The sequence below is a fragment of the Peptoniphilus mikwangii genome (assembly GCF_000468535.1).
Lineage (GTDB): Bacteria > Bacillota > Clostridia > Tissierellales > Peptoniphilaceae > Anaerosphaera > Anaerosphaera mikwangii.
In genome coordinates this window covers 461,372-519,042 of record NZ_AUQY01000002.1, presented here as the reverse complement: position 1 = coordinate 519,042, position 57,671 = coordinate 461,372, and the positions used below count along the sequence as shown (strand labels likewise).

At 32.8% G+C, this 57,671-nt stretch carries 43 protein-coding genes, 13 tRNA genes, 3 rRNA genes and 1 other annotated feature (2 of these 60 running past the window's edge); of the genes, 53 read left to right on the top strand and 6 right to left on the bottom strand.

All coding sequences use genetic code 11. The annotated features are described in order from the left end of the window. The 5 genes from pheT to argS form a co-directional block, all read left to right on the top strand. Positions 1–688 carry the 3' portion of a phenylalanine--tRNA ligase subunit beta gene (gene pheT / locus M915_RS02890; protein WP_036729157.1) on the top strand. It extends 1,694 nt beyond the left edge of the window, so the window shows 688 of its 2,382 coding nt (coding positions 1,695–2,382); its start codon lies beyond the left edge, outside the window; it ends in the stop codon at positions 686–688. Between the two features lie 63 nt (positions 689–751). Continuing rightward, positions 752–1,294, top strand: a complete 543-nt coding sequence (locus tag M915_RS02885) for a coiled-coil domain-containing protein (protein ID WP_036729153.1) — start codon at positions 752–754, stop codon at positions 1,292–1,294. Next, entirely contained in the window at positions 1,287–3,665 is a 2,379-nt protein-coding gene (locus M915_RS02880; protein ID WP_036729150.1) for a U32 family peptidase, read from the top strand. Before M915_RS02885 ends, M915_RS02880 begins: the two co-directional genes overlap by 8 nt. Next, on the top strand, positions 3,649–6,024 hold the full coding sequence (locus M915_RS02875; protein WP_036729147.1) for an endonuclease MutS2: 2,376 nt from the start codon (positions 3,649–3,651) through the stop codon (positions 6,022–6,024). The genes M915_RS02880 and M915_RS02875 overlap by 17 nt, the downstream gene beginning before the upstream one ends. Before the next feature lie 60 nt (positions 6,025–6,084). Beyond that, positions 6,085–7,794 carry an arginine--tRNA ligase gene (argS, locus tag M915_RS02870; RefSeq protein WP_036729778.1) on the top strand — a complete coding sequence of 570 codons (1,710 nt, stop codon included), beginning with the start codon at positions 6,085–6,087 and terminating at the stop codon, positions 7,792–7,794. A gap of 64 nt (positions 7,795–7,858) precedes the next feature. On the opposite strand, the gene M915_RS02865 is transcribed toward argS, so the two are convergent. Beyond that, on the bottom strand, positions 7,859–10,048 hold the full coding sequence (locus M915_RS02865) for a stalk domain-containing protein (protein WP_036729775.1): 2,190 nt from the start codon (positions 10,046–10,048) through the stop codon (positions 7,859–7,861). A gap of 142 nt (positions 10,049–10,190) precedes the next feature. Here M915_RS02865 and M915_RS02860 point away from each other — a divergent pair, with 142 nt between their 5' ends. The 17 genes from M915_RS02860 (at position 10,191) to M915_RS02780 (ending at position 20,796) form a co-directional block, all read left to right on the top strand. Then, positions 10,191–10,934, top strand: a complete 744-nt coding sequence (locus M915_RS02860) for a hypothetical protein (protein WP_036729144.1) — start codon at positions 10,191–10,193, stop codon at positions 10,932–10,934. Next, complete coding sequence (locus tag M915_RS02855; RefSeq protein WP_036729142.1) at positions 10,934–12,040, top strand: tetratricopeptide repeat protein; 1,107 nt, start codon at positions 10,934–10,936, stop codon at positions 12,038–12,040. The genes M915_RS02860 and M915_RS02855 overlap by 1 nt, the downstream gene beginning before the upstream one ends. 238 nt (positions 12,041–12,278) lie before the next feature. After that, positions 12,279–13,807, top strand: a 16S ribosomal RNA gene (locus M915_RS02850). A 155-nt stretch (positions 13,808–13,962) separates the two neighbouring features. Continuing rightward, positions 13,963–14,039, top strand: a tRNA-Ile gene (locus M915_RS02845). Positions 14,040–14,173: 134 nt separating this feature from the next. Beyond that, positions 14,174–17,033 (top strand): 23S ribosomal RNA (locus M915_RS02840). 30 nt (positions 17,034–17,063) lie between these two features. Further along, a 5S ribosomal RNA gene (gene rrf / locus M915_RS02835) occupies positions 17,064–17,179 on the top strand. Together the 16S, 23S and 5S rRNA genes with 11 tRNA genes alongside form the textbook arrangement of a ribosomal RNA operon. A gap of 39 nt (positions 17,180–17,218) precedes the next feature. Beyond that, positions 17,219–17,293, top strand: a tRNA-Asn gene (locus tag M915_RS02830). Between the two features lie 5 nt (positions 17,294–17,298). Beyond that, positions 17,299–17,387 (top strand) — tRNA-Leu (locus M915_RS02825). A gap of 24 nt (positions 17,388–17,411) precedes the next feature. Further along, positions 17,412–17,488 (top strand) — tRNA-Met (locus M915_RS02820). A gap of 9 nt (positions 17,489–17,497) precedes the next feature. After that, a tRNA-Glu gene (locus M915_RS02815) sits at positions 17,498–17,572 on the top strand. Positions 17,573–17,580: 8 nt separating this feature from the next. Then, positions 17,581–17,656 (top strand) — tRNA-Val (locus tag M915_RS02810). Between the two features lie 26 nt (positions 17,657–17,682). Then, a tRNA-Asp gene (locus M915_RS02805) sits at positions 17,683–17,759 on the top strand. Positions 17,760–17,780: 21 nt separating this feature from the next. Beyond that, positions 17,781–17,856, top strand: a tRNA-Thr gene (locus M915_RS02800). Between the two features lie 11 nt (positions 17,857–17,867). Next, positions 17,868–17,953: transfer RNA gene (locus M915_RS02795), tRNA-Tyr, on the top strand. Positions 17,954–17,970: 17 nt separating this feature from the next. Then, positions 17,971–18,045: transfer RNA gene (locus tag M915_RS02790), tRNA-Gly, on the top strand. 5 nt (positions 18,046–18,050) lie between these two features. Then, positions 18,051–18,127 (top strand) — tRNA-Arg (locus M915_RS02785). A gap of 374 nt (positions 18,128–18,501) precedes the next feature. Continuing rightward, positions 18,502–20,796, top strand: coding sequence for a heavy metal translocating P-type ATPase (locus M915_RS02780; RefSeq protein WP_036729139.1), 2,295 nt, complete (start codon positions 18,502–18,504; stop codon positions 20,794–20,796). A 74-nt stretch (positions 20,797–20,870) separates the two neighbouring features. Here the strand turns inward: M915_RS02780 and M915_RS02775 are convergent, their stop codons facing one another. After that, complete coding sequence (locus tag M915_RS02775; protein ID WP_036729136.1) at positions 20,871–21,770, bottom strand: TIGR01212 family radical SAM protein; 900 nt, start codon at positions 21,768–21,770, stop codon at positions 20,871–20,873. A gap of 78 nt (positions 21,771–21,848) precedes the next feature. On the opposite strand from M915_RS02775, the gene M915_RS02770 reads away from it, so the two are divergent. The 11 genes from M915_RS02770 to M915_RS02720 all read left to right on the top strand — a co-directional run bounded on the left by M915_RS02770 (position 21,849) and on the right by M915_RS02720 (position 35,777). After that, positions 21,849–22,751: a tetratricopeptide repeat protein gene (locus M915_RS02770; protein WP_235043762.1), complete on the top strand. Its 903-nt coding sequence runs from the start codon at positions 21,849–21,851 to the stop codon at positions 22,749–22,751. 2 nt (positions 22,752–22,753) lie between these two features. Then, positions 22,754–23,509 carry a type I methionyl aminopeptidase gene (map, locus tag M915_RS02765; protein ID WP_009222634.1) on the top strand — a complete coding sequence of 252 codons (756 nt, stop codon included), beginning with the start codon at positions 22,754–22,756 and terminating at the stop codon, positions 23,507–23,509. A gap of 24 nt (positions 23,510–23,533) precedes the next feature. After that, positions 23,534–24,919, top strand: a complete 1,386-nt coding sequence (locus M915_RS02760) for an MATE family efflux transporter (protein ID WP_036729133.1) — start codon at positions 23,534–23,536, stop codon at positions 24,917–24,919. A 10-nt stretch (positions 24,920–24,929) separates the two neighbouring features. Next, the gene (locus M915_RS02755) at positions 24,930–25,529 is read left to right on the top strand and encodes a peptidylprolyl isomerase (RefSeq protein WP_036729130.1); all 600 of its coding nucleotides are present in this window, start codon (positions 24,930–24,932) and stop codon (positions 25,527–25,529) included. A 94-nt stretch (positions 25,530–25,623) separates the two neighbouring features. Beyond that, a complete protein-coding gene (yfcC, locus tag M915_RS02750; protein WP_009222636.1) occupies positions 25,624–27,135 on the top strand; it encodes a putative basic amino acid antiporter YfcC in 1,512 nt (503 codons plus the stop codon). 166 nt (positions 27,136–27,301) lie between these two features. Next, positions 27,302–28,495 (top strand): hypothetical protein, encoded by a 1,194-nt coding sequence (locus M915_RS02745; RefSeq protein WP_009222637.1) that lies wholly within the window; start codon positions 27,302–27,304, stop codon positions 28,493–28,495. A gap of 10 nt (positions 28,496–28,505) precedes the next feature. Then, entirely contained in the window at positions 28,506–29,828 is a 1,323-nt protein-coding gene (locus M915_RS02740; protein ID WP_036729126.1) for an SPFH domain-containing protein, read from the top strand. Between the two features lie 260 nt (positions 29,829–30,088). Beyond that, a complete protein-coding gene (locus M915_RS02735; RefSeq protein WP_036729124.1) occupies positions 30,089–30,568 on the top strand; it encodes a YbaK/EbsC family protein in 480 nt (159 codons plus the stop codon). Positions 30,569–30,989: 421 nt separating this feature from the next. After that, positions 30,990–32,927 (top strand): acyl-CoA dehydrogenase family protein, encoded by a 1,938-nt coding sequence (locus tag M915_RS07365; protein WP_081689742.1) that lies wholly within the window; start codon positions 30,990–30,992, stop codon positions 32,925–32,927. A 14-nt stretch (positions 32,928–32,941) separates the two neighbouring features. Then, positions 32,942–34,180, top strand: coding sequence for an FprA family A-type flavoprotein (locus M915_RS02725; RefSeq protein WP_009222641.1), 1,239 nt, complete (start codon positions 32,942–32,944; stop codon positions 34,178–34,180). 199 nt (positions 34,181–34,379) lie between these two features. Beyond that, the gene (locus M915_RS02720; protein ID WP_081689725.1) at positions 34,380–35,777 is read left to right on the top strand and encodes an aminopeptidase; all 1,398 of its coding nucleotides are present in this window, start codon (positions 34,380–34,382) and stop codon (positions 35,775–35,777) included. A 79-nt stretch (positions 35,778–35,856) separates the two neighbouring features. Here the strand turns inward: M915_RS02720 and M915_RS02715 are convergent, their stop codons facing one another. Both M915_RS02715 and rpsD read right to left on the bottom strand, forming a co-directional pair. Further along, entirely contained in the window at positions 35,857–36,135 is a 279-nt protein-coding gene (locus M915_RS02715; RefSeq protein ID WP_009222643.1) for a putative signal transducing protein, read from the bottom strand. 116 nt (positions 36,136–36,251) lie between these two features. Continuing rightward, positions 36,252–36,848, bottom strand: a complete 597-nt coding sequence (gene rpsD / locus M915_RS02710; protein ID WP_009222644.1) for a 30S ribosomal protein S4 — start codon at positions 36,846–36,848, stop codon at positions 36,252–36,254. A 150-nt stretch (positions 36,849–36,998) separates the two neighbouring features. Between rpsD and M915_RS02705 the strand changes: the two genes are divergently transcribed. From M915_RS02705 to M915_RS02685, 5 genes are all read left to right on the top strand, one after another. Next, complete coding sequence (locus M915_RS02705) at positions 36,999–38,276, top strand: amidohydrolase (RefSeq protein ID WP_009222645.1); 1,278 nt, start codon at positions 36,999–37,001, stop codon at positions 38,274–38,276. Positions 38,277–38,285: 9 nt separating this feature from the next. Further along, a complete protein-coding gene (gene trpS, locus M915_RS02700) occupies positions 38,286–39,275 on the top strand; it encodes a tryptophan--tRNA ligase (RefSeq protein ID WP_036729117.1) in 990 nt (329 codons plus the stop codon). A gap of 5 nt (positions 39,276–39,280) precedes the next feature. Continuing rightward, complete coding sequence (pepF, locus tag M915_RS02695) at positions 39,281–41,068, top strand: oligoendopeptidase F (protein ID WP_036729116.1); 1,788 nt, start codon at positions 39,281–39,283, stop codon at positions 41,066–41,068. A 44-nt stretch (positions 41,069–41,112) separates the two neighbouring features. Then, positions 41,113–41,313 (top strand) — a binding site (T-box leader). A gap of 33 nt (positions 41,314–41,346) precedes the next feature. Beyond that, positions 41,347–43,998 carry a valine--tRNA ligase gene (locus M915_RS02690; RefSeq protein WP_036729113.1) on the top strand — a complete coding sequence of 884 codons (2,652 nt, stop codon included), beginning with the start codon at positions 41,347–41,349 and terminating at the stop codon, positions 43,996–43,998. After that, positions 43,998–45,305, top strand: coding sequence for a bifunctional folylpolyglutamate synthase/dihydrofolate synthase (locus M915_RS02685; protein WP_036729111.1), 1,308 nt, complete (start codon positions 43,998–44,000; stop codon positions 45,303–45,305). The genes M915_RS02690 and M915_RS02685 overlap by 1 nt, the downstream gene beginning before the upstream one ends. A gap of 36 nt (positions 45,306–45,341) precedes the next feature. Here M915_RS02685 and M915_RS02680 read toward each other — a convergent pair whose 3' ends face one another. After that, the gene (locus M915_RS02680) at positions 45,342–45,857 is read right to left on the bottom strand and encodes a DUF4364 family protein (protein WP_009222650.1); all 516 of its coding nucleotides are present in this window, start codon (positions 45,855–45,857) and stop codon (positions 45,342–45,344) included. Between the two features lie 312 nt (positions 45,858–46,169). Here M915_RS02680 and M915_RS07545 point away from each other — a divergent pair, with 312 nt between their 5' ends. The 10 genes from M915_RS07545 (at position 46,170) to M915_RS02635 (ending at position 51,973) form a co-directional block, all read left to right on the top strand. After that, complete coding sequence (locus M915_RS07545; RefSeq protein ID WP_176686355.1) at positions 46,170–46,316, top strand: hypothetical protein; 147 nt, start codon at positions 46,170–46,172, stop codon at positions 46,314–46,316. Then, the gene (gene hpt, locus M915_RS02675) at positions 46,306–46,827 is read left to right on the top strand and encodes a hypoxanthine phosphoribosyltransferase (protein ID WP_036729108.1); all 522 of its coding nucleotides are present in this window, start codon (positions 46,306–46,308) and stop codon (positions 46,825–46,827) included. The genes M915_RS07545 and hpt overlap by 11 nt, the downstream gene beginning before the upstream one ends. 2 nt (positions 46,828–46,829) lie before the next feature. Next, positions 46,830–47,753, top strand: a complete 924-nt coding sequence (locus tag M915_RS02670; RefSeq protein ID WP_036729106.1) for a type II CAAX endopeptidase family protein — start codon at positions 46,830–46,832, stop codon at positions 47,751–47,753. Positions 47,754–47,765: 12 nt separating this feature from the next. After that, a complete protein-coding gene (locus M915_RS02665; protein ID WP_036729103.1) occupies positions 47,766–48,503 on the top strand; it encodes an SIR2 family NAD-dependent protein deacylase in 738 nt (245 codons plus the stop codon). Next, the gene (locus M915_RS02660) at positions 48,500–49,222 is read left to right on the top strand and encodes a class I SAM-dependent DNA methyltransferase (RefSeq protein WP_036729101.1); all 723 of its coding nucleotides are present in this window, start codon (positions 48,500–48,502) and stop codon (positions 49,220–49,222) included. The genes M915_RS02665 and M915_RS02660 overlap by 4 nt, the downstream gene beginning before the upstream one ends. A 3-nt stretch (positions 49,223–49,225) precedes the next feature. Then, entirely contained in the window at positions 49,226–50,104 is an 879-nt protein-coding gene (gene hslO / locus M915_RS02655) for an Hsp33 family molecular chaperone HslO (protein WP_036729098.1), read from the top strand. Positions 50,105–50,127: 23 nt separating this feature from the next. Continuing rightward, positions 50,128–50,610, top strand: a complete 483-nt coding sequence (locus tag M915_RS02650; protein WP_009222656.1) for a membrane lipoprotein lipid attachment site-containing protein — start codon at positions 50,128–50,130, stop codon at positions 50,608–50,610. A gap of 641 nt (positions 50,611–51,251) precedes the next feature. Then, a tRNA-Phe gene (locus M915_RS02645) sits at positions 51,252–51,327 on the top strand. A 3-nt stretch (positions 51,328–51,330) separates the two neighbouring features. Continuing rightward, positions 51,331–51,405: transfer RNA gene (locus M915_RS02640), tRNA-Gly, on the top strand. Positions 51,406–51,454: 49 nt separating this feature from the next. Beyond that, a complete protein-coding gene (locus M915_RS02635) occupies positions 51,455–51,973 on the top strand; it encodes an ECF transporter S component (RefSeq protein WP_009222657.1) in 519 nt (172 codons plus the stop codon). A 204-nt stretch (positions 51,974–52,177) separates the two neighbouring features. Here the strand turns inward: M915_RS02635 and rpmB are convergent, their stop codons facing one another. Continuing rightward, positions 52,178–52,369 carry a 50S ribosomal protein L28 gene (gene rpmB / locus M915_RS02630; protein WP_009222658.1) on the bottom strand — a complete coding sequence of 64 codons (192 nt, stop codon included), beginning with the start codon at positions 52,367–52,369 and terminating at the stop codon, positions 52,178–52,180. Positions 52,370–52,517: 148 nt separating this feature from the next. On the opposite strand from rpmB, the gene M915_RS02625 reads away from it, so the two are divergent. The 5 genes in view from M915_RS02625 to coaD are tightly spaced (at most 53 nt apart) and all read left to right on the top strand, a layout consistent with a single transcriptional unit that may run on beyond the window. Next, the gene (locus M915_RS02625) at positions 52,518–52,871 is read left to right on the top strand and encodes an Asp23/Gls24 family envelope stress response protein (protein ID WP_036729095.1); all 354 of its coding nucleotides are present in this window, start codon (positions 52,518–52,520) and stop codon (positions 52,869–52,871) included. Positions 52,872–52,883: 12 nt separating this feature from the next. Next, the gene (locus M915_RS02620) at positions 52,884–54,560 is read left to right on the top strand and encodes a DAK2 domain-containing protein (protein WP_036729092.1); all 1,677 of its coding nucleotides are present in this window, start codon (positions 52,884–52,886) and stop codon (positions 54,558–54,560) included. Positions 54,561–54,602: 42 nt separating this feature from the next. Next, positions 54,603–56,645: an ATP-dependent DNA helicase RecG gene (gene recG, locus M915_RS02615; protein ID WP_036729089.1), complete on the top strand. Its 2,043-nt coding sequence runs from the start codon at positions 54,603–54,605 to the stop codon at positions 56,643–56,645. A 53-nt stretch (positions 56,646–56,698) separates the two neighbouring features. Then, positions 56,699–57,244: a 16S rRNA (guanine(966)-N(2))-methyltransferase RsmD gene (gene rsmD, locus M915_RS02610; RefSeq protein WP_009222662.1), complete on the top strand. Its 546-nt coding sequence runs from the start codon at positions 56,699–56,701 to the stop codon at positions 57,242–57,244. After that, a protein-coding gene (gene coaD / locus M915_RS02605) for a pantetheine-phosphate adenylyltransferase (protein ID WP_036729086.1) crosses the window boundary here: on the top strand, positions 57,241–57,671 show its 5' portion. Its footprint extends 49 nt past the window's final position; only the first 431 of its 480 coding nucleotides appear in the window; its start codon is at positions 57,241–57,243; its stop codon lies off the right edge, out of view. Before rsmD ends, coaD begins: the two co-directional genes overlap by 4 nt.

Here is a 57,671-nt window from a genome sequence, read left to right as displayed (position 1 = left end):
AGTGCTTTCGAAGAATGAACATAGAGGAAATGAGTATGTTGCAGGATTTGAATTCGGCAATACATTTATACCTCAAGGAGAAGGGCTTCCGAGAGAAGAGTTAAAACTTTCTATGGGATTTTATGATATGGGAGATTTTTACTTTTTAAAGGAAAGCATTAGAAGAGCGTTGTGGCAAGTAGGTATTTTGAACCTTGAATATAAAAGAGCGAATATAAATTATTTACATCCGGGCAGAAGCGCCGAAATTTATGTTGATGGAAAATATATCGGAGTATTTGGAGAAGTTCATCCATTGGTAGCTAAAAATTATGAGTTGAAGAAAAAATGCTATGTTGCAGAAATTGAATTTGAAAAACTTTTAGAAAATAGCATTGAAAATTATAAATTCAGAGAACTTCCTAAGTATCCTGCAATGAGAAGAGATTTAGCGGTTGTAATCGATAGAGATATAGATGCCGGAGAAATTGAGTTAATAGCCAGAAAACATGGAAAGAAATTACTTGAAGAATTTAAGGTGTTTGATGTCTATACCGGTGAAAATATTGAATCCGGAAAAAAATCCATTGCATTTTCAATGACATTTAGAGCAAATGACAGAACGCTTGTAGATAAAGAAGTAAATGATATAGTTTCAAAAGTTGTAGATGATTTAAGTAAAGAGTATGGTGCAAATCTCAGAGCTTAATTGATTGAGAATCAATGAAAACTTAAATTTCATTGATTCTTTTATTTAATTTAGGAGGTAGTCATGGATAAAAAGAGAATAAAAGTTCAAATTGACGATATGAATTTTCATATTATAGGGAATGATGATGAAGAGTATATTAAAGAGCTTGCAAATGATTTAAACAATAGAATAAATAATATGAGAAGTTCAAATTTTAAGTTAAATCAAAATCAAAACTTAATTCTTCTTGCTCTTAATCTATTAGATGAAAAAGAAAAAATGAAAAAAGAATATGAATTGCTCCAAATTATAAAAGAAGATGATGATGCGTATAAAAACAGTTTAGATGAACTTGAGCAACTTAGAGAAGAAAATCTTAAACACTTGTTAGACGAGCAGGATTTTAAAAATAATATTTCAAAACTGAGAGATAAAATAAAATCTCTTGAAGAGGATAATACAGAACTTAGAAGTGAAGCGTTGAATAAAAATAAGAAAATTGAAGAAATGCTTGCTGTTATAAATGAGCTTAAAGATGAAAAGAATGTGTTAGAGCAACAAATTTATGATTCTCAAAAGAGAATAATGGATTTAAATAGAGAAATTGAGAATTTGAATGAATAAAAATAATTATGAAATCTTGGCACCTGCAGGAAGCTTTGAAGCATTAGAAGCAGGAGTTAAGGCGGGGTGTAATGCAGTATATTTGGGAGGAGAAAAGTTCAGTGCAAGATCCAAAGCACACAATTTTTCGAATGAAGATTTAAAAAAGGCTGTAGAATATGCTCATTTAAGGAATGTAAAAATATATGTAACTATAAATATTTTAATAGATGATACCGAGATGATAGAGGCAATAAAATTTACGGAATATCTATATAAAATAGGAGTAGATGCAATAATAGTACAAGATTTAGGATTTTCACTTCTTGCAAGAAAACTTTTTAAGGGCATAGAAATTCATGCCAGTACGCAGATGGCAATAAATAATTTGTATGGAGCAAAAACAGTCGAAGCTTTTGGTTTTAAACGTGTTGTTCTTGCAAGAGAAACTGAACTTAGTGAAATAGAATTGATAAAAGAACAGACCGATTTGGATATAGAAGGTTTTGTTCACGGGGCATTGTGTGTTTGCTTTTCGGGTGAATGTCTTATGAGTTCTATGATAGGTGCACGTTCAGGAAACAGAGGAGATTGTGCTCAGCCTTGCAGAAAGAAGTACGAAATATTAGATTTGGCTTTTAATAAAGTGGCAGATGAGAAATATTTAATTTCACCTAAAGATTTAAATACAATATCATCTGTTAAACAACTCATTGACAGGGGAATATATTCTTTGAAAATCGAAGGAAGAATGAAAAAACCTGAGTATGTATATCAGATTGTTTCAAGCTATAAAAAAGCAATTGAGGATGAAGTTAATTCGGAAGATAAAAATAATGTCAAGCAAATTTTTAATAGGGGATTTACGAACGGCTTATTTAACGGAGATTTCGGAAGAGATTTTATTTCTTATGACAGACCTGATAATAGAGGAGTTTTGATAGGAGAAGTAATTTCAAAGACAAAATCAACTTATATTTTATTGCTGAATGATAAAGTAAATATAGGAGATGGGTTGGAGTTTAATTACAACGGAAACAGCATCGGATTAAAGTCTGATTTTAATAGCGGAAATTTGAAAGAATATAAATTTAAAACGGACAAGAAAATAATAGTCGGTTCTAAAATATATAAGGCGTCATCAAAAGAGTTGTTAGATTCAATAAATTTTAAACTGAATGAATCCGCATCATATAGAATCGTAAATATAAGAGCGGAGTTCAGAATAGATAAGAAACCGGTTATTGAAATGGAATGTGACGGTTTCGTAGTTAGAGAAGAAATTGATACTTTAGTTCAAAAGGCTCAAAATAGAGCATTAGATGAAGAGAGAATCAGAGAAAATTTATCTAAACTCGGTTCAACGATTTATAAGGCGGGATTGATAAATATTATATTTGATGAAAATATATTTATGCCAATGTCCGCTATAAATGAACTTAGAAGAGCTGCAATTGAGAAATTGGACAGGTTATTCATAAAAAGGGACAGAGCAGGAATTTTTGTGGACAATTCTATCTTCAACATAGATAGAAAAGTAAAGCGTTCAAAAGCTAAGCTTAATGTTGAAATAAATAATTTAGATGATTTAAAATCTTTAAATGAAAAAAAGGTAAATAAAATATATTTTCCGATAGATAAAATTACAGATGATGTTATCAGTTATCTAAAAGAGAAAAATATAATGTTAAGTGCTGTATTTAAAAAATTTCAAAATTCAAAACAGCTTGTTGAGAGTTTTGATATTTTAAAAAACAATTTTCATTTATTTGATGAAGTGTTATTAAATAATTTATCACAAATTTCACTTTTAAACGGAATTGATATAGTGAAGGTTGCAGATATCGGATTAAATGCTTTCAACAGTTATAGTGTAAAATGTCTTCTTGAGATGGGATTTGATAGAGTTATCTTGAGTCCGGAATTAAATAATAGACAAATCAAAGTTATCTCTAAAAATTTTGCGGACAAAATAGAAGTTATATCTCATGGATTAATTCCGGTTATGACCATGGTTCATTGTCCGATGTCTGTTGAGCTGAATTGTAAAGATACTAAAAATTGTATGAAATGTAAATACAGCAGAGGATTTTATCTAAAAGATGGTAGAGGAGAAAAATTTTTGGTTGAAAGAGATAGAGAGACTTCACAAATTTTCAATTGTCATCCTATAATGCTTGCAGAAAAAGTAAAAAATTATATGTCTATGGGAATAGAGAATTATAAATTAAATTTAAGAGAAGATATAGATGAATCTGTTAATTTATATAGTGATATTTTAAACGGTAAAAGTTTTAATTCAGATATATTAAAGGATAAATTAGTGAAAAAATATGGAGCAGTTACAAACGGACATTATAACAGGGGGATTTTAAATGGGCAATCTGTTTGAAAAATCTAAGCGAATTCTTGAGTTTGATAAGGTAATTGAAAAGCTGAAAAATATAATTGTTTCTGATATAGCCAGAGAAATGGCATCTGAAACAGATATTTCTACTGATATAAATGAAATAAACAGAAGGCTTGATGAAACATCCGAAGCAGTTAATCTAATAGTAAAAAAAGGAGAACCTCCACTTTTCGGAATCAGCGCAATGAAAGATTATATGCGAAGAGTTAGCATAGGAGGAAGTTTGAGCGCTGCAACGTTATTGAGCGTTTCTGATTTTTTAAGAGTATCAAGATATTTAAAAAATTATTTTAATATAGACAGCAAAGACGGAAACTATCCGATACTTCAAGGACTTGGTGAAGGTCTCAGCAGTTTTAAAAACATTGAAGATGCAATAAATAATGCCATAATATCTGAAAATGAAATTTCGGATGCGGCATCATCCAAGTTGGCATCTATACGAAGACAAATAGTAAAGAAAAAGGATGCTATAAGAGATAAATTAAATTCAATAGTTACAAGTGAATCTGATAAAAAATACCTTCAGGATTCTATAATAACAATTAGAGAGGGAAGATATGTAGTTCCGGTAAAGCAAGAGAATAAATCTAAAGTAAAGGGACTAATACACGATATGAGTTCAAGCGGACAGACTGTCTATATTGAACCGATGGCGGTTGTAAATTATAATAATGAGCTAAAGACATTAATATCCGAGGAAAGAGAAGAGATAGAGAGAATTTTACAGGAATTGTCAAATATGGTTGCCGGTGTCAGTTATGAGATTGCAGCTAATGAAGATATTTTAAAGGAAATAGATTTTATATTTGCAAAAGGGAAATTATCTCTCGATCAAAATGCAAGCAGACCTATGCTAAATGACAGAGGTTATATAAATTTAAAGGCTGCAAGACATCCGTTATTAAATGTAAAAAAAATAGTTCCCATATATATTTACTTGGGAGATGAATTTACATCTCTTATAATAACAGGACCAAATACGGGAGGAAAAACTGTAACCTTAAAAACTTTGGGACTGCTTACATTAATGTCGCAATATGGACTTCACATACCCGCACAGGAAAACTCGGAAATAGGAATTTTTGATGAAGTTCTTGCAGATATAGGAGATGAACAAAGTATAGAACAATCACTGTCAACTTTTTCATCTCACATGGTAAATATAGTTGAAATATTAGAAAGGGCAACAGAGAAAAGCTTAGTTTTATTTGATGAACTCGGGGCAGGAACAGATCCGACAGAAGGGGCTGCTCTTGCAAGAGCGATTATGGATTATATGTTGAAAAAAAATATACGGACAGTTTCAACAACGCATTATAATCAACTTAAAATATATGCTCTTACAGTGGACGGAGTAGCAAATGCTTCTATGGAGTTTAACGTAGATACACTTTCTCCGACATACAAATTACTGATAGGAGTGCCCGGTAAGTCAAATGCATTTGAAATTTCGAAAAGACTCGGACTTTCAGATGAGATAATTGATGAAGCGAGAGAACTTATAAGTGAAGATAATATTGAATTTGAGGAAGTTTTAAGATCTATTGAAGAAGACAGAAGTAAGATAGAAGAGCATAAACAAAAAGCTGAAATAGAACAGAGAAAACTTGAAGAGCACAATAAAAAACTTGAGCGGGAACTTGAAAAAATCAGAAACAGCAGAGAAAAAGTAATATCAGATGCAAAAGATGAGGCAAGAAATTTATTGTCCCGTACTAAAGAAAATATAGAGCTTGTCTTAGATGAAATATATTCTATTAAAGAGGAGCTAAGTGTAGAACAGGCAAGAAAGTTACAACAAGCTCAAGATGTATTAAGAGATAATTTAAGAGATGTTGCAAACAATGTCAAAAAGGTAAAAATTGAAAAGGTAAAAAATCCTGTTAAAGATTTAAAAATAGGAGACAGCATACGTTCAATATCATTAAGTGCGGATGGAGTAGTTCTTGAATTACCTGATGCGGACGGAAATGTATTAGTGCAAATGGGAATGATGAAGATGAAGCTCCCTAAAAATACGCTTGTATATTCTAATGAAAATGATACCGTTCAAAAGACAAAGACAAAAAAGATAATAGACAGGAAATCAAAGCTTATCAAATCTGAAATAGATGTAAGAGGAGAAAATTTTGACGAGGCAAAAATAATAGTTGAAAAATATATTGATGATGCGTATTTGTCCGGACTTAAAACTATCAGAATAATACATGGAAAAGGTTCCGGAGTTTTGAGAGAAAAGTTAAGAGCATATCTCAAAAAGAATAAATATGTAAAATCTGCAACAGATAGTGCATATAATGAAGGAGGAATGGGAGTTACCATTGTAGAATTGAAGTAAGTAGTGTATAATATAACAAATATAGAAATAATAAAAAATATAAAACAAAGAGGAGTAGCTATGATTAATTTTAAAGACGAAATTGTAAAGATATTAGATGGAAAAATTCCTGAACTTTCAGAAGTAGAAATCAGAAATGCGATTGAAACTCCACCGAATTATGAAATGGGAGATTTTGCATTTCCGGTATTTTCTCTTGCGAAGGTGTATAAAAAGAATCCAGCAATAATAGCAGGTGAAATAGCAGGCTCTATTAATAGTGAATATTTTGAAAAAGTTGAATCAAAATCTGCATATATAAACTTTTTTATAAATAAAAAAGAATTGGCGGAAACTGTTCTTAGAGAAGTATCTGAAAAGAATGAGGATTATGGAAAACCGGGAATAGGAAAAGGAGAAAACGTAGTAGTTGAATATTCATCTCCGAATATTGCAAAACCGTTCCATATAGGACACATAAGATCGACAATAATAGGAGATTCTTTAAAGAGAATTTATGCATTTTTAGGTTATAATACAATTGCAATAAATCATCTTGGAGATTATGGAACCCAATTTGGAATGTTAATTGTGGCAATTAAAAAATGGGGAGATAAGGAAGTAATAAAGAATGATCCGATTCCTGAACTTTTAAAATTATATGTAAAGATAAATGCGGAGGCGGAAGCCGACCCTGCACTTAAAGATGAATGCAGACACTGGTTTAATGAGCTTGAAAACGGAAATGAGGAAGCTTATAAGCTTTGGGAGTGGATAAGAGAAATATCTCTTGATGAGTTTAACAAAGTATATAATATGTTAGATGTGCATTATGATTCATTTAATGGAGAAAGTTTTTATTCAGATAAAATGCCGGGAGAAGTTGAGATGTTAAAAAACAGCGGAGCATTAAAATTATCTGACGGAGCACAAATAGTGGATCTTGAAAAATATAATCTTCCACCATCCTTGATTATAAAATCAGATGGTTCCACTATTTATATTACAAGAGATATAGCGGCGGCACATTATAGACATGAAACATATCATCCGAAAAGAAATATATATGTTGTAGGTTCGCAACAAATTCTTCATTTCCAACAATTGAAGGCAGTTCTTGCCGAAATGGGATATGATTGGTCGGATGAAGTAGTCCATGTGCCATTTGGTATGGTGTCACTTGAAGAAGGAACACTTTCAACAAGAAAGGGAAGAGTTGTATATCTTGAAGATGTTTTAAATAAAGCAAAAGATAAAGTTTTAGAAATTCTTACAGAGAGAGAAAAACAAAGAGGAGAAAAGATTGAAAACAAAGAAGAACTTGCAGCACAAGTTGGAATCGGCGCAGTTAAGTTCCAAGAGTTATTTAATCAAAGAATTAAAGATTATGTTTTCGACTGGGATAAAACATTGACATTTGAGGGAGAAACAGGTCCTTATGTTCAATATGTTCATGCGAGAATTTGTTCTTTGCTTGAAAAGGGAAACTTCGACAAAGAAAATAAATTTAATGCATCATTATTGACATTAGATGAAGAATTAAATCTGCTTAGAACAATTTATAAATTTACAGATGTTGTAATTGATGCACATGAGAAATATGAACCATACTTCATTACAAGATATGTAGTTGAACTTGCTAAGCTATTTAATAAATATTATAATTCAACTCAAGTTATAGTTGAAGATGAAGAACTTAAGAATGCAAGACTTATGCTTTGTTATGCAGTTAAAACAGTAATAAAAGAAGGACTTAATTTAATTGGTGTTGCAGCACCTGAAAAAATGTAATAATAAATTAAAAAATCCTTTTATTAGATTTAATCTAATAAAAGGATTTTTTGTTTTAATTATTTTAGTTTGGAACTGTACTGTTTTGATTTTTATTTACAGTATTTTTATTCGAGTTTGTTTTAGGATGTTCTACATTTTCAGGTTGAGTTTGAGGAATAACATCTTGAGCATTGTTTGGAATTTCAAGTATTGAAATTGTTTTTGAGCTTCCTTCATAGGACACATCCATTCCAAGCGCTTCTGCAATAAACCTGATTGGTACAAAAGTTCTTCCGTCTTTTATAAAAGCTGCCGCATCTATTTCCTGGTTATTACCATTTATAGATATATATTTTTCATTTAACGGTATGCTTATATTCTTATCAGCATATAAGATATTTACTGTTTTTGCAGTTTCGTCATAAGATATATCTCCTCCAAAGCCTTCAACTATAAATCTAACAGGTACAAAGGTTCTGTCATTTTTAATAAATGGAGCTGAATCCATTGTTTTATTTTCTTCATTTATCATATAGGATTTTTTGTCTATATTCATTTTGATGAGTTTTGCACTGTGATCATAGATCTTTGCAACGGAACTTATACTTCCTGCATTTACAATTATGTCCGATACAGCTTTTCCGTTAAATGAAAGAATTTTTAAGTTTCCGTTTTGATCAAATTCTCCGTTAAACCCATCTAAAGCATATGCTAAAACTCTCGGACTTAAAATAACTTCTTTCTTATTTTTGAGTATTGCTTTAGTGGTTACATTTAACGTCTCATTTTCAGCAATTCTTTTTTTATCTGTACTGACTATTAATTTTTCGATATAGTTAAAATCTTTGACTTCGATTTTTTTTGTTGCAGATATACCTTCTTCAGTGGATAAAATCAGATTAATTTCACCGGGAACAAGTGCCAAAAATAAGTTTTCATTCCAAGTTCCGTCTTCCTGATTCATACCGAGTAAAGAATATTTTAAATTATCAGTTTTTATCGGTTTCAGATTTTCATTCCAAGCACCACCGAGTCCGAATTCTGCACTTTCGCCAACTACCATTATGTTAGGACCTTTTATTTTAACTCCCGCAACTACGTTTGAATCAGGAGCAGTGTTGAAAATTCCAATACCGCTTACAACTTTTCTTTCTCCTGCGTTTCGTTCCGGATTTATAACTCTTGTTCTTTCAAATTCTCCAAGATTTTTAAGAACCATTGCAGTAGATCCTCCGCCATCTAAATTAAGTGCTTTGTAAGCTCCGATAGATTTCATAAAATCTGATAATTGAGATAGTTTTAATCCTGAACTTCTTTTTGTTCTACCTTCGGCAGATGCAATATATAGAGTTTTTCCATCTTGAGATATACCTGCGGCTGTTCTTGCTCTAACTCCACCAAGTACGTTTATATCTTTAGTATATTTTACAACTTCACCATTATCTACTAACAGTGCGTGTCCTCCTATCAGAAATTTAAAATCTTTATCCGGAGTTATTGCATATTCAATATTTATTTTATCGCCGATTTTTACGTTTGACTTTATAAATTCGTAAGCTTTACCTTCCACTTGAAGTATATATTTTCCATCCGGTACGCTAAAGTCAAAATTTTTACTTTCACTTATTTTTTCAATTACTCCATCGGAATTTACTAATATTTCAGTATTTTTTTTGTCTCCTCTTGATTTTGAAGCCCAAAAATCATTGTATAGCTGAATTTTATTTTGATGAGAATATTCGTTTGTAGGTTCATACCAATAATATGATTTGTTAAGTCCGTCAATTGGATATGATTTTCCATTTGGAGCAGTTACTTTTCCGCTAAATGAAATTTGTTCAATCATAGCGGTATTATCTGATGTAATACCGAGAGAATACAGTCCTGTATATACACAAGGTGAGCTTTGCAGCTTTCCTTCTATAATTGACGGGCCTTCAGGCGAACCTTGAAGTATCATATTAAAAAAATCACCATTTACAAGTGCAGTTGCATCTGTTGCGTTTGCCATTTCAGATACAGTTGCTCTTTTAGTATATTTTCCCTTACCTGCGACAACTGAAAGATTTAAGTACGGATTAGTCAAATCGCACTTTAATAAATTTATAACAGTGCTTTTGCCGTCATAATCTACGATGTGCTCTTCTCTGACAACTCCCGGACTTATAGTTTCCGTAAAGCCCTGTTTTGCAAATACATTTGAATTTGGCAACAGTATTATAATTAACGAGAAAAGCAAACATAAAAATTTCTTTTTAAAATTAAATTTCATCATTACCTCCTAAGCATATATATAAGTATAGTATTTATTTACAATTTTCTCAAATACTTTCTTTAATATAATTATATTAGCTGGAAAAAATTTTTGATTTTATTTATAATGTAAAGTAGTCAATAATAATAGAGGTGATTAAATGAATTATATGGACGATTTAAAAATGGTTTATTTAAAGGCGATTAAAGAAACCGAAATAAGAATAAAGAAAAATCCGGTAGTGTTATTATTTCCGATGATATATGGGCTGTTGATATTTGCATCTACGATAATATTCGGTATGTTCACAACAACGCTATTGGGAAATACATATATTATGGGATTTTTAGCTCCTGTATTATATTCATTAATAATGTCAAGTTATTTTGAATTTCTTTCGGATATAAACAGCTATAATAGAATACGATTTAATAATATAGGAAATACTTTTACAAAAAATTTCAGGCAAATATATTCAGTGTATTTTATAATGATACTGATATCTTACATTACATCATTTGTCGGTGACTTGTACTTTATATTATCGTTTGTAATTTTTATTTTATTAAATCCGATAAGTGAAGCGGTATATATTAGAGGAGAATCATATATATCAGCTTATAGCTATAGTTTAGAATTTATGAAAGACAATGCATTACACTGGTTAGTTCCGTTATTCATTTATTTGGGAGTAATTTATTTGGCAGTAGGAAAATATGATACACTGACTCTACTATATAACCCTATATCATTGTTGACGGGAATAAAATTTAATGCTGCAAATATTTTTAAGTTTGTAGGCTCATCATTTCTTACAGCGGTATATGTTATTTTCAGAGGAGCTCTATTTAACATACTTAGTAGAAGTACAATGAGAAAAAGACAATATATGGGTGAAATATAATGGATTTAGAAAAAATAGTAAAAGATAGCTTGAAGAATATAGTATTTTTAGAATTAAAGTCTAAAACTAAAGTCGGAAATATAGAATTAGATACAGAAACACCTCTTCCGATTAATTTAAACAGTTTAATAGGAGGAATAAAAAAAGGGGAACTTGGTGAAAATATAAATATAGAAATAATAGATGAAGCTATAGTTTATTTGCTCGGAATAGAACCGGACTTTAAATACAGTGATGATTATGTAAAAATAATTAACTCTACAATAAAAAACCTTAAAGAATATATAATGTATTTAAGCTATATGGCATCAAAAAACAGCAATTATATTGATAGTTATATTTATATTAAATCAGCGGAATTATTACTTGAATATGATGAAGAAGTAGAATTTACGAAGATAAACATAATCGAAAAAATATATAACGAAAACTTAAACAAACTGAAAGACGATGAGAAATCCAAACTATTAAAAGATATAATAAACGGATATGAAAATATACTGAAAGTGAATGATAAGAACTCACTCTGTTATTATAGACTCGGCTTTATAAATCAAGGATTAAAAAATTATCTCAAATCGAAATTGTACTTTGAAAAATTTTTAAATACAGCTTCCGAAGATATGGAAGTATTAAAAAATGAAGTCAGAGATAATTTACAGGAATTAGAAGATTATGCAAATATTGAAACATCACAAACATATATAAGCTATGGAAAGTTTCAGGAGGCATATAAAATACTTCAAAAAGTTTCGGATTTATATCCCAATAAAGACGAATTATATTATCTGTTCAGTATATGCCAATATAATTTAGGATTTAAAACAGAAGCATTAAACAGTATAGAAGAAGCAATTAAAATAAATGAAAAAATAGAAAATTATTATAATCAAAAGTCGATATGCCTTATATCGTTGGGAGAAGAAAATTTAGCGGTGGGAAATTACAAACAGGCAATAGATTTAATAGCGGACAGCTATATTTTAAATTATAATTTAGGTATGCTTTTGTTTAATATCGGCAATATAGAATACAAAGAATATTTAAAGAAAGCATATCATATAAGCCCAAATGATGAACTTTTAAAAATAGTGAATGAATTATAAAAAATCATATTGACACATGAAAAATCAAATGGTAAACTAATGAAGTCGACGAAGTAAGTTGACAAAAAGCCTGAAAAAAGTTCTTGACAAAAGAACAAAAGGCGTTATATAATATTAAAGCTACTTTAAGAGTGGCAAACCTTGATAATTAAATAGTGTAAGAGAAAGAAACACAAGCAAAGCAAAAAGCTTAGCGGAAAAAGTCAGTGAAAGAAACTGAAAGCTAAGGATACAAATTTCAATTGAGAGTTTGATCCTGGCTCAGGACGAACGCTGGCGGCGCGCCTAACACATGCAAGTCGAGCGATGAAAAGGATTTGGAGTTCTTCGGGACAAAGAAACCTTGGATTAGCGGCGGACGGGTGAGTAACACGTGAGTAACCTGCCTTTGACATGGGGATAGCCTCGGGAAACCGTGATTAATACCCAATAACATTTCCAAGTCGCATGACATGGAAATCAAAGCGTTTAGCGGTCAAAGATGGACTCGCGTCTGATTAATTAGTTGGTGAGGTAACGGCTCACCAAGATAGCGATCAGTAGCCGGCCTGAGAGGGTGAACGGCCACATTGGAACTGAGAGACGGTCCAAACTCCTACGGGAGGCAGCAGTGGGGAATATTGCACAATGGGGGGAACCCTGATGCAGCGACGCCGCGTGAGCGAAGAAGGTTTTCGAATCGTAAAGCTCTGTCCTATGGGAAGATAATGACGGTACCATAGGAGGAAGCCCCGGCTAACTACGTGCCAGCAGCCGCGGTAATACGTAGGGGGCTAGCGTTGTCCGGAATCACTGGGCGTAAAGGGTTCGCAGGCGGAAAAGCAAGTCAGGTGTGAAAGGCGAGGGCTTAACCCTCGTAAGCATTTGAAACTGTTTTTCTTGAGATGTGGAGAGGTAAGTGGAATTCCTAGTGTAGCGGTGAAATGCGTAGATATTAGGAGGAATACCGGTGGCGAAGGCGACTTACTGGACACAAACTGACGCTGAGGAACGAAAGCGTGGGGAGCAAACAGGATTAGATACCCTGGTAGTCCACGCTGTAAACGATGAGTGCTAGGTGTCGGGAGTAATCTCGGTGCCGCAGTAAACACAATAAGCACTCCGCCTGGGGAGTACGTACGCAAGTATGAAACTCAAAGGAATTGACGGGGACCCGCACAAGCAGCGGAGCATGTGGTTTAATTCGAAGCAACGCGAAGAACCTTACCAGGGCTTGACATATAGTGGACATATTTAGAGATAAATACTTTTCTTCGGAAACCGCTATACAGGTGGTGCATGGTTGTCGTCAGCTCGTGTCGTGAGATGTTGGGTTAAGTCCCGCAACGAGCGCAACCCTTACCTTTAGTTGCCAGCATGTAAAGATGGGAACTCTAAAGGGACTGCCGATGATAAATCGGAGGAAGGTGGGGATGACGTCAAATCATCATGCCCTATATGCCCTGGGCTACACACGTGCTACAATGGTCGGAACAAAGGGTAGCAAACTTGTGAAAGTAAGCAAATCTCAAAAAGCCGATCTCAGTTCGGATTGTTCTCTGCAACTCGAGAACATGAAGTCGGAGTTGCTAGTAATCGCAGATCAGAATGCTGCGGTGAATGCGTTCCCGGGTCTTGTACACACCGCCCGTCACACCATGGGAGTTGGCAATACCCGAAGCCTGTGAGCTAACCTTAGGGGAGCAGCAGTCGAAGGTAGGGTTAATGACTGGGGTGAAGTCGTAACAAGGTAGCCGTATCGGAAGGTGCGGCTGGATCACCTCCTTTCTAAGGAGATTAACTGTTGGACTGTAAAAGGAAAGGCAGTAATCAAAAGTGAAGGACACACAACAAACCAAAGAGAGCTTGGTTCTAAGCTCTTACACTATTAATTATATATAAAAAAATCCAATTCAAAACTATATAGTTTTGAATTAATTTATGGACTTGTAGCTCAGGTGGTTAGAGCGCACGCCTGATAAGCGTGAGGTCGGAGGTTCGAGTCCTCCCAGGTCCACCAGTAATGATGAAAATCATTAAAAGAACCATGAAAACTACAAATCTAGAAGAAAGTCAAAACTTAAATTTCAGAAGAAATAAAGAAAAGACAAGAACACTGGAAAAGAAGTTAAATTTAGAAATAAATATAACAAAGGTCAAGTAAAAAAGAGCATTAGGTGAATGCCTAGGCACCAAGAGGCGAAGAAGGACGTGACAAGCTGCGAAAAGCTGTGGTAAGGAGCAAATATCCATCGACCCACAGATATCCGAATGGGGAAACCCACCTTAAAAAGGTATCTTTAAGCGAATAAATAACTTAAAGAAGCGAACCGGGTGAACTGAAACATCTAAGTAACCCGAGGAAAAGAAAGAAAACTCGATATCCCAAGTAGCGGCGAGCGAACAGGATAGAGCCCAACCGTGCATAAAGTATAAATAGCCAGTAGAATCATTTGGGAAGATGAACCAAAGAAGGTAACAGTCCTGTAAACGAAGGCGAAGAAATACCGGCACAAAAGAGTACCACGAGACACGAGAAACCTTGTGGGAAAATGGGGGGACCACCCCCCAAGGCTAAATACTACTTGGTGACCGATAGCGAACAAGTACCGTGAGGGAAAGGTGAAAAGAACCCCGGGAGGGGAGTGAAATAGAAACTGAAACCTAATGTTTACAAGCAGCGAAACTGGCAAAAGCCAGGATCGTGTACTTTTTGTAGAACGGGCCAGCGAGTTATGATATCTAGCAAGGTTAAAGTATAAAGTACCGGAGCCGTAGAGAAATCGAGTCTTAATAGGGCGAAAGTTAGATGTCATAGACCCGAAACCGTGTGATCTATCCATGGGCAGAGTGAAGTTGAAGTAAAATTCAATGGAGGCTCGAACCGGGTAGCGTTTAAAAGCTATCGGATGACCTGTGGATAGGGGTGAAAAGCCAAACGAACACGGAGATAGCTGGTTCTCCTCGAAATAGCTTTAGGGCTAGCCTTTAGTGATCAATGATGAGGGGGTAGAGCACTGAATCGTAGAGGGGTCTGTAAGATTACTAATACGTATCAAACTCCGAATACCAAATCAAGCACTAAGGAGTCAGACAATGTGGGATGAGCTTCATTGTCGAAAGGGAAACAGCCCAGACCACCAGCTAAGGTCCCAAAATAATAGTTAAGTGGGAAAGGATGTGGAGTTACTCAGACAACCAGGATGTTGGCTTAGAAGCAGCCATACATTCAAAGAGTGCGTAATAGCTCACTGGTCAAGTGACTCTGCGCCGAAGATAACCGGGGCTAAACTATATACCGAAGCTGTGGACTACGAAAGTAGTGGTAGAGGAGCAATGTGTAAGAGACGAAGCATAAGGCGTAAGCCGATGTGGATTTTACAGAAGAGAGAATGCTGGCATGAGTAGCGAAAGGTGAGTGAGAATCTCACCCGTCGAAAACCTAAGGATTCCTGAGGAAGGCTCGTCCACTCAGGGTAAGTCGGGACCTAAGGCGAGGCTGAAAAGCGTAGTCGATGGACAACAGGTGGAAATTCCTGTACCGATATGAAGCGTAAGAAAGTAAGTGGGGACGCAGGAGGATAGTAGCAGCGCCCAGTTGGTGAGGCGTGCAAGCACAAAGGTGGGAATAGAGGCAAATCCCTATTCTAAGAACACTAAAGTGTGATGCGGATCGAAAAACAAGTAGAGAAGGATATGACTCCACACTGCCAAGAAAAGCCACTATCAAGTAACATATCGCCCGTACCGCAAACCGACACAGGTAGGAGAGGAGAGAATCCTAAGACGAGCGGAAGAACCTTTGTTAAGGAACTCGGCAAAATGACCCCGTAAGTTAGCGAGAAGGGGAGCCCCTGTAAAAGGGGGCCGCAGTAAAAAGGCCCAAGCGACTGTTTACCAAAAACATAAGTTTCTGCAAAGTCGAAAGACGAAGTATAGGAGCTGACACCTGCCCGGTGCTGGAAGGTTAAGGGAAAATGTTAGGAGCAATTCGAAGCATAGAACTGAAGCCCCAGTAAACGGCGGCCGTAACTATAACGGTCCTAAGGTAGCGAAATTCCTTGTCGGGTAAGTTCCGACCCGCACGAAAGGTGTAACGATTTGGGCACTGTCTCAACAAAGGATCCGGTGAAATTGTAGTAGCGGTAAAGATGCCGCTTACCCACGACAGGACGGAAAGACCCCGTGGAGCTTTACTGTAGGCTGACATTGGATTTTGAGTTTAAATGTACAGGATAGGTGGGAGACAAAGAAGCTAGTACGCCAGTATTAGTGGAGTCAACCTTGGGATACCACTCTTTTAAGCTTAGAATTCTAACCTAACCCCTTGAATCAGGGGAAGGGACACTGTCAGTCGGGCAGTTTGACTGGGGCGGTCGCCTCCCAAAAAGTAACGGAGGCGTTCAAAGGTTCCCTCAGCACGGACGGAAATCGTGCGAAGAGTGCAAAGGCAGAAGGGAGCTTAACTGCGAGACCAACAAGTCGAGCAGATAGGAAACTAGGACTTAGTGATCCGGTGGTACCGAGTGGAAGGGCCATCGCTCAACGGATAAAAGCTACCCCGGGGATAACAGGCTTATCTCCCCCAAGAGTCCACATCGACGGGGAGGTTTGGCACCTCGATGTCGGCTCGTCTCATCCTGGGGCTGAAGTAGGTCCCAAGGGTTGGGCTGTTCGCCCATTAAAGAGGCACGCGAGCTGGGTTCAGAACGTCGTGAGACAGTTCGGTCCCTATCCGTCGTGGGCGTAGGAAATTTGAGAGGAGCTGTCCTTAGTACGAGAGGACCGGGATGGACTAACCTCTGGTGAATCAGTTGCACTGCCAAGTGCACGGCTGAGTAGCTAAGTTAGGAAGGGATAAGAGCTGAAGGCATCTAAGCACGAAGCCCCCCTCGAGATGAGATTTCCCCTGAAAAGATAAGACCCCTTGAAGAAAACGAGGTAGATAGGCTCAAGGTGTAAGAGCAGCAATGTTTTAAGCTAAAGAGTACTAATAGGTCGAAGACTTGACCAAGAAAGAAGAAAGATTTGTAGTTAAATGGTATCCGGTAACGAAAGTAAGAGGGAAACACCTGTAACCATACCGAACACAGAAGTTAAGGCTCAATACGCCGATGGTACTTGGCTGGCGACGGCCCGGGAGAGTAGGTATTGCCGGATTGTAAAAACAAAAGAAGTCGCTAAATAAGCGACAAATGATCTTAGGTAGCTCAATGGTGGAGCAACCGGCTGTTAACCGGTAGGTTGTGGGTTCGAGTCCCACCCTGAGAGCCAGAAATGCCGGGGTGGCGGAACTGGCAGACGCACAGGACTTAAAATCCTGCGGTGGTAAAACACCGTACCGGTTCGATTCCGGTCCTCGGCACCAAAAAAAGGTGTAAAAAAAGAATGGCGCGGGATGGAGCAGTCCGGTAGCTCGTCGGGCTCATAACCCGAAGGTCGTAGGTTCAAATCCTGCTCCCGCTACCAAAAAAATCAGGCCCTGTGGTCAAGCGGTTAAGACACCACCCTTTCACGGTGGTATCCCGGGTTCGATTCCCGGCAGGGTCACCAAAATAAATGGGCGCATAGCTCAGTTGGGAGAGCATCTGCCTTACAAGCAGGGGGTCATAGGTTCGAGCCCTATTGTGCCCACCATTTAAATAAAGAGAGAGTTCTAACGAGGCCTGGTAGTTCAGTTGGTTAGAATGCCAGCCTGTCACGCTGGAGGTCGTCGGTTCGAGCCCGATCCAGGTCGCCAAAGAAAAAGGGAAAAAGAAGTGCTGGTGTAGCTCAATTGGTAGAGCAACTGACTTGTAATCAGTAGGTTGGGGGTTCAAGTCCTCTCACCAGCTCCAAGAGAAATCAAGGAGGAGTTCCCGAGTTGGCCAAAGGGGACGGACTGTAAATCCGTTAGCACAGCTTTCAGTGGTTCAAATCCACTCTCCTCCACCATTTAAATTTAATAATATGCGGATGTGGCTCAGTGGTAGAGCATCGCCTTGCCAAGGCGAGGGTCGCGAGTTCGAATCTCGTCATCCGCTCCATATATGCACCGTTAGCTCAGCTGGATAGAGCGTCTGGCTACGGACCAGAAGGTCAGGGGTTCGAATCCTCCACGGTGCACCAAGTAAAACCTTGTAATTTTATAATTATAAGGTTTTTTTGTTGTATGATTTAATAATTATCCTTGTATGATACGAATGTTATGCTATTATTTTTCATTAACTATATAAATCTTCATTTCAATTTGCTTAATTTCAAAAATTATATTTACAGTTTTTATTTAGTATATTATTTATAAATTTCATTGTTTTAAATGAATAAAAAATTTTTGAAATTATAGTTTTATTCATATTTAAAAATTAATTCAGTAGTAAATATTTAATAACTTATTTTTAATATATGGTTTTTCTTGACAAGATATTTGTAATAAGATAAAATATAATTAAATTATATGAACAAATAAACAAGTATACAAATACTGATAGGAGGGAGCCGATATGAAATACAAATTAAAGAATTTGGATTGTGAAGTTTGTAGTGATGATATAAGAAATCACAGTCATCAAATTGAAGGAATTGATAGAGTATATAATGATAATGGCGAAATTGTGATTGAGAGTCATGAAGATATATCAGCATCTGAAATTTTAAATAATATTTCAACGCATTTAAAGCATATTGGACATGAACACAACATGACAATTTGCAGTGAGTATATAATTTATTTAAGGGGACTTAATTGTGCACATTGTACTAAAAAAATAGAAGAGGCTACTTCCGTTCTTGGAGGTGTTAAATCTGCAAACTATGATTTCACAAATGAAAAATTTAATTTACTTATTGAAGACAGTGCGGACAGAGATTCTATTTTTAATGAAGTTAAGGTGATAGTGGACAGAATTGAGCCTGAAGTTGTTGTTGAAAAAGCAGATTTAAAAAAATCAAATACAGAGCTTAAGAAAATAAGTATTTTTGATTATAAGATGGAATTTTTAAAGTTTGCAGCAATTTTGGCTGCATTGATTTTAACTGTAATTTTAAAAATTCCGGATGTATTTAAACTTGTAGTGTATTTACTTTTATATCTATATTTAGGGCAAGAAGTTATAGTGTCTGCAGCTAAAAATGTCATAAAAGGTGAAGTTTTTGATGAAAGATTTTTAATGAGCGTTGCATCTATCGGTGCATTTGTTGTCGGAGAGTATCCTGAAGCTGTTGCTGTTATGTTGTTCTATAAAGTTGGTCAGTTGTTTGAGAATATTGCTCTTGAAAATTCAAGAAATTCTATTTCAAAGGTACTTGAATTGAAGGCGGAATATGCAAATGTTTTAATTGGAGATATTATAAAAGAGGTTGACCCCAAAGATGTAAATATTGGAGATATTATTTTTATAAGACCAGGAGAAAAAGTTCCGCTTGATGGAGTTGTAATTGACGGGAATAGTAATCTTGATACTTCAAATATAACGGGAGAATCAATTCCAAGATTTATAGATAGTGGGGATGAAGTAATTTCAGGGTGTATTAATATTGATAGACCGTTGAAGGTAGAGGTTCAGAAGAATTATGAAAATACTACGGTTGCTAAAATATTAGAACTTGTAGAGAATTCTGCTGTAAGAAAATCTAAAACAGAAAAAATTATTACAAAATTTGCAAAAGTATATACTCCGATTGTAGTTTTACTTGCTGTATTAATTACTGTAATACTTCCGTTAAGGGGAATTTTAAGTTTTTATGATGCATTTTTCAGAGCATGTATTTTTCTTGTAATAAGCTGTCCTTGTGCATTTGTAATTTCGGTACCGCTTGGAGTTTTTGCAGGGATTGGTTCAGCATCCAAAAATGGAATTTTTGTAAAGGGTGGAAATTACCTTGAGGCGTTAAGTGATGTTTCAAATATAGTTTTTGATAAAACAGGTACAATAACTAAGGGTATTTTTGAAATTTCAGATATAAAACCTGTAGGGGAGTTTTCTGATAAGGAGATTTTAAAATATGCTGTAACGGCAGAACGGACATCTACTCATCCCATAGCTACTGCAATTTTAAAGAGAGATAATTCTTATTTTGAAGATGCTGAGGATTTTAATGAGTATCCGGGAAAAGGGATAGTATATACATTAAATGGCGATAAAATTTTTGTCGGTAACGGAAAACTTTTGAAGGAGAATAATATAGAGTTTGAAACTTTGCATGAATCCGGAGTTGTAGTGTATGTTGCAAAAGCGGGGAGCTGCATAGGCAGCATAGTTATTTCAGACAGTGTTAAGGATGAGGCATGGAAAGAAATAAGAAAACTTAAAAAACTTGGTATGCATCTAACTATACTGTCAGGAGATAATGAGGAGAATACGAAATTAACTTCAAACAGTATAGGAATTAACGACTGTTATGGAGATTTGCTTCCTAATGAAAAGGTAGAAAAGCTTGAAGAGATTATGAAGAAAGCTACAAATAAAGTTTTGTTTGTAGGAGATGGAGTAAATGATGCGCCTGTTCTTTCAAGGGCTGACATAGGGGTAGCTATGGGAACTATTGGTTCTGATAGTGCAATTGATGCGGCAGATATTGTTATTATGAATGACGAACTTTCTAAAATAGCAACAGCAATTAAAATTTCAAATAAGACAAAAAAAATAATTTATCAAAATATATTTTTTGCATTATTTGTAAAAATTTTAGTTCTTATACTTGGCGCATTGGGACTTACTACTATGTGGGTAGCGGTTTTTGCCGATGTGGGAGTAACTGTAATTGCGGTTCTGAATTCTATTCGTGCATTAAATTGAAATGTAAAAAAATATAATATTAAAGAGTGAAGGGTTTTATTCTTTCACTCTTTTTAATTGAAGTTATGTTGTATTTATATTATTATAGGTAAGTTTCTATTTTTAAGTTCTTTATCTATTGATGATATTACAGAAAGTTTATCGGCACACCATTTCGGTTCAATCAGTTTTTTCTTATCTGCATCTCCCGTAAGCCGATGAATTACAATATCTTTTGGCAATATTTCTATACTGTCACAAACAAGATTTATATAATCGTCTTTGGATATAATATCAAATTTATTTTCCAAGTAATAGTTATATAAATCAGAGTCATTTTGAATATATAAAGAATGAAATTTTATACCGAAAGGATGTAGAGCTTTGACATACTTTACTGTATTTAACATATCTTCTTTAGTTTCATAGGGGAGTCCGAAAATTATATGAGTCAGAAATTTTATATTATTATTTTTTAATTTTTTAACATTTTCATCAAAGATTTTATGACTATATCCTCTATTGATTATGTTTATTGTATTTTCATTTATAGTTTGCATTCCTATTTCAAGCCATAGAAAAGTTTTTTCATTTAGTCTTTTTAGCATTTCCATAACATCGTCTCCAAGACAATCAGCTCTTGTTGCAATTGATAATCCTATGATATCATCTCTTTTAATTACGTAGGTATATATTTTTTCAAGAGATTCTATGTTTCCATATGTGTTTGTGAAATTTTGAAAGTATGCAATAAATTTTGTGGCGTTCCATTTTTTAGAAAGGAGATATTTTTGCTGATTTATTTGGTTATCTATTGACAATAATCTATCCCCGGCAAAATCTCCGCTTCCTCTTTCAGAACAAAATATACAACCTCTGTAACTTAAAGTTCCGTCTCTGTTGGGGCATGTACTTCCTATGTCAAGTGACAGCTTTGCGATTTTTGTATTAAATTTTTCTTTGAAATAATCGTTAAATGATAAGAATCTTCTCATTAATACCTCCAAATATTAAGTAAATTATACCACACTTTATTTTTTTTGATATAATGATAAGGGAGGTCAATTTTGACTGTGTATTTGAATTTTAATGAAAAATATAACAATTATATTATTATAGCTAATGATTTTGTAAGCAAAGATGACTTAAAATCAGCTTTAAATGCATATAATAAGGCACTTGAGTTTGCCACAACACTTGATAAGAAAATAGATGTGTTATTTGAAATTTCAGATATATATTTAATTTTTGAAGAGTATTTAAGTGCTAAAATATGTTTTGAAAAAATTATTGAGATTGATAGTACAAGAAGCGGTGCGTATTATGGAGTTGCGTTTACAAATGATTTTTTAAATGGCAGTGTAGAAGAGAGTATCAAGTATTATAAACTTGCAATAGAGTATGATGATAATTATGATAGGGCATATTATTATCTTGGTCATTGCTATGATAAAACAGGAGATAAAAATGCAGCCCTTCGCTGTTTTAAAAAATGTATAGATATAGATTCCGAAGATTATATAAGTTATAATGACATTGGCTGTATATATGAAGAACAAAAGTGTTATGATATGGCGAAGCATTATTTTGAGTGCAGTCTTAAAATTAATCCTAATTATTTTAGAGCACTTTATAATATGGGAGTAGTATATAAGGCTTTGGGAGATAATAATGTTGCGCTTGAATATTATTTTAAGGCTAAGAACGAGGAAAAAAATCCCTATATTTATCTAAATATCTCTGCAATTTATATTGAACTTAAAGATTTTAACAGAGCTATTGAGATTTTAAATGAGGGAATAGAATATAATCCCGAAAGTGTAAATCTTTTTTACAATAGGGCATGTTCAAAGGCGAGACTTGGTGATAAAGAGGGGGCTCTTTTAGATTTAAAGAGGGCAGTTAATATAAATAAGGAAGCTTACAATTGGGCTGTTAATGATTTAGATTTAACAGAGGTTATTAAGGAGATGTAGTTATGGTAATAATAAAAACTGAAGAAGAAATACAAAAAATGATTATTGCGGGAAAGCTCCTATCTCAAGTTCATCATGAACTTAGAAACAGAGTTAAGCCGGGAGTAAAGACTATTGAGCTTGACAGATTCGTAGAGGAGTTTTTAAAAGATAGAGGAGCATATCCTGAACAGAAGGGATATGAAGGATTTCCCTACTCAATTTGTGCATCTGTAAATGATGAAATTTGTCATGGATTTCCCGGAGAGTATGTATTAAAAGATGGCGATATTATAACTATTGATATGGTTGTCAATGTAGACGGATATTTGGCAGATTCCGCATGGAGTTATGAAGTAGGAACTGTTTCAGAAGAAGCTCATAATTTACTTGAAGTTACAAGAAAATGTATGTATCTTGGAATAGAACAAGCTAAAATAGGTAACAGACTTGGGGATATAGGACATGCAATTCAAACTTATGCCGAAAGCAACGGATATTCAGTTGTAAGAGAGTTTGTAGGTCATGGAATAGGAAAAGAAATGCACGAAGATCCGCAGGTTCTTCACTACGGAAAGCCGGGAAGAGGGCTTAGGATTAGAGAGGGAATGGTATTTACTATTGAGCCTATGATTAATGCGGGAGGTCCGGATCTTATAATTGATGATGACGGATGGACTGCAAGGACAAAAGACGGTTCACTGTCAGCTCAATATGAGCATCAGATTGCAATAACAAAAGACGGGCCGATAATAATTACAGATCAGGGAGATTGTTAATAAAATTTTATTTAGAGAGTGAATATGAGTAAGGATATTGATTTATTAAATGGGAGTATAACAAATTCAATAATAAGGCTTTCGCTTCCTCTAATGGGAACTGCTTTTATTCAAATGGCATATTCTCTTGTAGATTTGATTTGGGTAGGAAAACTATCAACTGAAGCTGTTGCTGCAGTCGGGTGTTGCGGTTTTTTTATATGGATTGCACAGTCGTTGATTTTGATTTCCAGGACAGGACTTTCCGTTGGAATGAGTCAAGCTTATGGGAAGAGAGATAACAGAGATTTGGGGGAAGTTGCTCGAAGCGGTTTTCAAGTGAATTTTTTAATATGGACAGCTCTCACACTTATATATACTGTATTTAGGGATGATATTCTCGGATTTTACAGACTCGATCATGAGGTAGAAATTCTTGCTGTAAAATATTTTAATATAATTACTTTCGGACTTATATTTACATTTTGGGTTCCGGCAATAGAAAGTGTGTATTATGCAAGAGGAAACAGCACTACACCGTTTAAAGTATCTACGGTAGCATTAATATTTAACATTATTGCAGATCCGATTTTAATATTTGGACTCGGTCCGTTTCCGAATCTTGGTATAGAAGGAGCTGCAATAGCAACTGTACTTGCACAGGCAATAGCATTTTTCATTTTTATTTATCTTGGTATAAAAGATAGAGAAATTTATGTGAGAATAAATTATTTTAAAAAAATTAATATAAATAGAATAATATATATTTTTAAACTTGGTGTACCTGCATCACTTCAATCTATAATTCATGCACTTGTAGGTATAAGATTAAATAGGTTTATAGCTGATTTTGGAGCTGCAAGTATAGCTGCATTTGCGATAGGAGCTCAGATAGAGTCTGTATCATGGATGAGTGCGGAGGGATTTTCGACTGCGTTCAGTTCAATTTTCGGACAAAATTACGGAGCAAAAAACTTTGAGAGAATTTTGGAATGTAGAAAAAAGGGATTAAAAATACTTACAACAGTAGGGGTACTTGCAGCATCATTACTTTTTTTCGCAAGAGAGCCGATTTTTAAAATATTCATTAATGATATGGATGTAATAAAGATTGGAAGCAGCTATCTTATGATTAATGCAATATCAGAAATTTTCATGGTCTATGAGATAGGAACAACCGGCATGTTAAATGGGCTTGGACTTACAAAATATCCCGCTATAAATGCGGTTATATTTAATGTATTTAGGATACCTATGGCAATATTTTTAATTCCGATTTTTGGTGTAGATGGAATTTGGGCGGCTATAAGTATTTCAAGTGTTATAAAAGGAATAGTTATTATAATTTGTTATAAGTATATATCTGATAAGACATCAGGATTTAGAGAAAATATGAATATGTATGTAAGTAAAATGGATGAAATTATTTAGGAGGAGTATTATGTTAAATCAATTAAAAGAGCCTGTTAAGGGAGAAGAAGTTGCAGTAATTAAGACTAATCATGGAGTTATTAAGATCAGACTATTTGAAGAAGCTGCACCGAAAGCTGTTGAGAATTTTAAAGAACTTATAAAAAAAGGATATTATGATAATACTATTTTTCATAGAGTAATTGATAATTTTATGATACAAGGCGGAGACCCTACCGGAACAGGAATGGGAGGAGAAAGTATCTGGGGAAAATCGTTTGAAGATGAGTTTAATTTGAATTATAGAAATTTTAGAGGGGCTCTATCTATGGCAAATGCAGGTCCAAATACAAACGGTTCACAATTTTTTATAGTACAAATGGGTCCTGTTGAAGAAGATATAATTAGACAAATGAGATCTGCAGGAGAAGAAAAAGGATATCCTGATGAAGTTGTAGATGTTTATGAAAATTTGGGAGGCACATATTGGCTTGATGGTAAGCACTCTGTTTTTGGACAAGTATTTGACGGAATGGATGTAGTAGATGAAATAGCGTCTGTTTCTGTAGGATTCAGAGATAAGCCTGTTGAAGATGTAGTTATTGAAAAAGCAAGTATAGAAGTATTTTAAAGTTCTCTAATTTTAGGGAACTTTTTTTATAGTTTGTAACTATGCTTTATATTAATTTCTTTATAGTGTATAATAAATAAAAAGGAGGTAAATTATGGACAAGAAGAAAGAAATTAAAATGCCTGATACTTTTATAATTATTTTCTTTGTAGTATTATTTGCGGCACTTTTAACCTATGTTGTTCCCAAGGGACACTTTGAAACGGAGGAAATAACTTATACTGTAGATGGAAAAGACAAGACGAGAACGGTAATTAAAAATGGAACATTTGAGTATGTTACAGATGATGCAGGTTCTCCTGTTAAAGAAGGAGTAAAAGTTTTTGCATCTGATGAAGACGGCGGTTCAGGTTTTTTGAATTATATGTTTGAAGGACTTGTAACAGGTGATAAGTATGGAAGTGCTGTTGGAGTAGTTGCATTTATTTTAGTAATTGGCGGAGCTTTTGGAATAGTTCTTTCAACAGGTGCCATTGAAGGCGGAATCATGAGAATGATAGATAAGCTAAATGGAAAAGAGGTTATTTTACTTCCCGTATTGTTTTTATTATTCTCGCTTGGAGGAGCGGTATTTGGAATGGGCGAAGAGGCTATTCCGTTTGTAATGATAGTGGTTCCGATGGTAATAGCCATGGGATATGATGCGGTTGTCGGAATTATAATAACTTATGTTGCAACTCAAATAGGTTTTGCAACTTCTTGGATGAATCCGTTTTCTGTAGCTGTTGCACAGGGTATATCGGGAATTCCTGTTCTATCCGGAGCTAATTTCAGAATTGCAATGTGGTGTATTTTCAACTTTATAGTTATTGTATATACTATGATTTATGCGAAAAAAATAAGAAAAGACCCAAGACGTTCAGTATCTTATGAATCTGATGCATATTTTAGAGAAGATTTTGAAAAGAGTAAAAATACTTCTATGGAATTTAATTTAGGACATAAGTTGATTATACTTGATTTAGTTTTAACTATGGTTTGGGTAGTATGGGGAGTTACTAAAAAGGGATATTATATTCCTGAAATAGCAACTCAATTTTTCACAATGGGAATAGTAGCAGGTATAATCGGAATAATTTTTAAATTGAATAATATGTCATTAAACAATATGGCAGTATCATTTAGAAACGGAGCTAAGGATTTACTTGGACCTGCGATGGTAGTAGGTATGGCACAAGGTATAATATTTGTGCTTGGAGGTACAGACCCTACTAACGGAACAGTTTTAAATACTATATTAAATACTGCAGCAAGTGGAATTTCAAAGCTTTCTCCAACAATATCAGCTTGGATAATGTATGTATTTCAATCAGTATTTAACTTTTTTGTAGTATCAGGTTCAGGACAGGCATCTTTAACAATGCCTCTAATGGCACCGCTTGCCGATTTAGCCGGAGTTACAAGACAAGTTGCAGTTCTTGCATTTCAACTTGGAGATGGATTGACAAATTTAATAGTTCCTACATCGGGACTTTTAATGGCAGTTCTTGGAGCAGCAAGACTTGAATGGGGAAAATGGGCTAAATTCCAAATTAAAATGCAGGCATTACTGTTTGTAGTAGCAACTGTATTTGTAGTTGCTGCGGTAGCAATGGGATTTGCATAAAACTTGGTGATGGGGGAGGGAAACCTCCCTTATTTTTATATAATAATGTGTATTTGTATATTACTGATGAAAAACATACAATAATATGGTAAACTAATTATAACTTTTAGTGCTGATGCATATGTAAATATAAAATGTTTAATTTTTATGAAAGGTGGCGATAGAAATGAAAGAAGAAAATTATAACGGAGCGGAAGATCGGAATAAAAGTTTTGATGAGCAGATTAATCGTGTAGATACAATGAAAGAAACCGATAAAAAGTGTCCAAGTTGTGGAGGAGTAATGGATTTTAATCCAAATACAGGGGGTTTAAAATGTCCATACTGCGGAGCAGAGGAACAAATAGAAGTTGAAAATACCGATTTTGTTGCCGTTGAGCTTGATTTTGACAGTGCGGAAGAAAATGCTTTATGTGATTGGGGAACCAAGACAAAGACGGTAATATGTAAATCATGTGGAGCTGAAACAATTTATGATGTCAATCAAATATCCAATGAGTGTCCTTATTGCGGTTCAAATCAGGTAATGAATGAAAAAGATAAGGATATTATGGCGCCGGGTGGTGTTGTTGTATTTAAGCTTGATTCAAAAATGGCAGGCGGTAAATTTAAAGATTGGATTAAGAAAAAACTGTTTTGTCCGAATCTTGCAAAGGAGAGTGCAAAACCGACAGCATTTAAGGGAGTATATGTCCCATATTGGACTTTCGATGCAGATACATATAGCAGATATTCAGGGCAATATGGTATAGACAGACATTATAAAGATTCGGAGGGCAAGGATCATATAGAGGTAATTTGGCATAGTACAAGAGGAGATTTTTCTTATTCGGTTGATGATATGCTTTGTTGCGGTTCAAGTATTCAAAATGAAAAGATGCTTTCCGGAATAGAGCCGTTTGACACAACACAAGTTGTAGAATATAAGCCTGAATATATGGCGGGATTTATGGCTGAAAGGTATACTGTTAAAATGAAAAGTGCCTGGGAAATTGTAAAGAGAAAAATTTCAGGTATAATAAGCGGGAAAATTGATAATAAAATTTTAAGAGAAAATAATGCACAGCATACGAAAAATGTGGATATTGATACTGAATTTTCAAATATAACATATAAATATATATTGTTGCCAATTTGGATATCGTCATTTAAATATAAAAATAAAGTATATCAATTTGTAGTAAACGGTCAAACCGGTAAGGTAAGTGGAGAATCTCCTATTTCAATACCGAAAGTTTTACTTGCAATTATTATTGCATCCGCAGTAATATTTGCAATTTACTATTTAAATAAAGACAGTTCAAATTCAGCGGCAATAGTTAATAATGTTTATTCTATAATTGGAAAATATATAATGTAGGAGGATTAGTATGGGACTTCTTAAAGTTGGATTGGGAGCAGCTTCATCTGTATTGGCAGATCAGTGGAGAGAATATTTTTATTGCTCTGAAATGCTGGAAGATGTATTAGTTAGGAAAGGCGAAAAGAGAAAAGCTAAAAAATCATTTAATGATAAGGGAAGCGACAATATAATAACGAACGGTTCAATAATTGCAATAAATGAAGGTCAATGTATGATCATAGTTGACCAGGGAGCAATAGCGGAAGTAAGTGCAGAAGCAGGAGAATTTGTATTTGACAATTCTACAGAACCAAGTATATTTTACGGGGATTTAAAAGAAGAAGTAAAAAAGACTTTTGATACATTTGTAAAGAGATTTACAATGGGAGGAGATACCGGTAAAGATCAGAGAGTATATTTCTTCAATCTGAAGGACATAATAGGGAATAAATATGGCACTGTGAATGCAGTTCCATTTAGAGTTGTGGATACAAATATCGGACTTGACATTGATATATCTATAAGATGTCATGGTGAGTATGTTTATAAAATAACAGATCCAATTTTATTTTATAAAAACATTTGCGGAAATGTTGATGATGAATTTTATAGAGATAGAATAGAATCTCAGCTTAGAAGTGAATTACTTACAGCACTTCAGCCTGCATTTGCAAGAATATCCGAAATGGGAATAAGGTATAGTGCTCTTCCGGGTCATGCTCAAGATTTATCAAATATATTAAATGATATTTTATCCGATAAATGGGGCAAGCACTACGGAATAGAAATAACCGAATTTGGAGTAAGTTCGGTAAAAGCATCTGAAGAAGATGAAAATATGATTAAGGAAATACAACGAAACGCTGCATTCAGAAATCCAACTATGGCAGCGGCACATCTTGTAGGTTCTCAAGCGGAGGCAATGAAATCTGCCGCATCAAATGAAAGTGGAGCATTCATGGCATTTGCCGGAATGAATATGGCAAATAGTGCCGGAGGAATGAATGCACAAGGTCTGTTTAATATGGGACAGGAACAAGCACAGACACAACAGGTAGCATCGCAAACAACAGAGACACCTGTAGGATGGACTTGTAGTTGCGGAACAAGTGGAAACACAGGAAAGTTTTGTATGGAATGTGGAAGTCAAAAGCCTGAAGAATTGTTTTGGACTTGTGAATGTGGAGTCAAGAATAAAGGGAAATTCTGCATGGAATGTGGGAGTCCGAAACCGACAGGTGCATTACAGTATAAATGTGATAAATGTGGATGGGAACCGTCAGATCCAAAGAACCCTCCAAAATTCTGTCCCGAATGTGGAGATCCGTTTGATGATGGGGATGTAAAATAAAATTAATTGAAAATTAGTTTGAAAAAATTAATTAAATATACTATATAATTTTTAAATCAATTTAAGTTTTTTAAATGGCATAGTCAGTAATTATACTGAGTATGCCATTTTTTCTTATACATTAACTTGGCAATTAGTGTGAAGATAAAACTATATAGTTTCATCAATAATATTGAGTTAAAAATAATTCAATATATTTGTTCGTATTGACGGGTAAGTGGGTAATATATTAAAAAGATTTACTGATAGGAGGGTGTATTATGAACGAAAAAACAGCTTATGAATTACTTGATAAATATAATATTTCATATGTTAGATTTGACCATGAGCCGATTGAAACACTAATAGGAAATTTAAATTTAGTAGAAGGTCAACAGGTCAAAAATCTTGTATTAAAAAATAAAAAAGCAAAAAATATTTATTTTATAATAATAGAAGAATCTAAAGAATTAAATATTTCAGAACTTGGTGAAAAAATTGGAGAAAAAAGACTTTCATTTGCATCTCTTGAAAATTTAGATGAGTATTTAAAATGTAAGGTAAGTGCTGTAACGCCTCTTGGATTATTTTATGATGAAAATAAAAAAGTAAAAGTTCTTATTGACGATTCACTTGATATCAATACAACTCTCGGCATACATCCTTTCATTAACACTACAACTTTAAATATAGAATTTAAAGATCTACTCAGATTTTTTGATGAACTTGAAGTTGAATATGAGTTTATAAATATGGATTAGTTAAGATTACTGTAAATAAGTTAATATTAAAATAAAAAAATTATATTTTTTTAAAGATTTATTTTTAAAAGTGTTGACATTCCACAATCCATACTATATTATTATAGTATATTATTTTAAATTAATATAAAACGATATTAACGTGATGATGTTTTTGTTTTTTAACTTTCAGAAAACGTTTTTAAAGGTTTTGTATTTGATTGTGGAGGTATGTAAAGTGAGTTTCTTTAAAAAGAAAAAGGGAAATAAAACCGAATCTTATACCAAGAACAGTTCAAAAAATTCTAAACACAGTACAGAAAATGCAGAAGAAAAGCTTGAAGTTTTAACTGAAGAAACTTGTAAGGATATGACAGATAAAAATTTAAAAGAAAAAGATGAGATTATTGAAAGTAAAGAAGATCTTAAAGGGGGTAAACACATGTTATTTAAGACAAATCAGGAACATGAAGAACTACGTAAGGCAGTAAGAGAATTTGCGGAGGCTGAAATTAAACCAATAGCTTTTTCGCTTGATCAAAACAATGAATTTCCTGATGAAATTGTAAAGAAAATCGGTGAAAATGGATGGATGGGACTTCCATATTCAAAAGAGTATGGCGGAGCAGGAAAAGATGTTATTTCTTATGCTATAGCAGTAGAAGAACTTTCAAGAGTAGATGGCGGTGTTGGTGTAATTTTATCAGCACATACTTCACTTGGAACTTATCCTATAGAAGCATTTGGAACTGAAGAACAAAAACAAAAATACTTAGTTCCTCTTGCAAACGGAGAAAAAATCGGAGCATTTGGTTTAACTGAACCTGAAGCCGGAAGTGATGCCGGCGGTACTGAAACAACAGCAGAGCTAGATGGAGATTATTATATTTTGAATGGTGGAAAAATATTTATAACAAATGCACCTAAAGCAGACTTCTATGTTGTATTTGCAGTAACAACTCCGGGTATTGGAACACATGGAATTTCAGCTTTCATAGTTGAAAAAGGATGGGAAGGATTCAGCTTCGGAGATCATTATGATAAATTAGGTATAAGATCATCTTCAACAGCAGAGCTTATATTTAACAATGTAAAAGTTCCTAAGGAAAACCTACTTGGTAAAGAAGGACAAGGATTCAGAATTGCAATGCAAACTCTTGACGGAGGACGTATTGGGATTGCATCTCAAGCACTTGGTATTGCACAAGGTGCTTATGAAGCAGCACTAAAATATGCAAAAGAAAGAATACAATTTGGAAGACCTATTGCACAACAACAAATAATTTCGTTTAAATTAGCTGATATGGCAACTAAACTAAGAGCTGCAAGATTCTTAGTATATTCAGCAGCGGAAATGAAACATAACCATGAAAATTATGGTATGGAATCTGCAATGGCTAAACAATATGCATCAGATGTTGCACTTGAAATTGTAAATGACGCACTTCAAATTCATGGCGGAAACGGATATCTAAAGGGAATGGATGTAGAAAGATTCTATCGTGATGCAAAGATTACAACTATTTATGAAGGAACAAATGAAATTCAAAGAGTAGTTATAGCATCTCATATTATCGGAAAACTTCCTAAACGCGGTGGAAGCAGTCCGGTAGCTGCCGCAATGAAAAAAGCGGGTCCTATAACAGGAGAAAGAAAGAGAGAAATTATAAAAGCGGATACAGCAAAGGAAGCTGTTGATGAACTTGTTAAAAACTTAAAGAAAGACGGATATGATTTTTCTGTAGGAATTGATATAAATACTCCGATATCAGATGCTGAAAGAGTAGTAAGTGTCGGTAAAGGAATAGGGGCGGCAGAAAATATGGAACATGCAAAAAAACTTGCACATGCTGCAGGAGCTGCACTTGGTTCATCAAGACCTGTTGCTGAAACATTAAAGTATGTACCGCTTGAAAGATATGTTGGTATGTCCGGACAAAAATTCAAAGGAAATTTATATATAGCACTTGGAATCTCAGGAGCAAGCCAACATCTTAAAGGTATAAAGGATGCATCTACAATAGTTGCAATAAATAAAAACGGTTCAGCACCAATCTTTAAAAATTGTGATTATGGTATAGTTGGAGATATGAACGAAATTATGCCTTTACTTGCAGAAGCTTTAGGAACAGAAGAAAAGAAACCTGCACCTCCGATGAAGAAGGTTAGAAGATCTAAACCGAGAAAATTAGCACCGACTTATGGAGTATATGTATGTCCGGGTTGTGGATATGAATATGATCCTAATATAGGAGATCCGGAAGGTGAAATAGATGCAGGAACAACATTTGATAAGTTACCTGATGACTGGACTTGTCCACAATGTCAAGAGGAAAAGCAAACATTTATACAAGAAAATTATCCTGAAGATAGAAAATAATGGGGAGGTTTAATATGCATACTATAAGAAAAGTTGTAGACGATTTATATTGGGTTGGTGGAAATGACCACAGATTAGAATTATTTGAAAATATATTTCCAATTCCAAAGGGAGTTTCATATAACTCATATTTACTGTTAGATGAAAAGACAGTGTTAGTAGATTCTGTTGACTGGTCAATAACTCGTGAATATCTTAGAAATGTAGAATATGTTTTAGATGGAAGAGATCTTGACTATCTATTAATCCATCATATGGAACCTGATCATTGTGGAGCGATAGAAGAAATCTGTTTAAGATATCCAAATGTAAAAATAATAAGTAGTGCACAAGGATTTGACATAATGCGTCAAATCGGATATAGAATTAAAGATGAGCAAATAGTAATAGTAAAAGAAGGAGACACAATGAACTTCGGTAAGCATACACTTGCGTTTGTAGAAGCTCCGATGGTTCACTGGCCTGAAGTAATTCTTTCATTTGATGTAACTAATGGGGTTTTATTCTCAGCAGACGCATTCGGCTCTTTCGGTGCAATTGATGGAAAATTATTTAATGATGAAGTTAATTTTGACAGAGATTGGTTAGATGAGGCGAGAAGATATTATACTAACATAGTTGGTAAATATGGTCCTTTTGTTCAAGATGTATTAAAGAAAGCAGCAACACTTGATATTAAATATATTTGTCCATTACATGGTCTTGTATGGAGAAGTGATTTTGGATATCTGTTGGAAAAATATGACAAGTGGAGCAAATATGAACCTGAAGAAACAGGTGTAATGATAGCATATGCATCAATGTATGGAAATACGGAATATGCAGCACAAGCACTTGCAACCGAATTATGCGAAAAGGGAATGACAAATGTAGTTATTCACGATGTATCAAATACACATGTATCGGAACTAATATCAGATACGTTCAAATATTCTCATATAGTTCTTGCTTCAGTAACTTATAATCTTGGAATTTATCCTGTAATGAAGAATTTTATTCACGATATGGAAGCATTAAATGTTCAAAACAGAACAGTTGGAATAATTGAGAACGGAACATGGGCTTGTACAGTTGGCGATAAAATGGAAGAATTTTTAAATGACAATTTGAAATTAATAGATGTTTTAAATGACAGAGTAACAATTAATACGTCACTTAATGTAGCTAATGAAAGTGATATGCATTCTCTTGCGGATTCAATTATCGAATCAATGGAAAAAATTAAAGAAATTAAGGCATTAGCTAACAAATAAAATTAAAAAATATAAGAAGCCTCGAATGTTCGAGGTTTTTTATATTTTATTGAATATACAATTGAAATTGGATATGTGAGTATTAAACTTTTACTATAACAGTTTTTAAAAATGGATATAGTTATAATTAGATAGTATTATAAGTTTATAGCTTAATTTTACAAATGTTTATCAGTATGGTAAAATAGCGTCTTAAGGGGTGATTGTTTTGAATTTTGAAGAATTAGAATTAAATAGTAAATCAATTTGGCAGCTTGTAGGTGAAGAAGAGCATAGAGAAATTTATGCTTATGGAGATAGATATAAAAATTTTTTGGATAATGCGAAGACCGAGAGAGAGGCATGTAAATTTATAATTGCAGAAGCTGTAAAAAATGGTTTTGTTTCTTTTGAGGAAGCTATAAAGGGAAAAATTAAACAGGGAGATAAAATTTATCTGAACAATAAAAATAAATCGGCAGTTTTATTTGTAATGGGAGAAGATTTAACTGAAGGAATGAGAATAGTAGGTTCTCATATTGATTGTCCACGTCTTGATATTAAGCAAAGACCTCTATATGAAGATTTGGAAATGGCATTTTTAAAGACTCATTATTATGGCGGAATTAAAAAATATCAATGGCCTACAATTCCTTTGGCATTGCATGGATATGTAGTTAATTCAAATGGAGAAAGTTTTGACATTAGAATCGGAGAAAATGAAGATGACCCTGTATTTTATATAAATGATTTGCTTCCGCATCTTGGAGCAGATCAAAATAAGAAAGTTTTAGGCGAAGCTATACCGGGAGAATCCTTAAATATAGTTGTCGGACATAGCAGCTATGGTATAAAAGAGGATGAAAATCCGATTAAAAAGGCAGTTTTAAAATATTTAAATGAAAATTATGGAATCGTAGAAGAAGATTTTATGGTTGCCGAATTTGAAGTTGTACCTGCAACTAAGGCGCGTGATGTCGGATTCGACAGAGCGATGATTGCAGCTCATGGTCATGATGACAGGATTTGTTCTTATGCAAATTTAGAGGCAATTTTAAAAACTGAAAATCCTAAAATTACTGCTGTCGGGTTATTTGTAGATAAAGAAGAAATCGGCTCTGTCGGAAACAGTTCAATGTCCGCTAAGTTTTTCGAAAATGCAGTTGCGGAAATTTTAGCCACAGGGGAAAACTATTCGGATATTTTAGTTAGAAGGGCAATGGCAAATTCAAAAGTACTATCTGCAGATGTTACTGCTGCTTTGGATCCTGATTTTAAGGAAGTTATGGATAGTAAAAATGCCGCTGTTGTAGGATATGGAATAGCTATGTCAAAATATACGGGTGCAAGAGGAAAATCGGGTTGTAATGATGCAAATTCCGAGTTTCTTGTTGAATTGAGAGATATTTTTAAGAGAGATAATGTAATTTGGCAAACAGGTGAACTTGGTAAAGTAGATCAAGGCGGCGGAGGAACCATAGCATATATATTGGCGGAATATGGAGCCGAAGTTGTAGATATGGGTACTGCAATGCTTTCCATGCATGCGCCTGTTGAACTTGCCTCAAAGGCGGATGCATATATGACATTTAAGGCATATAAATCATTTTTGAAATAAAAATTGATTTATAATTATTTTAATTTTAATTTAAAATAATAAAAGAAAGGAGGATTAATTCTCCTTTCTTTATATTACTTTATCTTTTTTCGCTTAAATCATTTTTATTAAAGTCATCACCAAAAATCATTGTAACTAAATTCTGAGCTTCTTCTAAATTATAATCCGGAACATATATATTAGTTCCAAGCATATTCCAGCCGCTAAATATAATCATATAGCTATCTTTATCATGACTTGCTTCTTCTATGTAAGGAATATTGCTATCTTCCAATAATCCTTTGATAGCTCCGACTTTAAATTGATCAAATACGGTTACAAGTTTTACAAAATTAGGTTCATTATTATTTTCTTTCATACAACCCTCCTGTGAGTACATTAGATTTAATACTATTATATATTTTACCCAAAACTTGATAAAATAAAAAGTGATGAAATTGGGTTGGATTTCATCACTTTTATTTTTCTTTTTAATTACATATTCTTTGAGTAGAACTCAACGATTAATTGGTCATCAATTTCTACAGGTATATCTTCTCTGTTTGGAAGAGATACAAGTGTAGCTTTAAAATCTTCTTCTTTCTTTATATATGGGTAAGAAGTTACATAATTTGTCTCGTAGTTAGTTTTGAATAATTCAGCTTTTCTACCTCTTGCTGATAGCGCAATAACATCTCCTGCACTGCATCTGTAAGAAGGAATATTTACTTTCTTTCCATTTACAGTGATATGTCCATGAGTTACCATTTGTCTTGCTTGTCTAATTGAACTTGCAAATCCCATTCTGTATGCAAGGTTATCAAGTCTTCTTTCCAAGAATTGTACCAATGCAGGGCCTGTTTGTTCTTTAGATTTTTTCGCTTCCTTGAAAAGATTTACGAATTGTTTTTCAAGAACGCCGTAGTAAGCTCTTAATCTTTGTTTTTCAAGTAATTGCTTACCATATTCAGTTAACTTCTTATCACTTCTTGCAGTACCCTTTGTAGCTCTTTTCATAGCCTTTGGGTGACCACATACATTTAGACCTAGTCTTCTTGATTGTTTAAATCTAGGTACCATCATCTTTGCCATAAATAAATTCAACTCCTAATATATTCTTGCCGCGATAATTTAAGAGCCGAATGTATTATACTAAAAATGTTGGTTTTTGTAAAGAAAATTAAAAAAATAATTAAAAAAATGGTATAATATTTCTTGATTGTAATTAGTGGAGGTAATGTAATGAGTATTCTCTTAAAAAACACTTCATACTTGGATATAAGAAATGAAAAAATTATTGAAAATGTAGATATTTATATTGAAAATAACTTAATTAAAAAAATTGGAACAGATTTAAGTTTTTCAAATTGTGAGATTATTAATTGTGAAAATAAACTTGCTGTTCCGGCATATACTAATTCACACAGTCATTTAGGAATGTCTATGCTTAGAAATTATGGTGACGATTTAGATTTAAATACATGGCTCACAAAAAAAATTTGGCCTGTTGAGGATAAAATGACACCTGATGATATATATTGGTCCAGTATGCTCTCAATAGTTGAGAATATAAAGAGCGGAGTATCAACGGTTTGTGATATGTATTATAGCTTAGACAGAGTTTCAGAGGGAATAATTGATTCCGGTATAAGAGGAGTTCTTACAAGGGGTTTAATGGATATAACAGGTGGCGGAGACAGCAGACTGGAAGAATTAAAAGAGTTATATTCAAATTATAACAATGCAGGAAACGGAAGAGTGAAGATACTTCCGGGCCCGCATGCAATTTATACCTGTTCCAAGGAATATTTAAAAAAGATATTAAAACTTACACAAAAATTTGATGGAGTTTTGAATATTCATTTGTCTGAAACTGAAAAAGAGGTTAGAGATTGTTTAAATATTCACGGAACTACACCTGCAAAGTATTTAGAAAGCATAGGATTTTTTGATGTTAAAGTAATAGCTGCACATTGTACACATTTAAGTTACGATGAAATTGAAATGATTTCCAAATACGCTGTATATCCGATATATAATCCGAGTTCAAATTTAAAACTTGCAAGCGGATTTGCTCCCATTCAAAAAATGATTGATAACAATTTGATAGTCGGAATAGGGACTGACGGCTCATCATCTAATAACAATCAAGATATTATAGAAGAAATGCATTTAGCATCTCTTGTCAATAAGGCCGTTAATAGAGATGCCGTTTCTGTTAAGGCTATTGATGTAATTAAGATGGCAACGATAAACGGAGCGCAGATAATGGGATATAACGGAGGTCTTATAGATGAAGGATATCTTGCAGATATTACATTATTTAACTTAGAATCACTCGGTTTTACACCTAAGAATAATTTAATTTCGGCATTATGTTATAGTGCAAATTCACATTATGTGAGTGATTTGATAGTAGATGGTAAGATAATTATGCAGGATAGAAATATTCTTACAATAGATGAAGAAAAGATAAAGTATATGGTAAGCAAGCTTGCTGAAAAACTTTTTAAAAGATAGGAGATAGAAATGGATAAAAAAATAGTTTATAGTGCAATTCAACCGTCAGGTTCATTGACAATAGGAAATTATATTGGAGCACTTTCTAATTTTGGAAATCTTCAAGAAGAATATGACTGTATTTATTGTATAGCTGATATGCATGCAATAACAATGCCGCAAGAACCTAAAGATCTTAGAAAAAATACTCTTGATGTAATTTCACTTTATCTTGCGGCAGGACTTGATCCTGAAAAAAGTATTTTATATATTCAATCTCATGTTCCGCAACATACTGAACTCGGATGGGTATTAAATACAATATCATCATTAGGACAACTTCAAAGAATGACTCAATTTAAAGATAAATCTCAGAAGTCAAAAGAAATTTTGGCGGGAATATTAAATTATCCTGTGCTTATGGCGGCAGATATTTTACTATATCAAACTTCTTATGTGCCTGTTGGAGAAGATCAAAGACAGCATATTGAGTTGACACGTGATTTAGCACAGAAGTTTAATTCAAGATATTCGGACACATTTACGATACCTGAGATGATGACTCCTAAGGTAGGGGCAAGAATAATGTCATTGCAAAATCCGGAATCTAAAATGAGTAAATCCGATTCGGATGTAAATTCATACATTTTGATTTTAGATAGTGAAGATGACACGAGAAAGAAGATAAAAAGAGCTGTAACTGATTCTGTCGGAGAAATAAAGTATAGTGATGAACAACTCGGATTAAAGAATCTTATAAATATCTATTCATCATTTAGCGGAAAGTCGACAGATGAAATTGTTGAATATTATAAAAATTCAAATTATGGAATCTTTAAAGAAGATTTAGCTGAAGTTGTAGTAGAGGGACTTAGACCTATAAGAACAAAGTTTAAGGAAATAAGAGAAAATAAAGAATATCTTGAGAAAATATATAGAGATGGCGCGGAAAAAGCAAGTTATTTGGCGAATAAGACATTGAGAAAAGTTTATAAAAAAGTTGGATTTATAGGGAGGTAATTAACATGGAAGCATTAAAAAACAGAAGTGAAATAGACGAAAGTCTAAAATGGGATTTAAGCAGAATTTTTAAATCTGAAGATGAATATACTACCAAATTAAATGAAATGATAAAGCTTTCAGATGAGCTTGTAAAATTTAAAGGCAATATAAAAAATTCAGAGGATTTATTAAATTCAATTGAGATATATGAAAAGATAATGGAAGCTCAAAATCTTACATCTAATTATGCTTCTCTTTCATATAGTGTGGATTTAACAGACGAAGAGTCAAGAATCAGAATTCAAAAATTTGACAATATAGAAAATAATTTAATGGAAAAAATAAGTTTTTATGAAAATGAAATACTTAGTTTGGACGTTGAAATTATTGAAGAGACAATAAATTCTTCAGATAAATATAAAATGTATTTGAAAACTATTTTAAAAAATAAGGAACATATACTTTCTGAAAAAGAAGAAAAAGTAATTGCAACGCTTGCTCCTTCAATAGCAGGTCCATATAAAACTTATGAAGATTCAAAAGCATCAGATATGACTTTTGATGATTTTGTTGTCGGAGATAAGACATATGCCAACAGCTTTGTATTATATGAAAATTTTTATTGTTATGATACAAATGAAGAAGTAAGAAGAAAAGCTTATGAAAGTTTTTCTAAGGGACTTGATAGATATAAAAATACATTTGCATCGGTTTATATAAATCATGTTACTAATGAAAAACAAATCGCAACTCTAAGAGGATTTGACAGTGTAATAGATTATTCACTGTTCAATCAAGGTGTAGATAGAAAATTATATGACAGACAAATTGATCTTATGACGGAAAAGCTTGCTCCTCATATGAGAAAATATGCAAAATTGATTAAAAAATTTTATAATATAGATAAAATGACATTTGCAGATTTAAAGGTGCCTATTGATGCGGAATTTGTTCCCAAGATTACAATAGAGGAAAGTAAGGATTATGTGAAAGATGCATTAAGTGTAATGGGAGAAGAATATTTAGATGTTGCAATGAGCAGTTATTCTAATAGATGGATTGATTTTGCAAATAATATCGGAAAATCAACAGGAGGTTTTTGTGCATCACCATATAAGTGTGATTCATTTATACTTCTTTCATTTACAGAGCAGTTAAATGAAGTTTATACGCTTGTTCATGAAATTGGTCATGGTGTTCATTTCCATAATGCTCAGGCGAATAATTCGGTACTTGAAGAAGAACCGTCATTATATTTCATAGAATCTCCATCTACAATTAATGAGTTATTATTATCCAATTCACTTTTAAAAAAGGCAACAGATGATAGATTTAAGAGATTTGTATATGCTGCTCAAATCGGAAACACATACTACCACAATTGTGTAACACATTTATTAGAAGCGGCATATCAAAGGGAAGTATATAGATTGGTCGATGCAGGAGAGCCGTTAACTGAAAAGACATTGACAAAAATCACAAAAGAAGTTCATGAAAAATTCTGGGCTGATGCTGTTGAAATTGATGACTATGCAGCTCTTACATGGATGAGACAACCACATTACTATATGGGACTTTATTCTTACACATACAGTGCGGGATTAAGTATCGCAACAGAAGTTGCAAAGAGAATAATGAAAGATGGAAAAGTAGCTGCCGATGCTTGGATAGATGCACTATGTAAAGGTGGAAGTTTAGAAATAATAGACCTTTGTAAGGTTGCAGGAGTAGATATTACAAAAGAAGATTTTATATTGAATACAATTGATTATATAGGAGATATAATTGATAAAATAGAAGAACTTATGTAAGTATTGACAACTTATGTGATTATAAATATAATAGTGATAATTCAATAATAGCAAGAGAGAAGAGGAGTAGTATTAAGCTTACTTTAGAGAGATGTTGCGTGGTGAAAAACATTGTACAGTTAATATGAAGGTTACTTTTCTGCTTTGCAGAGGATAAGTCTGCAACGGGCAACCGTTAAATTATATGAGCTGATTATTATTTTATAGTCAGAAATTAAGGTGGTACCACGTCCTTCGTCCTTATGACGAAGGACTTTTTTTATTTTAAGGAGGAAAAAATGAGAGAAATATCAAAAACATATAATCCCAAGGAATTTGAAGAGAGGTTATATAAGTATTGGATGGATAATAATTATTTCCGAGCTGAAGTTGACAGCTCTAAAAAACCATTTACAATTGTTATGCCTCCACCAAATGTAACCGGAAATTTACACATGGGACATGCACTTAATAATACGATACAGGATATATTGATAAGAACCAAGAGAATGCAAGGATATAGTGCATTATGGCTTCCGGGAACAGACCATGCATCTATTTCTACAGAAGCAAAAGTAGTAGAAAAAATAAAGTCCGAGGGTAAGTCAAAAGACGAACTTGGAAGAGAAAAATTTTTAGAAGAAGCATGGAAGTGGACAGATAAATATGGCGAAAATATTAAAAATCAATTAAAGAAGCTTGGAGTTTCCTGTGATTGGTCACGAGAGAGATTTACTCTTGATGATATGTTGTCACATGCAGTTGAAGAAGTATTTATAAGACTATATGAAAAGGGATTAATTTATAGAGGAGATAGAATTATAAATTGGTGTCCTAATTGTAGAACTGCAATTTCAGATGCAGAAGTTGAGCATGAAGAAAGTGACGGACATATTTGGCATTTTAGATATCCGCTTGAAGATGGAAACGGATACATTGAAGTTGCAACAACAAGACCCGAAACAATTCCCGGTGATTTGGCAGTAGCTGTAAATCCGAAAGATGAAAGGTATGCTGATTTAGTTGGAAAGTATGTATTGTTACCTATTATGAATAATAGAAGAATTCCGATTGTTGCTGATGAATATGTTGAAATGGAATTCGGAACAGGTGCAGTAAAAATAACTCCGTCACATGACCCCAATGATTTTGAAGTCGGAGAAAGACATAATCTTGGACAATTTAAGGTATTTACAGATGATGGTCATCTAAATGAAAATGCCGGTAAGTATAACGGTATGGACAGATATGCTGCAAGAAAACAAATAATAGAAGATTTTAAAGCTCTTAATCTGTTTGCAGGAGAAGAACATCATCATAATGCAGTAGGTCATTGTGAAAGATGTAAGACAATAATTGAGCCTATGATTTCTAAACAGTGGTTTGTAAAGATGGAGCCATTAGCTAAGCCTGCACTTCAGGCATACTATGATGGAAAGTTAAACTTTGTTCCTGAAAGGTTTGCTAAAGTATATGTAAATTGGCTTGAAAATATTAAAGACTGGTGTATTTCAAGACAACTTTGGTGGGGACATAGACTTCCTGTATTTTACTGTGTAGAAACGGGAGAAGTTGTTGTTTCAAGAACAGATCCGACAGGATCACCAGGATATGAGAATAAGACATTTAAACAAGATGAAGATACTCTTGACACTTGGTTTTCATCTGCACTATGGCCGTTTTCTACATTGGGATGGCCTGAACAGACAGAAGATTTAAAATACTTTTATCCTACAGATGTACTTGTTACAGGATATGATATTATTTTCTTCTGGGTAATAAGAATGGTATTTTCAGCGCTTGAAGATATGGGTGAGGTTCCATTTAAAGATGTATTTTTCACCGGACTTGTAAGAGATTCTCAAGGTAGAAAAATGAGTAAATCACTTGGAAATGGAATTGATCCTCTTGAAATTATAGATAACTATGGGGCAGATGCCTTGAGATTTACATTGATTTCCGGTAATACTCCGGGAAACGATATGAGATTTTATAATGAAAGAGTTGAAGCAAACAGAAACTTTGCAAATAAGCTTTGGAATGCAACAAGATTCGTGCTTATGAATCTTGATGATGAAAAGTCGGAGTATAAATTAAATATAGATTCGTTGAAAAATGAAGATAAATGGATTCTTTCAAAACTTCAAAATTTAATTGCCGATGTAACTATAAAACTTGATAAATATGACATGGGACTTGCAGCACAGGAAATTTATGATTTTATTTGGAGCGACTATTGTGATTGGTATATAGAAATGGTTAAACCGAGACTATACGGAGAAGACAATAAGTATAAAGAAAGTGCAAAAGCGGTATTACTATATGTTTTAAAAGATATATTAAAATTATTGCATCCATTTATGCCATATATTACTGAAGAAATTTGGCAACATTTACCCGGAACTGAAACTGCTCTTATAGTTTCAAAGTGGCCGGAAGAAGTTAGTGATTATGAATTTAAAGAAGAAGGAAAAGCCATAGAATATATCAAAGAAGCTATAAGGGGAATAAGAAATGCCAGAGCTGAGATGAACATTGAAAACAGTAAAAAGTCTTCTACAATAATAGTTACAACATCGGATGAAATTAAAAATATAGTTGAAGAAAACAAAAATCAGTTATTGAATTTAGGTTATTCAACAGATGTTGTAATAATATCCGATAAATCGGAAGTATCGGGAGATAATATTTCTATTGTACTTGACGGTGCTGAAATTTTCTTACCTTTAAAAGATTTAGTTGACTATAAAAAAGAATTTGAAAGACTTTCTAAAGATAGAGAACAAACTATATCTGAAATAGAGAGGGCAACTAAAAAGCTTTCAAATGAAAGTTTTATAGCAAAGGCACCTGAAAAAGTGGTAGCAGAAGAACGTGAAAAGAAAGAAAAGTATGAAAAAATGCTTAAAACTATTGAAGAAAGACTTGAGAGTGTAAGAGAGAATTTATAATGAAATTTAGTGATGTAATATTAAATATAGAATCTCGTGAGGGAAAGAGAAAATCTTATGATTTCAGTAGAATGAGGGCGCTTTTAAAAGTGCTTAATAATCCTCACGACGGACTTAAATATCTTCATGTAGCCGGTACAAACGGTAAAGGCTCAACATCAAATTTTTTATATAATATTCTTATGAGTGAAGGATATATTGTAGGACTTTATACATCTCCTCACTTGGAGAGATATAATGAGCGCATTATGATTAACGGTAATGAAATAAGTGATGAAGATTTTACCAGACTTGGTAAAATTGTAATAGAGGCTGAAAAGCAAATATTAGATGAATTTGAAGTAATGACTTATTTTGAATTTATTACCGCCATGGCATTTTTGTATTTTAGAGAAAAAAACTGCGATTATTGTGTACTTGAAGTTGGCATGGGAGGTTTATCGGACAGTACAAATGTAGTAGCTCCAAAAGATAAACTTATGTCATTTATAACTCCGATATCGATGGATCATATGCAGTATCTTGGCGATACGGTTGAAGAAATTGCAGAACAAAAAGCCGGTATAATAGTTAAAAATGTCGATGTTGTTTCATCAAATAAAAATAAATCAGTGGTAGAGATTTTAAAAAATAAGGCAGAACGTGAGAATGCTCAATATTATGATTTGGATGATGTGAAGATAGAAAATCTTATAATTGATGACAGAGGATCTGAGTATACCATTAAATTTAAGGATGAGACTATATCCAATTTGAAAATAAATTTAAGCGGTTATTATCAACTTGAAAATTCTGCACTGACTGTTATGGGAGTTATGGAACTTAGAAATAAGGGCCTATTGAAAATTTCAGATGAATCAATTAGAAATGGACTTAAAAATACATTTTGGGCAGGAAGAATGGAGCGAGTAAATGATAGTCCTATGATTATTTTAGATGGGGCACATAATTTTGATGGGATACAAAGACTTACAGAAAATTTCAGATTATTTAACTATAATAAACTTTATATAATAACATCAATTTTGAATGATAAGGAACATGACAAAATGTTGCTTGAATTTTCTAAATATGCAGATGAAATTGTACTTGTAAGTTTAGAAACAAAGAGAAAAACAGAACTTGATATTCTAAGAGAAGAGGCTCAAAAGTATTGTGAGAATGTAAAAGTAATAGATAATTTAAAACTTGCAATAAAAGATGTCATAAATGTGTCTAAAAGAAATGACCTTATAGTGATAGCAGGTTCATTATATCTTGTCAGCGATACAAGAAAAATAATTAAAGAAATATTAAAAATTAATTAATAAAAAATCTCCAATTTAATAATTGGAGATTTTTAGTTAATCAAAATAATTTATAATATTTAAGTAAAAGTCATCAGGATTATTTTTAAAATTTTCACAAATTGATTTTGCATAATCTTCATTTGGTACTTCAAGGGTTAAATTTAAAATATCATTTTCAGATTCTTTTAATGTCAAATTTACAAAAAATCTTTCAAACTCATCTTTGTAATAACTTGAAAGTACACTTTTTTCAGATGTTTTATTTCTTTTAAACAGCATTATACTTGGAATTATCTTATCTTTAATTTCGACGGGTATATTTTCAATAAAAAGTTCAAGTGCATTTTTACCGTCTTCAGTTATATGGTAGTTATTTTTTGAATCAAAAATAATAAAATTACTTTCAAGTAATTCAGAAATATATTGTTTAAACAAAAAGAAATTTAAAATTTCTCTTTCCAAGATAAAAGAAGTTAGTTCTTCTTCCGTAAATAAATTATCGGCACCTTTAATTATGAATAAGAGTATGAGTTTATTTTGTGCAAGTTCAGATATATTTAAAGTTTCCATCTTTCCTCCTAATAGCATATATAGTATAGTATAACATTTATATTAAATAATTACATTGAAATTATATCACTTAATGTTTTAAAAATTAAAAGTGATATAGAGGACGGTATTTTTTAAACAGCTTAGAATAGAATATTACACAGAAACAGTTTGTAAAAATTATAACCGTTTCAATATGGGAAACAGCTAATAATATACCTGATTCGGATATTCTTATAGAAATTGCTGTTCTTATTTTATAAAATATGTATTCTTATTTTAAAGTTTTAAATATAGCATTTAATCTGATATAATTTATTAAAAGGTGATAGTATGGATTTTAAATTTATTGCAATTATAATTTTTTTAGTTATACTTATAACAATACAGTTTACATTGAATAAAATACTTCGTGAATTGAAAATAATTAGTATGAAATTAGACAGGATAAATTATGAGGAGGGCAAGTATGACCGATAGAGAGAAAAAAATTATATTTACTCGTGAGGAAATCACAAAGAGAATAAAGGAACTCGGAGCGGAGCTTACAAAAGAATATAAGGATAAAGATTTGATAGTAATTTCTCTTTTAAGAGGAAGTTTTATTTTTGCTGCTGACTTAGTAAGAGAAATAGATACTGTTCTTGAAATAGATTTTTTAACTACTGCGAGCTACGGCAATAGTGAAGTTTCATCAGGAAGAGTTAAATTTTTAAGTGAACTTAGATCTAATATTAAAGGAAGAGATGTGCTTGTAATAGATGATATTGTCGATACAGGTCATACAATGAAAAGTGTTGTTGAAAAGTTAAAAGGATATGAACCTAAGAGTATAAAAACTTGTGTAATGCTTGATAAGCCTTCAAGAAGAGAAGTTGATATTAAAGCGGATTATGTTGCTTTTGAAATTCCGGATTTATTTATAGTGGGGTATGGCTTAAATTATGGTGATTTTTATAGAAATGTACCATATATTTATGCCTATGTATAAAAATGAAAAAATATAAGAAAAAAAATTTAAATGTTTTAAGTGTAAACACATTTACTCTAGTATTGTCGATATTTTTTTTAACAATAGGTTATTCCATACAATCTAAGAGCTTTTTAAAGGGGACATTTATAAATGAAGTATTTATAATTTTAATTCCCGCACTTTTATTGTGTGGAACGGGAAAGAGAACGGAAGTGCTCAGGATAAAAAAACTGTCGTCAATTAATGTTATAAGAGTCATAATAATAGTTATACTCAGTTATCCGATAATTTTATTGATAAATGGAATATTTTTGAATTTTCTTTCAACATTTATCGAACTTAAAAATTTTTCAATGGATATGCTTTTAAAAGATGAATCTTTGACCAGTTATTTATTTTTTATGTGTATAGTTCCTGCAATTTGTGAAGAAGTATTTTTTAGAGGAGCACTAATAAATTCATATGATGTTTATGGTGGAAAATTCGCTATTTTAATGTCATCATTGGTATTTGCATTATTTCATTTTGATATTCAAAATTTTATAGCGCCGTTGCTACTGGGTATTATTTTTGGAAATCTGCTTGAGCTTACAGGTTCTTTATTTGCATCAATATTGGGACATTTTACAAATAATTTGATAGCTATTTTTGCTACAAAATATTTAGATGATACTGTTTTCACATATTTAAAACATACTGATCTTGCTCAAGATATCGGTTCTTTACAGCTGTATATAATAATTTTATTATTTCTAATTTCAATAGTGTCAATGGTTTTACTTAGACTTTTGTTTAAGCAGATGGATAAGGAAAAAAGGTTGAGAGAGGAGAGACTTGGAATAAGGAAGAGAGTTAGAGAGATTCAGAGTATCGACTTTTTCAATTTTGTGCCCATATTAGCACTAATAATACTTTATTTTATTTATTATGCGGTTGTTTTTTAATGGAGGCATGTTATGGATGAAATATTAAAAGTTAGAGATTTGATTTTAAGTTCAAAAAAGACATTTGCATTAACCGGGGCGGGTATAAGTACAGAGTCCGGCATACCCGATTTTAGATCAAGTACAGGATATTATAGCAAATTGGATCCCATGCTTGCGCTTTCAAGAGATGTACTTATAAATAATCCTAAGAGGTTTTATAAAGAGGGCTATGTTATTTTAGAGGACCTTAGTGAAAAAAAGCCCAATAGAGGACATATTGTTCTTGCGGAACTTGAAAACATGGGGCTCTTAAATGGAGTTATAACTCAAAATATAGATAATTTGCACAGAAAAGCAGGAAGTAAAAATATATATGAAGTTCATGGCGAAACGGGAAGAGTTCACTGTATTTCCTGCAATGAAAGTTATCCTTTTAAAGTAATGAAAGAAAAAGTTATGTCCGGAGAAATTCCGCCGCATTGTGATAAATGTGGGGGTGTTATAAGACCGAATGTTGTAATGTTTGGAGATATGATGCCCGGAGATTTTGAAATGGCAGTAGAAGAGCTTATGGATACGGAGTTGCTTATTGTAATAGGTTCAAGTTTAACTGTAAGTCCTGTAAATTATTTGCCGAGATATGTAAAAAAACTTGTTATAATAAATGACACACCTACATTACAAGACAAAATGGCAGAGGTTGTAGTTCGAAGTAAATCGGGAGAAATACTTTCTCAGATTTTAGATGAGGTAAAAAAATTAAGATGATATATGCAGAATTTGCAAACATATATGACAGTTTAATGTACGATTTTGATTATAATATTGTATCAAGCTTTATAGAGGATATACTAAAAATTGAAAATAAAAAAGTAAAACATGTTTTGGAGCTTGGTTGCGGCACAGGAAATTTAACTGAACTTATTTGTGATAAATATAGTGTTGATGCAATAGACTTATCGGAAGACATGTTAAGTGTTGCAGAACAAAAGCTAAGAAATAAAAATGTCAGATTGTTTAAGCAGGATATGAAAAATTTAGATATTGAAGATAAATATGATCTTGTGCTTTCAATATGCGACAGCATAAATTATTTACTTGATGAAAAAGATGTAAAAAATCTTTTTGTAAAAGTTTTTATGCAATTAAATGAAAATGGATTATTTATTTTTGACTTAAACACGAAAAATAAATTTGAGAACATGGATAATACTTATGTCGATGAAGTAGATGGAGTATTTTGTGTTTTAGAAAACTTTTTTGATGCAAAGACGGATATAAATTTATATAGTGTTAATTTCTTTGAAAACAGAGGAGAATTATACGAAAGATTCTATGAAGAACATGAAGAGAGAGCATATAGTATAGAATTTATATGTAATGCATTAAAAGATGCAGGATTTAAAAAAATTAAAATGTATGATGAATATAAGTTTGATGAAAATGTAGAAGAATCAGACAGAATTGTATATGTTGCGGAGAAGTAGAAAATGGATTATTTAGTTAGAGCGGTAGATATAGATGGAAATATAAAAATATCGGCAGTTATTACGACAGATATAGTTGAAAAGGCAAGAGTAACACACTCGCTTTCTAAAACTGCATCTGCAGCACTCGGAAGAACTTTAAGTGTCGGAGTTATAATGGCTGAAGCATTAAAAAATGAAAATGACAGTATAACAATAAACATCAAGGGCGATGGAGATATTGGAAGAATAGTAGTAAGCGGTAAGAATGATGGAAATATAAAAGGATATGTAGAAAATCCCTTAGCAGATACAGATTCAAGAGTAATTGATAATAAGTTGGATGTTGGAAAACTTGTCGGTAACGGAACACTTACTGTAGTTACGGATTTAGGTTTAAAGGAGCCTTATGTTGGGCAGGTTCAGCTTGTATCCGGAGAAATAGCAGAAGATTTTGCAAACTACTTTTATACATCAGATCAAGTTCCATCAGTAGTAAGTCTTGGGGTGTTAGTTGATACTGACTATACAATAAAAGCTGCAGGAGGATTTGTGCTTCAGTTACTTCCGGGAGCGGAAGAAGAAATTATAAGCAAAATTGAAAAAAATTTAAAAGATTTAGACAGTGTTACTTCTATGATAAGTGACGGATATTTGCCTGAAGATATAATTAAACGGGTACTTAGCGGATTTGAAGTAAAAATACTCTCTGTTAAAAAAATTTATTATAATTGTGATTGCTCAAGAGAAAAAGTTGAAGATGCTATTATTTCACTTGGTAAAAAAGAACTTGAAGAGATATTAAAAACAGATAAAAAGGCAGAAATGAAATGCTATTTTTGTAATAAGACCTATGAATTAAATGAAGCTGAACTGAAGAGTTTAGTAGATAAAATTGACTGATTTTATAATGCGGAGAATCTATTATGAAAAAAATTTTGATTGTAACAGTTATTGTATTTTTATTAACTACCTGTAATTATAAAGATTTGAGTAATATGGAAATGAAAAGTAAAAATAATTTGCAAGTTTTGAAATTTTCTTCCGGAGAAGAATATAGATTTTCCAAGGTTGATTTTTTTGATTTTAAAGAAAATGGGAATTATAAACCTTTAAAAATTGATGACGAGCAACGGAAAAAGGCTCTTGAATTATTGTCAACATTAGAAAAGACAACAGATGGAACAAAAATATATCTTGCACTTCATGACGGAGATATATTAGTTAAATTTGATTACGATGAAAGTGAAATTTATGATGATATTAGAATATATGATATTAAGCCATTTGGAAATAAAAATAAAAGGTATTATAAATTTAATTCTAAATATAAAAATATAGACGGTGTATATGAAGTTGACGGAAGTATAGATTTATTAAAAGAGCTTAGAATTATTTTAGGTTTATAAAATATAATAGAGAAAACAAAGTGAAATTTAATGCAGACATTTAATTGGTTTTCAAATTGATTAGCAGTGTGCATTAGATTTCATTTTAAGTGTTTTTATTATATTTGGGATATCGTTGACACATTTTATAAATTGTGTTAAGCTAATAAAGTATTTGAGTGAATTATGTTAAAAGATGAATGGTGTTTTTCAATATGAGATTTCTCCATTTCATTCGCTACGCTCATTGCAGTCGAAATGACAAAGGTATTCATTGTTGTTGAAAAGGTATGGGTAAGAAATAAGTTTGTTTCATAAATAAGTGAAAAAAAAAATAAGCCCAGATAGCTCAGTCGGTATAAGCTGAATTGGAGACGAAAATAAGCGAAGCGAAAATTGAGTCCCAAGATGCTTAGTCTTTGCGAAGCAAAAGAGAATGAGCATAAAGAAGTATAGGAAATAGATAAGTTTATTTCATAAATAAGTGAAAAAAAGAATAAGCCCAGATAGCTCAGTCGGTATAAGCTGAATTGGAGACGAAAATAAGCGAAGCGAAAATTGAGTCCCAAGATGCTTAGTCTTTGCGAAGCAAAAGAGAATGAGCATAAAGAAGTATAGGAAATAGATAAGTTTATTTCATAAATAAGTGAAAAAAAGAATAAGCCCAGATAGCTCAGTCGGTAGAGCAGAGGACTGAAAATCCTCGTGTCGCTGGTTCGATTCCGGCTCTGGGCACCATGTGCGGATGTGGCTCAGTGGTAGAGCATCGCCTTGCCAAGGCGAGGGTCGCGAGTTCGAATCTCGTCATCCGCTCCATAAGTCTGCTTGGCAGACTTTTATTTTATGTTAAAGGAGAATAATACGAATGAAAAAATCAGAAGTAAGAGAACTTGTAATTACATCGCTTTTTATTGCTCTTGTATACATATTTACATGGCTTATTAAAATTCAACTGCCGATAGGAGCAAAAGGTGGATTAATTCATCTTGGTAATATTCCGTTTTTTATAGCTGCGATACTTTTTGGAAAGAAAGTTGGAATGTTAAGCGGAGCAATAGGAATGGGACTTTTTGATCTGACGAGCGGTTGGGTAACTTGGGCACCGATAACTTTTATAACTTGTCTTGTTATGGGATATGCAATTTCAGCAATCAACGGAGATAAAGTGGAATTTAAAAAATTGATTTTATCATTCTTTGCAGCTGCAATTTTAAAAGTTTTGGGATATTATATCGGAGAGGCTATATTATTTTCATCTCTTGTAGTTCCTCTTGCATCTATTCCGGGAAATTTAATTCAAATAGCAGTATCAAGTATTATTATACTTATAATTATTAAACCGTTAGAAAGTGCATTTAATTATATATCAAATAGTAAAAATTAAAATATGATAAGAAAACCAAGTTAAATTTATTGTTTAACTTGGTTTTTTATATTTAATATATCTTAAAAGAACCAAGTTCATTATGTGAAAGCTCAAAAACGAAAAGGAGTAGAGGATAGATTAAAAATATATCTAAGTACTAAAAAAGGACTGAATATATCAGTCCTACTTTTAATATTTTGCAAGATATTAAAAAAATAAAAATTAGATAGCTCTTTCAACTTTACCGGATCTTAAGCATCTTGTACATACATTGATTTTTCTATGTTGTCCATTAATTATAGCTCTTACAGATCTGATATTAGGAGACCAACTTCTATTGCCTCTTTTATGTGAAAAAGATATTGTATTTCCAAAAGTTTTTTGTTTTCCGCATATTTCGCATTTTTTTGACACAATGCCACCCCCTTAGTTATTCATAGCTTATACATTTTACCACAAAGGTATATTATTTTGCAAATTTTTTTTGAATGCAATTAAATTATTTAAGAAGTGAAGATTTATGGTATAATATTAAAATAAGAAGTAATATAGGAGGTGCTTTATGGCTGCAAATATAAAAACAGAATCGGGAAATATAGTAATAGAAAATAATGTTCTTGCTAATATAGCAGGTATATCTGCAATGGAAAGTTATGGTATTGTAGGTATGGCTTCTAAAAATGCTGCTGATGGATTGCTTGAGATTTTAAGACTTGATAATCTTTCAAGAGGTATTAAGGTCAATACTGAAAATGGAGCTATAAATATTGAGCTTCATGTTGTGCTTGAATATGGTGTAAATATTTCCACTGTTGGAGAAAATATAATTGACAGAGTAAAATTTAATATAGAGAGTTTAACAGGACTAAGTGTTGAAAATATAGAAGTACTTGTTGAAGGAATAAGACTTAAGTAGTGGAGGTATATTTTGAGAATAGAAAGATTAGATGGTATTTTACTGAAAAAAGCCATTAATGGTGCGGTAAACTACTTAATTTTAAATAAGGATCAGATAAATGCACTAAATGTGTTTCCTGTTCCTGATGGGGATACAGGTACTAATATGTCCTTGACAGCTAAGTCTTCTTTAAAACAAGTTGGATTAGTTGAAAATGAAAAATCTGCTTATGAAATAGCAAAGGCGGCGGCAAGAGGTTCTCTAATGGGGGCAAGAGGTAATTCCGGAGTTATTTTATCTCAACTATTGAGAGGATTTTCTGAGGGGATTAATGGCTTAGATGAGGTTTGTATTGAAGAACTTGCATTAGCGTTTAAAAAAGCCTCTGAAACAACTTACAATGCTGTTATGAAACCGACTGAGGGGACAATTTTAACTGTTGGAAGAGAAACTGCAGATTTTGCGGTTAAAAATTATAAAAATTATCATGATATTTTGGAATTTTTAAAAGCTTGTATAGAGGAAGCTAATAAGTCTTTGGACAGAACACCGGAACTTTTAAAGGTTCTAAAAGATGCGGGAGTTGTAGATGCAGGAGGAAAAGGGCTTGTAACTTTACTTGAGGGAGCATATAAGACCCTTATGGGTGAAGAAATCATTGGTGAAGAAGATGATGTTATGAAGAAGAAAGCTCAAAAGGAGATTAATTTCGGTCCTGCTGATGAAAGTATTAAGTATGGATATTGTACTGAATTTATTATAAATACAGATTATGAAGATATTGAATCTTTTAAATCAAAACTTGCTCCTTTGGGAGATTGTCTTTTAGTCGTAGGAGGAGCCGGAACAGGGCTTATTAAAGTTCATGTTCATACAAATCATCCGGGAAAAGCTCTTGAGTATGCTGTTGAACTTGGCGGATTACAGGATATTAAAATTGATAATATGAGATATCAACACAGAGAAGTGTTGTTTAATGAACAAGAGGTTGAAAATGCAAGACAAATGGAGCAGTCTCAAGAAGAGGATAAAGAAGATTTTGCAATAGATAAAGATTATTCTTTTATAGCTGTATCTATGGGAGATGGAATGAGTGATGTATTTAATTCTCTTGGTGTCGACTATATTGTAGAGGGCGGTCAGACTATGAATCCGAGTACTGAGGACTTTTTAAATGCAGTTGACAAGGTTAGAGGAAATGATGTATTCATTATTCCGAATAACAGTAATATAATTCTTGCAGCAGAACAGGCTCAAAAATTAAGTGAGAGAAATATTCATGTAATACCATCAAAATCAGTGCCTCAAGGAATATCTGCACTTCTTGCATTTAATTCAGAACTTAACGCTGATGAAAATAAGAGCAATATGACTGATGCACTTGAACTTGTAGTTTCAGCACAGGTAACTTATGCTGTAAGGGATACTCAAATGAATGGGAAAGACATCACAACCGGAGATATTATCGGCCTTAGCGGAAAAGAAATTTTATCGTGCGGTAAGGATGTAAATGATGTAACAAAAGAGCTTATCGAAAGTTTGGTAAATGATGAAATTTCTATGATTACTCTCTATAGAGGAGAAGATACACAAGAAGAACTTTCTGAAAAGCTTGTGGAAGAATTGCAGGAAGAGTATTCTGATTTAGATATAGATGTGATATATGGAGGTCAACCTCTATATTATTATATAATATCACTTGAATGATGAAGCCCACTTTTAAGTGGGTTTTTTTATAGGGATTAGCTTATGAGATTAGAAGATACAATTAGATATTTGAAGGGAGTAGGACCCAAAAGGGAAAAAAAGTTTAATGAGCTGGGCATATTTACGATTAGAGATTTATTGACTTATTTTCCAAGAGATTATGATGATCAGAGTAATTTTAAAAAATTATATGAGGCTATAATTGATGAGAAAGCAACTTTCAGAGTTAAATTTTTATCTGTACTTGAAAATCGAAAGATTAGGAAAAATTTATTCATTACAACATTTTTGGCTGAGGATAGTTCCGGTCAAGCTAAAATAAGTTTTTTCAATATGAAATTTATAAAAAATCAAATCAGCTTAAATGATGAATATTTAGTCTCAGGAAAAGTAAATAGATTTAAAGGACAGGTTCAAATTACAAATCCTACATTTGAAAAAGCATCTGATGCTAATAGAGTTGGAACTATCTACCCTATATATCCTTTAAAAAAGGGTGTATTTAATAATGAAATAGTAAATTTAGTTCATCAGGCTGTAGAAATGAATTTATTTGAAGAAAATTTGCCGCAATATCTTGTGAAAAAATATAATCTGATGGATAAAAATGAAGCAATTAAAAATATTCATATGCCATATGATAAAAAAAGTTTTATAAGAGCAAGACAGAGGCTTGTTTTTGAAGAGCTTTTAATATTTCAGCTAAGTATTTTTATGCTTAAAAACCAAGATGAAATTGTAAAAGCTATTCCATATAAGATAGATGACAGAATTTATAAATTTATAGATAATTTGCCATTTTTATTGACTGACGGTCAAAAAAGAGTAGTAGATGAGATTTTTGAGGATATGAAATCCGGAAATAGAATGAATAGATTATTGCAAGGAGATGTTGGTTCAGGTAAGACGATAATTGCAATAATTTCAATGTATCTTGCTTATTTAAACGGATATCAATCTACAATTATGGCTCCTACAGAAATTCTTGCCAAGCAACATCTTGAAAGCTTTAGAAATATTTTAGAACCGTTGGGAGTTAAAGTTGAACTTCTGGTTGGAAGTACAACTAAAAAGAATCGAGATAGAATTTTGACGGGGATATATAATGGCGAGATAGATATTTTGATAGGGACACATGCTCTTATCGAAGATACAGTTGAGTTTAAAAATTTAGGACTTAATATAACTGATGAACAGCACAGATTCGGAGTAAGACAAAGACAGACACTAAACACAAAAGAAAAAACGGCACATACTCTTGTTATGACTGCAACACCCATTCCAAGGACACTTGCATTGATATTATATGGGGATCTTTCTATTTCAACTATTGATACGCTTCCTCCAAATAGGAAAAAAATAGATACGATTGCAATAAACGAGTCTATGCTAAATAGAGGTTTAAGCTTTATAAGAGAACAAGTTAAAAAAGGCAGACAGGCATATATAATTTGCCCTTTGATTGAAGAAAGTGAAAATTTTGATTTGGATTCAGCAACAGAAGTGTTTAATGATTTGAGGAAAAATTATTTTTCAGATATAAGAGTTGCATTATTACATGGAAAAATGAGTTCAGATGAAAAAAATTCTGTTATGCAAGATTTTAAGGATGGATGTACGGATATTATTGTTTCAACTACAGTAATAGAGGTAGGAGTTAATGTTCCAAACGCAACTGTAATTTTAATATATAATGCAGAACGATTCGGATTAGCACAACTTCATCAGCTTAGGGGAAGAGTCGGCAGAAGTGTTCATAAGAGTTACTGTATTTTGTATAACAGTTCAAATTCTAAAGTTTCATGGCAGAGAATGAAAGTCATGACAGAATCAACTGACGGATTTTATATTGCGAATAAAGATTTGAGTATAAGAGGAAGCGGGGATATATTCGGGACAAGGCAGTCCGGCATTATGGAGCTTAAACTTGCAGATCTTGTAAGAGATACTGAAATTTTGAAATATGCTACTATAGAAGCAAGAGAAATTTTAAAAGATGACAGGAAATTAATTGAGAATAAAAACTCAAATCTTAGAAAAGAAATTTCAAATACTTTTAAAGTTGACTCGACAATACTAAATTAGCTTATTGTTATCTATATTCAAATATGTTAAAATAAAAATAATTTGGAGGTTCTATGAGAGTTATTTCGGGAAAGAACAGAGGATTAAAACTTTTATCTCCAAGAGATTTAAGAACTCGTCCAACAGAGGATAGAATAAAAGAAAATGTATTTAATCTTTTAGGACAGAATTTTTTTGATGCAAATGTGTTAGATTTATTTTCGGGAAGCGGTTCAATAGGAATTGAATTTTTATCAAGAGGTGCAAAATTTTGTTATTTTGTTGATAATGATAAAGATGCTATTGATACAATAAATAAAAATATAAAAAAAGCACACTGTGAAAATAATTATAAAGTAATTTTATCAGGAGCTTTGAAAGTAATGGACAGACTTTGTGGGGAAAAATTTGACTATATTTACATTGATCCTCCTTATGATAACAGTGAGTTATATTTAAAATCAATAGAGGGAATATTGGAAAAAAATCTTTTAGAAAAAGACGGGATTATAATTATTGAAGAAGATTCATCAAAAAAACTGGATTTCACAAAATACCTTAATTTGATAAAAGAAAAAAAATACGGAAGTACCTCTGTGAGTATTTGGAGTTTAAAATGAGAGTAATATATGCAGGAAGTTTTGACCCTATAACTAATGGACATATAGATATTATAAAGAGGGCTAAAGATACATTTGGAGAAGTAATTGTAGCTGTTCTTGTAAATAAAAATAAAAAAGGTCTTTTTTCTGTTGAAGAAAGAATGGATTTATTAAAAGAAGTATTAAAAGACGAAAAAGATATTGAAGTGGATTCTTTTGAAGGATTACTTGTGGACTATGCAAAAGAGAAAAAATGTCGTACAATTGTAAGAGGACTTAGATCCGCATCTGATTATGTAAATGAATATACTCTTGCCATGGCAAATATGCACTACAAAGATGGAGTTGAAACTGTGTTTTTATTATCATCAAATGAAAATATATTTGTGAGTTCTACACTTGCAAAAGAAGTTGCACAATTTGATGGTGATTTATCTCTATTCGT

Bases quoted from the DNA above. Each gene is read 5' to 3' on its own strand.
- M915_RS02885 (WP_036729153.1), top strand. From the start codon at position 752: ATGGATAAAAAGAGAATAAAAGTTCAAATTGACGATATGAATTTTCAT.
- M915_RS02880 (WP_036729150.1), top strand. From the start codon at position 1,287: ATGAATAAAAATAATTATGAAATCTTGGCACCTGCAGGAAGCTTTGAA.
- M915_RS02875 (WP_036729147.1), top strand. From the start codon at position 3,649: ATGGGCAATCTGTTTGAAAAATCTAAGCGAATTCTTGAGTTTGATAAG.
- argS (WP_036729778.1), top strand. From the start codon at position 6,085: ATGATTAATTTTAAAGACGAAATTGTAAAGATATTAGATGGAAAAATT.
- M915_RS02865 (WP_036729775.1), bottom strand. From the start codon at position 10,048: ATGAAATTTAATTTTAAAAAGAAATTTTTATGTTTGCTTTTCTCGTTA.
- M915_RS02860 (WP_036729144.1), top strand. From the start codon at position 10,191: ATGAATTATATGGACGATTTAAAAATGGTTTATTTAAAGGCGATTAAA.
- M915_RS02855 (WP_036729142.1), top strand. From the start codon at position 10,934: ATGGATTTAGAAAAAATAGTAAAAGATAGCTTGAAGAATATAGTATTT.
- M915_RS02780 (WP_036729139.1), top strand. From the start codon at position 18,502: ATGAAATACAAATTAAAGAATTTGGATTGTGAAGTTTGTAGTGATGAT.
- M915_RS02775 (WP_036729136.1), bottom strand. From the start codon at position 21,770: ATGAGAAGATTCTTATCATTTAACGATTATTTCAAAGAAAAATTTAAT.
- map (WP_009222634.1), top strand. From the start codon at position 22,754: ATGGTAATAATAAAAACTGAAGAAGAAATACAAAAAATGATTATTGCG.
- M915_RS02760 (WP_036729133.1), top strand. From the start codon at position 23,534: ATGAGTAAGGATATTGATTTATTAAATGGGAGTATAACAAATTCAATA.
- M915_RS02755 (WP_036729130.1), top strand. From the start codon at position 24,930: ATGTTAAATCAATTAAAAGAGCCTGTTAAGGGAGAAGAAGTTGCAGTA.
- yfcC (WP_009222636.1), top strand. From the start codon at position 25,624: ATGGACAAGAAGAAAGAAATTAAAATGCCTGATACTTTTATAATTATT.
- M915_RS02745 (WP_009222637.1), top strand. From the start codon at position 27,302: ATGAAAGAAGAAAATTATAACGGAGCGGAAGATCGGAATAAAAGTTTT.
- M915_RS02740 (WP_036729126.1), top strand. From the start codon at position 28,506: ATGGGACTTCTTAAAGTTGGATTGGGAGCAGCTTCATCTGTATTGGCA.
- M915_RS02735 (WP_036729124.1), top strand. From the start codon at position 30,089: ATGAACGAAAAAACAGCTTATGAATTACTTGATAAATATAATATTTCA.
- M915_RS07365 (WP_081689742.1), top strand. From the start codon at position 30,990: ATGTTATTTAAGACAAATCAGGAACATGAAGAACTACGTAAGGCAGTA.
- M915_RS02725 (WP_009222641.1), top strand. From the start codon at position 32,942: ATGCATACTATAAGAAAAGTTGTAGACGATTTATATTGGGTTGGTGGA.
- M915_RS02715 (WP_009222643.1), bottom strand. From the start codon at position 36,135: ATGAAAGAAAATAATAATGAACCTAATTTTGTAAAACTTGTAACCGTA.
- rpsD (WP_009222644.1), bottom strand. From the start codon at position 36,848: ATGGCAAAGATGATGGTACCTAGATTTAAACAATCAAGAAGACTAGGT.
- M915_RS02705 (WP_009222645.1), top strand. From the start codon at position 36,999: ATGAGTATTCTCTTAAAAAACACTTCATACTTGGATATAAGAAATGAA.
- trpS (WP_036729117.1), top strand. From the start codon at position 38,286: ATGGATAAAAAAATAGTTTATAGTGCAATTCAACCGTCAGGTTCATTG.
- pepF (WP_036729116.1), top strand. From the start codon at position 39,281: ATGGAAGCATTAAAAAACAGAAGTGAAATAGACGAAAGTCTAAAATGG.
- M915_RS02690 (WP_036729113.1), top strand. From the start codon at position 41,347: ATGAGAGAAATATCAAAAACATATAATCCCAAGGAATTTGAAGAGAGG.
- M915_RS02685 (WP_036729111.1), top strand. From the start codon at position 43,998: ATGAAATTTAGTGATGTAATATTAAATATAGAATCTCGTGAGGGAAAG.
- M915_RS02680 (WP_009222650.1), bottom strand. From the start codon at position 45,857: ATGGAAACTTTAAATATATCTGAACTTGCACAAAATAAACTCATACTC.
- M915_RS07545 (WP_176686355.1), top strand. From the start codon at position 46,170: ATGGATTTTAAATTTATTGCAATTATAATTTTTTTAGTTATACTTATA.
- hpt (WP_036729108.1), top strand. From the start codon at position 46,306: ATGACCGATAGAGAGAAAAAAATTATATTTACTCGTGAGGAAATCACA.
- M915_RS02670 (WP_036729106.1), top strand. From the start codon at position 46,830: ATGAAAAAATATAAGAAAAAAAATTTAAATGTTTTAAGTGTAAACACA.
- M915_RS02665 (WP_036729103.1), top strand. From the start codon at position 47,766: ATGGATGAAATATTAAAAGTTAGAGATTTGATTTTAAGTTCAAAAAAG.
- M915_RS02660 (WP_036729101.1), top strand. From the start codon at position 48,500: ATGATATATGCAGAATTTGCAAACATATATGACAGTTTAATGTACGAT.
- hslO (WP_036729098.1), top strand. From the start codon at position 49,226: ATGGATTATTTAGTTAGAGCGGTAGATATAGATGGAAATATAAAAATA.
- M915_RS02650 (WP_009222656.1), top strand. From the start codon at position 50,128: ATGAAAAAAATTTTGATTGTAACAGTTATTGTATTTTTATTAACTACC.
- M915_RS02635 (WP_009222657.1), top strand. From the start codon at position 51,455: ATGAAAAAATCAGAAGTAAGAGAACTTGTAATTACATCGCTTTTTATT.
- M915_RS02625 (WP_036729095.1), top strand. From the start codon at position 52,518: ATGGCTGCAAATATAAAAACAGAATCGGGAAATATAGTAATAGAAAAT.
- recG (WP_036729089.1), top strand. From the start codon at position 54,603: ATGAGATTAGAAGATACAATTAGATATTTGAAGGGAGTAGGACCCAAA.
- rsmD (WP_009222662.1), top strand. From the start codon at position 56,699: ATGAGAGTTATTTCGGGAAAGAACAGAGGATTAAAACTTTTATCTCCA.